Consider the following 57,671-nt stretch of genomic DNA (forward strand, 5'->3'; position numbering starts at 1 on the left):
CATATAATTCCTCCGATTATTCTACTTCGTAAACAGAAATAACCATTTTATCTTCTTTTTTAGTTAACCCAAACATTAAGTGATGTCCCTTGAGGTTTTTATTTAAAAAATCAACCACTTTATATAGTTCACCATTCACACTTAAGCGTTGTGAGGCAATAAGTTCTATCTTTCCTTGACGATCAGACGGGTTTATATTGTCATTCACCCAAAATTACCTCTTTCTTAGCGTCTGTGTCCCTGAATTAATGAAAATGCTTCCGATCTAGTGATAGGGTTTGTCTTAAATATCCCACGTACGGCAGACGTTAATGTTTGTGATCCTGCTTTCTTAACCCCTCGCATAGTCATACACATATGCTCTGCTTCAATAACCACCAAAACGCCCAGCGGGGCAAGTTTTGCCATAATAGCATCTGCGATCTCAGACGTTAAACGTTCTTGAAGTTGTGGTCTGCGTGCAAACCCTTCAACTACACGAGCGAATTTTGATAAACCTGTTATCTTACCTTTTCTCGGGATATAAGCGACATGGGCCTTGCCGTAAAATGGGACAAGGTGATGTTCGCACATGGAATAAACCGGTATATCCTTCACGATAACCATCTCTTCGTGTTCTTCTGAAAATTGAACATTCAAATGATAACCAGGGTCTTCATGTAAACCGCTAAATACTTCAGCATACATTTTAGCCACACGCTTTGGTGTATCCCGTAACCCTTCGCGTTCAGGATCTTCCCCAATAGCTTCTAAAATCATGTAAACAGCTTGCTCAATCTTTTGTAAATCCATCCCCATAATTCTTTTCTCCTTTACTCTATATGGTCCTTCATTAGATTTAACTTAACTATAGTTGTCCCATAAATACATGTGTTTGAGGAATAACTCTTACGTTAGTAAGTTTCTTAAGAAAAAAACTTTGCCATTCTAGAAGTTGATAAGGTTTAGGGGTATTTATCTCATTTGTTGCTGTTACTGGTTGTAAGATTGTTGGGAGCAGAGGATCTACCGCCACAATTAAATCACGAGCGTACTGGAGTTCCGTAAGACTGGTTTCTTGATGAACAACAATTTTGACAAAGACTTCTTTTTGAAGACTGGAGCGCAGAAAAGACTCATGAACATCCCAGAAGCTTTGACCATCAAATGGCAGCTTAATATCCATACTTATTATATCAACCCAAGGTAGGATCTTATGAAGCTGCTCAGGTAATGTTCCATTAGTTTCAAGGTATATCTTAATGCCTTTCTCTCTCAAAAAAGGTAAGATTGCTCGTAATTCGTTAACCCACAAAAGTGGCTCCCCTCCTGTGATACTCAAAGAATGATGAAGAGAAAAATCATAAATTTGCAACAACTTTATAAGTTTTTCAATTGGAACAGGGTTTTCAGACATGTTAAAAACTCCCGACCCTGCTTCCGTCTCCATGCGCAATTGTTGGGGTGCTGTTGTCACCGTATCACAATATGGACACCTTAAATTACAGTTTGGCAAGCGAAGAAAAATTTGCCTTACTCCAACATAAGGGCCTTCCCCTTGAATTGAAGAGAATATTTCCGTAACTGGCAACTTAAGCATTACGAAACCCCTCGCACTTTACAACGCGCAAGACGCATAGAAAGAACCTCATCACAATAATGTTTGGCAACGCTCTCTCCAAATCCTAATACATCTTGAATCCGGAAATCACCTAAGCCTATGGTTGGAATGGGTGTATTCAGCTTGGAAACATTAAGCCCGCAATGAATCATACTAGACACTGGTGAAAGGGTGCTAATACTTACAGAAAGCTTTTTATCTTCTTCATAAAGATCATCCCCACTCCGACTTAGGGTCTTCACCCCAAATTTTTCAAGTTCTTCCTTGATTGTAGCGATGAGCAGGCGTTGCCGAATAATTGCCTTTTCTAAATCCATATCAAAATGTTCTACAATAAAATGCAACATGTCTTCGCTGTAAATCCAATCCTTAGCCAAGACATCCTCCATGTCTACCATCTCGTTTTGCTCTACACGGCAGGAGCCACGGAATACACTTATACTGTCCCCCATTAAACCAAAATTTTTATAGGCAAATAAAGACTGAAGTTGGCTGCCATCGTAATTTAGGAGTTTGTGCTCTATAAAGTATTTCATTAAAATTCCCTCTCTTCTGGGTCTCTGGTCAGATCTTTAAAAACTATTATTTATGATCTATTTCAAATAATTCTCTTACCAGTTCTTCTGCATCGTTCTTAAGCAGGGCTCGTTTTAAACGTTGACAACTCTCACACTGTCCACAAACTTTATTTCCACTTTCGTAACAGCTCCAAATATAGTGAAATGGAACGTTCAAGCGCAACCCTTCTCTAACAATTTCCTTTTTTTCGTAAACCGAAGTAGGGCTGACAACGGTCACATTATTTTGCGTAGAAAAGGTCAAACATCGGTTTACAGCTTTAATAAATTCCAGGGAGTTATCCGGAAAGGTTGCAGCCTCTTCCCTGTTAAAACCAGTGATTATAACTGGGTGGTCGCCCATATTTTCGCCAAAAACAGCCGCAATATTCAGAAATAAACCATTGCGATTGGGAACCCATACCTGACGTGCACTTTCTAACGCCTGGCCTTGAAGATCATCTAGTTTGTTATATTCTATCAAGGGCAAATTTTCAGAACGATTAACAAGAGCGGAGTGAGTCTGATCCTGCAAAAAAGGTATTGGAATAACCTGATGCGCAATGTTATAGTACTCTGCAATCTTTCGCGAAGCAGAGATTTCATTCCTGCTTGCCCTTTGTCCATAGTCGATGGTAAGTGCTAAATCAATACTGTCCTTTTCCAAATAGAGCGCTAAGGCAACAGTTGAATCTAAACCACCTGAAAGCAAAACTATTCCCGCCATTTTTTAATCCTCCTTAAAAATGGCCCATGTATCAGGGGATTCAAAGACTTTTACCCACGCCAAGCGCTTATCCTCTAAGACCAAATCCCTTTTGAATTCCAAAAACAAAAACTGGGCTAGGTTTTCTGCTGTAGGATTGACTCCTTCAGGACCAAAAGAAGTTAAGTTATTTAACAAACCATGATCCAGTGATTTAAGCGTTTTACGTATGCTCTGCTTAACTTCCTTAAAATCTATCAACATCCCTAAATGATCCAATTGTTTACCGGCGATACAAACCTCTACATCCCATCGATGACCATGTAAATTAGAACAATCACCATCATAATCCCTGATAAAATGAGCAGCATCAAAGTGCGCTCGAACACATACCTGAAACATTTCGCGCTCCTTATTAGACAAATTACATTCTATTTTACCATTATTATTTACAAAAGAAAAATGAAATATCAAAAAATATACTGTTGCCATCATCGCCGTCGATTTTGAGCTGATACACAGCTGAACTTTCTGATTGATACGAGAAAAGAGAAGGGTCTCTCCCTTCTCTTTTATGCTAGCTTCAATGCCTTATTAAAGCAGTCTATTGCAACCTCTGATTGGTCAATTTGGTCATAAATATTTCCCAACAAAGCCCAACCTGCTGAATGATTTGGATCAATTTTAAGAAGTTGATTTATTAAATCTATACCTTCTTGCCAATTTCCTTTACGCGTAAGGCAAACACTTAAATTGTATAGAATTAGCGGATGATCTGGTGTCAACTCTAACGCTTCTCGATAATACTCAGATGCTTTTCTTGTCCGTCCCTGATGAACTAAGGTAAAAGCCAAATTATTAAGCAGTATCGGGTCCTTAGGATAGATGTTTTTGGCTCGTTCCAACAAGGTCAGAGCTTCTTGGGAACGGCCCAGGTTTTGATAGACAGCTGCCAGATTACTTAAACTGTCATAATGATCGGGTTCATACTTTAAGGTGTATTTGTAATATTGAATTCCTTTCTTAATCTCACCATTCTGAACATAACAGTAAGCCAGTCTGGCGGCCAAGTCTGGGGTTCCTCCATAACGAAGTGCTCTTTCATAACTGTTACAGGCGTCTTTTAACTGTTCTAGAAGTAAATGCATCTCTGCTTTCATTTCCCAATACAAGAATTCACGGGGCCGAAGTTGACAACATCCTTGAAAACACCTTAAAGCCTCGTGATATTCCTCGTGAAAAGAGTAAATCATTCCCAGCCGATAGTTTGTTTCTGCATTTTGGGGTGCGGCTCTCATGGAGTTATCTAAGGCCTTAATTGCCTCACGCCAATCTCCCAGTTCTAGATAACAGTCCGCAAGTAAATCCCAATACTTTGCATTCTGCGGCTTTTTGAGAATCGCTTGATCGATCTTTTCTTTGGCCTGTGGAATGAGAGCTTGCCCAAGATAACACTTCGAAAGAAGATAGTTCTTTTCCGCTATATCCTCATCCGAGTCACTTTCCAGCTGTTCTAAATATCCTCTTGCTTCTTGTAACGCTTGGACTTCAATTAAATAGCCGACTTCTTTAAAACGTGGTCTTGATGATTCTCGATTCAATAAATCTACCCAATTTTGGATAGCTTCATCGGTTTTACCAAACCGACGATTCCATCTGGCTTGCATAAAACTCCACAAATACGAATTTTTTAGAGTGGGCCTTTTTTGTTTGCTATTTGAGGCCATAGGTAGATCCATAGCTTCCACCTCTTTTTACTTATTTTACCATATTTTAGTTCTCCTTTCGTATTGCTTTCCCCTTCTATTTAGTACATAAATCGAACGTCAAATGCCTATCAAATATGCGGTAATTCGCATTAAGGTTTATTAATAATGCTTTTACTCGTCAGAATTCTGACTTTTACAGCTCCTGTTTGTTATTTATTCCTATTTTAAAAAATCTTGCTCAAAAAAAATGGAAAGGCGCAATTTAATGCCCCTCTCCACATTGACTGCAATACCCATAAAATTTTAAGTCATGGTCCATGATTTTAAATTGATTTCGTTTAATGATCACGGCTTCAAGAGACTCCAGCAAATCGTCATCAAATTCCGAGACATTCCCACACCCCAAGCAGATCAGATGATGGTGATGGTGATGTTCGTCTTTTCTGCTAAACTCATATCGGCTCCGCCCATCTCCGAAATCATTCTTAAGTAAAATTCCTATTTCAGCTAGAATGTCCAAGGTACGATAGACAGTTGCTAAACCTATTTCTGGATTTTGGTGTTTTACAAGCATATACACCTCTTCAGCACTCAAATGACGATCGACATGCTCCAGAAATGTTTGTAAAATTGTCTGACGCTGAGGGGTCAACTTATAGGAGCGATTGCGCAATAAATTGCAAATACTTTCAAAGGTTTTAACTTCCTCCATTCCCAGCCCTCCTCCATATATTACCTATTATATGATAATGACAATCCTTTGCAAGTGATTTTCTGATAATTTAGCGGTTAAACACTTCAAATATCGCAAATTTTAAATAATCCGTTTCTTCACTGCCTAAAAGAACAGGATGATCAATGCCTGCACGCCTGAATTCAATGAGTCTTAATACTTTATGGGCATCCGCAGCTGCCTCTTGAAGCATGCTTAAGAACCGTGCAGCACTCAAGTGGTAAGAACAAGATGCAGTTACCAAAATCCCTCCGTTACGGACCAATTTCATACCTTGGAGATTGATCTCTTTATAACCTCGTATAGCCCCTTCAATAGATTGACGGTTTTTGGCAAATGCCGGCGGATCTAGAATTACAATGTCCCAGCTTTTTTTCTCATTTACTTGTTCTCTCAAATAATCGAAAGCATTGGCTGCTATAAATTCAGTACGATGCAGGAAGCCATTGAGCAATGCATTACCTTTAGCCATTTCAACTGCCTTTTCTGAAATGTCCACACAGGTGACCTTTTTAGCACCATAGAGACATGAATGCAACATAAAAGAACCGGTATGAGAAAAACAATCCAATACCTCAGCCCCATCCCAAAAAGGATTTTTTACAGTTTTCCCTTTAGCATCTACGGGAAGCGTGTCCCCTTCCACTTTAATGCCGTGCCTAGCGCCCCATCCCGTCATCAGTGGCTTCAAGGCTGCTCTATTCTCTCGCTGATCAAAGAAATAGCCTGTTTTTTGTCCCTCAGCTACATCCACCAAAATTCTCAGACCATTTTCAAAGACAGTAACCTTGGTATCAAATGGCTTATCAACGAAGCCTTCCCTTTCTTGTAGTCCTTCCAGCTTTCTTACCGGGACATCACTGCGTTCATAAATTCCACGTGGATTAAAGATCTGAGTTAAGGCATCATAGACCCACTGTCGACGTATCTCTACGCCTAGGGAAAGAATTTGCACGACCAAAACATCTTCATATTTGTCGATGATTAATCCAGGCAAAAAATCAGCTTCACCATGGACAACCCGACAAGATGTGGCATCCGGAACTAACCACTGTCTCCGCTTCCATGCTTGCTCAATTTTCTGCAGAAATAAATTTTGATCTACTTCAACTTCATTAGAATAAGTTATTACTCGTATGATAAGTTGGGATAGCGGATTATAAAATCCCTGGGCCAAAAAATGTCCGACATGATTCACAATATGTATAACATCTCCGCCTTGAGGATTCCCCTCGATCTTTTCAATTTCACCGGGAAAAACCCAGGGATGCCCTTGCTCAAGTCTCTTTTTACGATTCTTTTTGAGAAACGCTTTTGCAACCGTCATTTAGTTCCCTCGCTTTCAGTCTACCATTAATATGAGATTGACATCCTTCAAAATATACCTCTAAAATGAGAGAAAAGAAAGCTTTTGCTTCCTTTTCTCTCATTTTACTGTCAGAAAGTCTAAACTTACGTTATAAACTTTCTAAACACAAGTGCAACTAATGCTGCATTCTAATACCATCTCTGGTAATGATTGGGGTATGGTGGATAAGGATAAGCATACTGATACGGAACATAACGTGGTGCAGCAGTAAAAGTACCTAAACCAAAACCCAAGGCAAAGGGAATAAGACCAAAGAACATACGAGCAACTCCTTCCTGAATGAGATACAAGTCTCAATTCATTATATGGAATATTATACCTTTATGGTCACGAAAAAAAGTCGTCCTTTAGAGAAGGACGACTTTTAACTCAAAAAATAATTCTATGAATTATGAGAGACGATCTCGGAGAACATCTACAATTTCATCAGCACTTCGTCCGGATGCATTGATAACTGGCAGTTTCACAGACCATTCAGGGGCTAGGATATTCGTTTCGTCCCCTTTTACAACAACTGCCCGAACGTTGTTCTTTAATGATTGACCTTCCAAAGAGGTCGTTTTAAACCCTGCATTATGAAGGGCCTGAATTACATTACCAAGTCCATCTTCAACGGCAATCGTTGTATACATTTTTTCACCCTCCTCCAAATTATCTTTATCATCGTTCCCAATTCTTTTTGGGCTTATTCAATGTTTCAGTTAAAAATCATATTTTTCTTTGAACCAAATCTGGTAGTCTATGGATAATAGATCATGTTGAATTTGTATTCTTGGGGATGGATCAGAAAACATTGCTTCGATAGAGCAGGTTACTAAACCCTGTGTCTCGATGGACATGTGGATATTATTTTTATGCGGCGGTGTTCTCTGTAATATAATTGAGTATTTTAGGTTTGATTGTTGTATTCCTTTTAACTGCAGTTTTCTAGGAAGTTTGGCCATTGGTAAAAATTCATCGGTCTGCACTTCAAAAGGATGTTCACTTTCTATCCTGACCCGTGTCAAGTATGGTTCCCTCGAATAATTCAAGATAAATGATACGTCAAGAATCCTCTGTCCATCGTTAATAGTCTCTGCCATAGAAGCTTCAACATTAATTGGCGGTTTTTCATTTTGTATGGGGATGTAAAGACTCTTTCCATCTTCTCCGCTTAAATCTTTTACCACGCTTCTGGGCAAACGTTCGTCAGAGAAAATGTGAACCTTTCCCTCGCTGCTTCCTGACCATTCCTCCTGAACAACGACTGTTTGAGGGTAAGATCTAGTGTAAACAGGAACTAAGCCCAGAGATAGAATTACTAAAGCAGTAACAACTAGTGCAGGCTTTCTTGAAAGAACCAACAGTTTTTTCAAGTGATGGGTCTTGGTGATCACAACGTGAAGCAACGCTAGAAAAAATGGAATCAGCAATACACTATAAATCCCAAGGAAAACTAAGAAATAGTTATGTATTGCTTGATAATAACTAATCCATTGTTGGGAATTAAGAAGTTCATAGTGCATCCAAATAAGGAAATAAGGGCCGATTAAAACCAAAATAATGTTGGGGAAAAAGAACTGGATATTTAAGCACAATAACCAAAATATGAACGGAAATGCCAGGTCAATCCGAGTTAATGCTAAGAGTAAACTAATTCCTAAAAGCAATACTGCTCCAGTAACCCAATAGAGTTCAGAATCCCGCACTAAAGGAAGCTTATACAGCCAACTTGTTATAATTAAGAAAACCCCTAGCGCAATTCCCACGCGGGCGACTATAAAAAGCAAGGGATGTGCGTAGTACAATATTTGTACTTCTTTAATCAATCCCCATACTGCTTCACCAATTCCGCTTGTAATAACTACAATCAGACTTAGCAACAGCGAGATCCCCAACACTCCTAAAACCTTTTTCCATTCAAACTTTTTCAGGTTCCTTTTCTTATGAAACTTTATTAACATTAATACAGTTACTAAGAATGTAAGACAAGTAACTATACCTATCACATAATTAGGGAGAATAATTACATGCTTACCGAGCTGGAAAGGCAGATATAATTCATCCCATTCATTTGGGCCAATCGTGCTCATCTTTACATTAGTTAGCAAACGATGCGCAAAATCTCCAATCTTCTGAATCTCTTCCATCGAAACTCGGTCAATACGATCTTCCGGTCGATGAAAATACCCCTCTGGCCGACCGTAGATACCTAATCCAAGAGCAGGAATATTCTGATCGAGAAAAGGACTGTAGTCGCTTACTCCCCCTTGAGCGCTATCACGTGTCATTAAAATAAAATCTCGACTAAGGTGAAAAGGAATGCTACTTTCACCAGCCAATGCTGTAACTTGCTTAATTAACTCTGGAGGGGTTGATTTTTTTCCTGCAACATCAATTTCCATGGGACGTCCAATCATATCTAGATTGAGCATCCATCGAACGGCTGATAAATCTGCTTGAGATGTATAGAATTGCGATCCAACAAGTCCATACTCTTCTGCTCCGAAGAAAACAAGTTGATAGGTTTCTTCGTGAGGCTCTTGACTAAGAACTCTGGCAAGTTCCAATAAAACTCCTACGCCCGAAGCATTGTCCACTGCTCCGGGGGCATTGAATGTTGCAGAATCATAATGAGCACCGACAATGATGGTATCGGGACGTGTTCCTGGTAATTCGGCAATTATATTTTGGCTGTTAATTAATTCGACCTGTTGTTCCTTTTGTAGAACAGAAGCCTCACGCACGACGACTTTACTAAAGGGTTGATCGCGTACCTTCCAACCGTTTTGCCTTAACACATAATCAATATATTGAGCTGCTTTCACTTCTGCCTTGCTTCCGGCCGGTCGCGATCCGATTTTCTGCACGAGATACTTTACATGTTCAAACGCATTTTCGGCTGAAAATCCTGAGATTGAAGCCTTGAGAATCGGAGTAGTATTAGATTTTGAAGAAACTAACCACGAAATCGTAACTAAGCCGAAGACAAGTATTAATGTGATCGGAATAACTTTAGAAATCTTCATAGCCCATGCCCCTTCAAAGTTCAAACTTACTTTGCCAATTCTTATGAAAAACTTCTCATGGTTATGCCTACAATAGTTTTATCCTTAAGAAGGTATATGATATAATGAAGCCACAATAATTACCTGGGAGAAGTATGCGCATGTCAAAACGGATTTCCGTAATTTCGATTTCTATTCTGCTGTTTTTTAGCATGTTATTCTTAAATGGTTGTAACATTAAGGTTCCAGAGTTTTTTCCTAAAGAAATCCCAGTTTCTAATCTGCCCCCTGATGCACTGTTTATTGACAAAGATGCCATCTATAATCGAACTCTTGCACTTATTGAATCCGCCCAGACATCAATCTATGTTGAGCAGGCGGTGTTTGATGACCCTAATCTTATCCAGCTGCTCCTCACGAAATCACGTTCAGGTGTTGATGTTCGCGTCCTTCTGGATCAATGGCAAAAAGCCAATCGCATAACTTTGGATCAACTGAAGAGTCAAAATGTCTCAGTTCAGTTTTATCCAGCCCAAAAAGGACAATATAATCACACTAAATATCTAATTATTGACCAAACAAGTGCCCTTATTTATGGTCCAGCTTGGACAGAGAATGGCCTTCAAGCACACGATCTAGCTGTGGAGCTTTCTGGAAGATCAGCATGGAAAGCTGCGACTGTATTTTCGAGGGATTGGGAATTTACCACGACTTTTCCCTTAGATGTCCCAAAGACATCCACTCTGCCAGAAGATAACATTGTTTTAGCCACTAATACTAATGTCAGACAGCAACTTATAGAACATATATCTTCAAGTACAAAATCCATATGGATAGAAAGTACAGAAGTTACTGAGCCTGATCTGAAACAAGCCTTAATAGATGCAGCCGTAAAAGGGTGTGACGTTCGCCTTATACTTGATCAATCATTAACTGCTAAAACACCCGTTACCCTTGAAGAACTGTCATCTAATGGGGTAAAAATTCGTTATTATCCCAGCCAACCGCCATTAGGAATGAACTTAGCAGTATTTGATAATACTTCATTTATTCTAAGCAGTTCAGGGTGGACTCGCTATTCATTTACTGCCAACCATGAATTTTCCGTTACAGTTCCTTCCCCTGTTGCATCTAACAAATTAGTGACTATGTTTACTCAAGATTGGGAAAAAAGTACTGAGTAAGTGAATAATCTAGACATACCCCTATATCAATTGCTAAAACATAATTACAGGGACAGGCACTTAAAATGCCTGTCCCTGTAATTATGTTTTTAATTAACCCTAAACTATTCCATTCCGTCTAAGTGCTGACAATCTCCAAGGACACATGGAATCCATTTTTCTCCTTCGACCTCTAAAATATTCAGTGCCGTGTTATGCTGCCAGGGTGTTTTCGCCCATTCATGAACCTCAAACCCCAGTGCTTTTGTTACTAGCAACTTTAGGGTTAATCCATGGGTTACAAGGCAAACGGTTTCTCCCTTATGAATTTGTACAATCTGTTGTAAAAAATCCCATGCTCTTTTTTGTACAAGTTCCATGTTTTCTCCGCCAGGTGTAGTGACAAGATGTGGTTCTGAGTCCCATTGCTTAAAGATGTCCGGATAGGTTTCTCGCAACTCCTGCCATACACACCCTTCCCACTCTCCAAATGAAAACTCACGAAGTGCAGGACTTGACGACAGTTTTCCAAGTCCGAGTTCACGGCGAATCTCTTCAGCTGTGTTAATCGCTCGGAGAGAATCACTGGAATAGATATGTTTAATTTCCTCGCCTCTTAACCTTATTGCTAAAGAACGAGCTTGAAGTATCCCCTTTTCGGTAAGTGGAGAATCTAAACTTCCTTGGACTCGCCCCTCAATGTTCCATAATGTCTGACCATGGCGCGTTAGAATGATCCGTGTCATAAATACACTCCTTAAAAAAAATGGCCAGCGCCAAGACTTTGTCGTAGCGGTAGCCTTAGTTGCACTTATGCTTTTGACTCTAGAATTAAAAGGGTAGGGAATAGTCCCTACCCTTCCCCAACTTGCCGTAAGACTCCAGGTTTCTGACCCTGCTCTCGCAGGTGGGTGCTTAGTCTAAACTTTCCAACTTCCCTTATTCTTGAATACGGGCTTGTTGTAATCGTCCAGCATTTAACTCCCTAGTCACATAATAGGATCAAAACCATGGTAGTCAATACGCACCAGCTAGGATATGTTCATATTATACCACTACTGTTACAAAAAATCTCTAGCAAATCCTTGGAAATTATCGTTTTCGTATTTTGTCCTCAATTTCCGCTAAACGATCTTGCAGTAAAGCAATAGCCATTTCTTGATTACGCACACGACGCTTCAGATGATCTACTAACTGTATAAGTTCCCCTACGTCTTCTGTCATTGAATCGAACACTCTTCCGGAATGAGGCGTTTCTTCTTTATCCAAGTTTTCTGAACCTTGCGATTCTGATACTAATGCATCTGTCGAGTTTTCATCAATGTCTTGAGCTGCCAATAAATACTTAAAACGAGCATATCTTGAGTTACGTCCAGGCTGAACTTCAATGACACCATCCTCAGCTAAAGCCTGAATAGCTCGCTTTAAAGTAACACTTGCAGCACCTGTTTCACGTTGAATATCTGAATATGCTAATTCAAAATCCTTGCCTTGATACATAGTAGAAATCTTCTCGAAAAATTCGACAAATTTTCGATGAGTTTTTTCTTTTAATCTCAATGCTAGTCCATCCTTCCATAACGAAAATAAAATAACTTAAAAATCATTAATATTATATCAAATTTATGGAAAAAATCTATACTGAATATTGTTAATATTTAAATTTAATTGAACTAATTACAATTAAAATTTTCAATCTCCATATAGCTTTTGAATAACCTCGTCTGACAATCCAAAGGTGTGTTCTTCAGATGGAAAAGTACTTTGTTTAACTTCTTTGTGAAATTGTTGTATTGCTTGTACACTATCTAACCTTAATTCGGCATATTGTTTAACAAATTTAGGGGTAAATCGTTTAAAAAGACCGAGAATATCATGGAATACTAAGACTTGCCCATTACAATCAGACCCCGCCCCTATTCCAATGGTCGGTATCCTCAGTCCGGTAGAGATTTGTGCTGCGACTTGCCTGGGTATAGCTTCAAGAACAATCATAAAAGCACCCGCCTGCTCCAGAGCTTGACCATCTTTAACCAACTGAACAGCGCTATCGAGGTCTCGCCCTTGTACTTTATATCCACCAAGCTGACTTGAAGTTTGAGGTGTTAAGCCAATATGTCCAACTACAGGTATTCCTGCACGAGTCAGGGTTTGAACAATAGGTACTATGTCCATGCCTCCCTCTAACTTAACGGCATCCGCTCCGCCTTCTTTAATAAGCCTCCCCGCATTAACAATTGCCAGATCAATAGTCGCGTAGCTCATAAATGGCATATCAGTAACTATAAACGTCTGTGATGCTCCCCTGCGAACCGCTTTAGTATGATGAAGCATTTCTTCCATTGTTACTGGAACTGTTGAGTCATAACCTAGGACGACCATTCCTAAAGAATCTCCTACTAAAATCATATCAACCCCAGCTTCTTCGACGAACTGAGCAGAAGGGTAATCATAGGCAGTTAACATGCTAATTTTCTCTCCAGCCTGTTTCATTTTTTCAAAATCAGGAATCATCTTTCTCATTACATTTCCTCCCCTATGATCATTCTTTAATAAATAATTGATTCTTTCAGTCATACTCCTTAAAATTTTGGCATACGTAGTTAATAAAGAAAACTAGGCTAGTGCCAAGACTTTAGTCGCTGGCGGTCGCCTTAGTTGCCCAAGGCTGGCCGAGTTTCCCTGCAGCCTAGACTCAAACATGGATGTTTGAGTCTAGTGACCCAAGTTATACTTTCTTACGAGTACAAGCAAAGGAGGGATAAACCTATGTCAAAATCCTTTCAAATCAGCTTAATTCTAAAAGGAATTCTCTTAGCCTCCGTCTTAGCCATGGTATTCTCTCTTGTATTCGGCGCTCTGCTCTCCTACACATCACTCCCCGAATCTAATTTGTCAATCAATATTATCTTTGGTACAAGTGTCTTTATTGCTGCCTTTATCACGGCCTTCCAAGCAGGCACAAGGGGGTTGTACTATGGATTGTCTATTGGCATAGGATTTATTCTTTTAGTGCTGATCCTATCCTCAGTTTTCTGGTCGGACACTCCGTCTTGGCTAAAAATGTTTGAGAAAACTATCGTGGCACTAGTTTCTGGTGGAGTGGGCGGAATCATCGGAGTGATCATCCCCCAACCTTAATTTACTATTCAGAAAACCTAGCTTTGAGATTAAGAGGGAAATCCCGCAGTGAGATTTCCCTCTTATTAATTATTATAATTTTCTACTTTTATTTGAAAAATCCTGCAATTTCCCAAATCTAATTTATAAATACTATTACTTTTCATTTTCCCCGTAAGGCTATACAATAACTTAAAAAGCTTGTTGAGGAGGAAATATGTATGTGCATAGAAAAAACCCCGTGGGAACAGGTCATAGAATTTCACGGGCATACGTGCCCCGGAATAGCCTTAGGATATCGATTGGCTCAAATTGCCAATCGAGAATTGGGGACTTCCGCTGCACTCGATTCAGGGATCTCAGTTACAGCTTATACACATTCTTGCGCACTCGACGCTTTTCAGATAATAAACCGGGCAACATACGGACGTAAAAACTTGCTTGTTGAAGAAAAAAAACTTCATGTTTACCACTTTCAAAATGTGAATATGTCAAAAAAAATACTGATAACTGTCCATTCAGAAATATTAGAACAGATCGCAGACGCTGAAGAACCGCTAAGTCCGCGTGAAATACAAACCAAAAATTTAGAAGCTATCCGAATTATTCTAGGTGTAGAAGAGTCATCCTTTTGTAAAATACAGAATGTACAAATCATGTAATGTAATTTGAATCCTTAAAAACCTCAAGTTGTTATAATTCTTTAGGGACTTCCTCGGTCTTTTTATTTCTCCATATTCTCCAAACAAGAAGCACCAATGCAATTCCCACTGCCACCATACTGCTCCATTGGGCTGCTGTCCAGTTGAATAAAAACCTTGGGCTGTCTCCTCTCAGACTTTCCAAAAAGAACCTTGTCAGGTTATACAAAAACATATATAACAAAAAGATCATGCCCGACGGCCATTTTCTTAATTTTAGAATCACAAGAAGCGCAAAGATAATTATGTCAACTTGCCCTTCCCACACTTCTGCCGGCCATAGGGGTTGATCTCCAAATGTGTTTCGAGCAATAGTGCCAATGGGATACAGAATTCCAAAATCTCCTCCTGTAGGACCCCCAAAAGCGTCACCGTTCATTAGATTAGCATTTCTACCGACGGACTGGGCCAATATAAGCCCAGGAGCCGCAATATCAGCTAATTCCCAAAAGGATAATTTTTTTCGCCAAACGTAAATTGCACCGGCTAATAACGCCCCGACCACGCCCCCTTGAATTGAAAGTCCGCCATGCCAGACCGCCAAGATTTCACCAGGATATTTACTGTAAAATCCCCAATCGAAAAAAAACACTTGCCAGAAGCGGGCACCTATTATACCAGAAATAAGTAATATGGGCGCTAAGTCCATAAATAAGTCTATGTATTCCGGGTGTCCTTCCGCTTTAGCAAAATACAGGGTAATCCCTACTCCAATAATGAAAGCTAAAGCAAATATCGTCCCATAGGCCCTAATAGGAAAATCGCCAATAAAAAACCAATATTGATGCATTATATCCTCCCTCAGCTGAAAACCTTGTATTTGAGTTACAAACGCTTTGCTTATTTTATCAATTCAGAGACACCCACTTCTTCAAGTGGGTGTTCCTTATTCTACTTCGGTGACGATAGTCTCTAGTGGAGAGTATGAGCGCCTTTCCCAATAGGAATACTTGGCGCGAAGTAGGTAGACTCCATCCTACGGCGCGAATGTATTCGTCTGCGTATATGCCCTTCGGCAAAGTCTATCCTTAGCGCAATTGTATTCGTCGAAGCACCAACCTCAGTCATCTGTATTAAAAGTCTTGCGACATGATAAAGCTACCACCATTCCCTGCTGCATGGCGCCAGCCAAGTTTTTCTAATACATTATAGCTTGAATAAGAAATGATCTCAAGTTTCTCCAATACTTATCCTAAAGTATTATGAATTTTAAAAGACAGACCAGATACCAAAGTATCAGTCTGTCTTTTAAAATTATAAACTATTTAGTTTAGCATAAAATGGATCGTGTTTATTTCCACGGGGAATTTCTGCATTACGTTCTGCTTTTCCGGTTGGCTTTTGAACTCTTTGAAAATAGTTGGAGTGTTTCTTCTTAGCCGATCCCGCATCAGAATACAAAGTAATAACTAAGGCAGCAATTACAATTAGTGCAACTAACCATTGGAACAACATTTCACAACACCTCCCTTATTATTTTATGTCCTTCAGCGCGATTGTCAAGTGTTTTTAATTCCATGTTGCCGTCAAACGATCACCTGGACGTAACACTGTTGTAAACTCCGCTGGTTGTCCATTGACAATTAAGGTTAATGTAGAACCAGGAGGCACCTCATCCGAAAACTTAACATAGGGCAAAAGATCTGAAAAGATTGGCATTTGTTTATATCCCACCACCCTTAAATCCATTCCATCTATAAGCAGTTCGTCTTCCTGCACTGGTCTGCCTTGTGATGTTATGATAGTTTCTTGAGTTGGATATTCCATTTCCTTACCATTTATATAAAAAGTGATTGGATTAGGCTTAAGTTTTAGATCACCTATCGTGAGCTGGACTTTACGAACCTCGATATAATCTCCATCCTTAATGATTATGTTGCCCTCTGCCGTGTTCCCATTGACCAAAACCTCATGGTGTAAGTGAAACATACGAGTCTCTCCATTAATACTAATTTCCACCTCTTCATTTTCTTGGTGGTTATAGCCTTTTTGTTTGAGGAGATTGCTAAGGTCATCATTGGCAACGTATGAGATTTTGTTTCCATCAAGAATATGATCTGTTTCTAGAACCAGCTTATTATTGACAAAGACTTGGGGCGTATACCTCTCTTGCTCTCCATTCCAGAAAATCCATTTTGGATTTTGAACAGGCAAGATATCTTTAACAGATATCTGTGCATCTTTACCCTGTTCACCAGGGATGAAGATTATTTCATCTCCAGCTGTTAATGATTGATCCAGTTTACCGGGTTTTCCATTAACCAACAATTCTGCTGAGCTGCCTAAAGTCCCCTTGATAACCTGCATTTCACCATTCCATTCAAAGGTCAATGCCGATCCAGGCTTACCAAAAAAAGAACGTGGCTGTATGCCTGCGGCAAGTAAAGCTTCTGCAACTGTCGTTAATTGTAAAGCGAAAATAGGAACAGGTGTACCGTTCACTGATACGGTATAATATTGAAGCCCATTTCCTTCAAGTGCTGCAATGCCGATTCCAATTGGGGTAATAGTTTCCGGCCCCTTTAAGCTTTTTTCTCCGTGTATTCCCCCTAACCGATCTCTCACTTGAATTCCAACCCTATTCTGAGGAATTCCTAAGGTCTCAGCCAAAAGTTCACAAAGCAATGGGGTTAAGCTTCCCCCTCCAATAAGTATAATAGCATGGGGAACACCATCATTTAGTTTTATAATTTCCTTGGAAATATTTTCCGCTAGCTTTCCAACGACGGATTGAATTAATTCCAAAACTTCAGATTGATCTACAACGACTTTGGCTCCAAGAAAATCCGTAAAACTTAACTGCTTTTTCTTCAGTATTTCTCGTTTAACTTTTTCACCCACTTTGAAATCCAACAAAAAATGCTTACAAATTTCCTCAGTGACCTCATCCCCCGCCATGGGAACCATCCCATAGGCAAAAAAGGACCCGCTTCGAGTTAGGGCTATATCCGCTGTCCCGGCTCCAACATCTACCAAAGCCAGATTATGACGTCTCATATTCGGTGGAATAGCGGCCTGACCCGCCGCAATCGGTTCCAGCGTCAGACTTGTCATTTCTAAGTCTACCCGTCCTAATACAGCCACTAAACCATCAACGACAGTCCGGGGCAAGAAGGTTGCAATTACGGATACCTTAGCCACTCTCCCCCGCTGTCCAATCAGATTCGCAATCTCTTCTCCCTCGTTCCAGCGGGCAATAGGGTTATATCCTACACAGTGATAACTTTGTAAGTCATCGCCAGTTGATGATTGGAGTTGGCGTAACGCTTGATGAACTGCCTCTATTTCCAAAGCTAATACATTCTCCCGCTCCCAGCGTACCGGAAGCAGTCCCTTATGTTCAGCAACTGCAACTTCTGTTTTTAACGCGCGGCCTGCAGCCGCCACGGCTACCTGTTTCAAGGGAAAATCCAGTTTTTGTTCCAAGAGTGCTTTAACCTTTGCAACAGCTCGAGCTACTTCATCTACATCATGAACTTGACCATCATACATGGCACGTTGACGATGTTCTGTTTGGGCACTCGCTAAAATCTCATATCCCTGCTCTTCATTCTTAGTCATCACTAGTCCCATTACCATACGTGTTCCAATATCCAGCGCAAAAATAGGTTCCACTTTATCACCTCTCTTTAACCTAAATTCGCCCTATTACGGCAAAATCCTTCTCACTAAATATTAATAGACCTATAACTTTATGCGCCAACACGATCAAAGTCGATGGCATAATTTTTGCCATCGACCTTGATGATGGGGATAACCCGATCAAATTAGGGAGAGCTGCGCCTATGATAACGGCAGGAATTTTTCCTGCCTTAGTGAACACAATTTACTTGCATCATGTGCGCAAAAAATACTGAGTCTCACCATACTCCTCAATTTCTTTTTTCCTAGTTTCGTATCCCTTGCGACCCATTAAGGCATACGTCCCGTTTTTTCCTTCTTCAACTCCTGGTTGATCGAAAGCATTTATGTTTAATAGCTCACCCATATACGCCGTCTCCCACTCCAGCAAAAGCAACAATTGTCCAACGTTATAGGCGTCTAAGCTGGACAGTATAATCTTTTGATGCTGCCGTCCTGCTAAGGTCAGTGCGTATTCGGTGGCTTTTTGTTCCGCGAATAACAATTCTTCTAAGGTGCGTCCCCCCAGAAAATGAATATCTTCAGGCAACTCAGAGTCTAATGGAATCAATTGAGTGTCCTTAAATTTCTCAATCGTCACAAATGTCATTACTTTATCATTTGGTCCCTCAACATATAACTGCACTTGGGAATGCTGATCCGTTACTCCGAGCGCTTTGACTGGTGTCTGCCCTACATGCACTTCCTGTCCCTGTCGATCAAATCGTTTTCCTAAGCTTTCCGCCCACAATTGGGCATACCAGTCCGCCATGGTTTTTAATCCGTCAGCGTAAGGCATAAAAACTGACACAGTCTTTCCTTTTTGCCACGAAAAATGAGCTAAAGCTACCCGTAGTTGCGCTGGATTAGAGAACACCCCTTGTGTTTCCCTAATCCACTGATCCATGCTTAGAGCGCCCTCCAAAAGCTGATCAATGTCAATTCCGCATACCGCTGCAGCAAGCAAGCCAACTGGAGTTAACTCTGAGAATCTGCCTCCGACTCCAGCTGGTATTACAAAGCGTTGAAACCCTTCTTTAAGGGCAATTGGCAAGAGATTGCCTTTTGCTTTATCTGTCGTGACTACGATGTGTTCTGCATAGCTGTCTCCGCATACCTGACGCAGTATATCCCGAACAATCAAAAACTGAGCCATAGTTTCTGACGTGTTACCGGATTTCGAAATTACATTAAAAAGCGTTCTGCTGGGATCAAGTATCTGAAACAATTCTTTAAATCGAACTGGATCTATATTGTCCACAACATACAAACGAGGTCGCAAACCGCGTTTCTCAGGAGGAAGCTCATTATAGTAGTAATGGTTTAAGGCTTGGTGTACTGCTAATGGTCCGAGCGCAGACCCCCCAATTCCTAAAACTACAAAGTTTTGAAATTTAGAGGCTGCTGTATCAGCATATTTAATGATTTCTGGGACTTGGGCTTTCATAGACACCAAAAGCTTAGAGAAATCTAACTCACCGGCCTCCCAACGCGACTGAAGTGAAGTTTGGGCTCTATCCAACTCAATCTGAAGACTCTGCAATTCTGCCTTAGTAAATCCACTGGGATTTTGCGAGTTACTCATCATTCCCGTATAATCTATCCCTAGTCCTGACCGTACTTGATTTTCCATAAGCTCAACCTCATCTCTGCATTTGGGTTCGAATGCTAAATTGAAAGCTGATTTGCTAAATCATACAGTTCTCTGTTAAAAGGCGGCTTCTCTCCATAGGCTGCTTCGAGTGGTCTGGATATAACCTCTTGATTGACATAGGCCGTCATTCTATTAGTCTCGTTAGCCAAAACGATTTCAACCGCTTTCCCTCCCATAGCAGCCGCAATCACAGCATCCAAAGCGCTGGGGTTACCACCGCGTTGCAGATGTCCCAGGATTGTTATACGAGTCTCAAACCCCGAACGAGAACGCAGTTCCTCACCGATTTTATACGCACTTCCTGCACCTTCTGAGATAATGATAATACTATGATTTTTTCCACGTTGATGACCGCGTTTTAACTTATCGCAAATCTCATCTAAATCAAAGGGAATCTCAGGTACCAAGATGGTTTCGGCTCCACAAGCAATACCTGCCTGAAGTGCAATATTTCCGCAATCCCTGCCCATAACTTCCACTATAAATGTTCGTTCGTGGGAGGTCGCTGTATCTCGAATTTTGCTTACTGCATCAATGACCGTGTTAGTTGCCGTATCGAAACCTATCGTCAGATCTGTCCCAGGGATATCATTGTCAATTGTTCCTGGAATCCCAACAATCTGAATTCCTTTGGCCAGTGTTTGAGCCCCTCTAAAAGACCCATCACCGCCGATCACAACTAAGGCGTCTATTTGATGCTTATGTAACTGATCTAAGGCCTTCTGCTGACCTTCAGGTGTCATCATTTCTGCTGACCGAGCGGTCTTCAGCATCGTTCCACCGCGAAGCACAATATCTGCCACAGAGCCTATGCTCATCTCTTGGATTTCTCCGTGAATAAGCCCTTCATACCCTCGACTTATTCCATAAACCTTTAATCCGTGATAAATCCCTTTTCGGACGACTGCGCGAAGGGCTGCGTTCATTCCAGGAGCATCTCCGCCACTCGTTAGTACCCCGATCCGTTGTATTAGTCTCGACATTGCATCACCCCTTCTCATTATCTAGCTTTATGACGTTTTTTAGTCAGATTATTTATATCTTTTTAAGCTTCCGAGGGATTAAACGCATTTAATATAACTAGATATTTATTGATTAATTCTTCATCATTAATAAGCTTATCTTGCATCTTTTTATACGACATGATTACAGTATTATGATTACGATTAAAATAACTTCCTATTGTTGGGTAAGAAATATGGCAAAGCGTACGTATTAGATATATCGCCATCTCTCTTGCTTCGTTTACTTTTGGCTTGCGACTGGAACTTAATAATTCCTGAACAGAAACTCCCATCGTTTGACCAACCTTTTGAATAATGTTGGTTGGATCTGCTAAGTTGTGCTTTACGCTCTCTTTATTGTCCCAGTAAGCCTGAAAACAAGTGAGACTTAATTCATCTTGCTGCAATTCAGCGAATTGAATAAATTTCCCCATAGTGGTTATGGCATCTGATAAATTGAATGTTCTCCCTGCGATCGCGCTCAATACCGATTCATCCAGGGTAAGACGTTTTTCTCGAATATAGTCCTCTAAGAAGCGCTTCAATTCAATTTCCTGAGGTCGATCGACAAGTATGGCAACACCGCTCAAAAACCGTGATGCCAGCCGATCACCTAGGAAGTCTAAGGCTAACCGGTCTGCTTCCAAGGCAATCACCAACTTGCCCCCATTTTCGATAATATACTCGTAGGTATAATGGAGTTCCTCAATAGTTTTGACTTTTCCCGCTAAGCACTGAAGATCATCAATTAGCAACAGTCGAGCTGAGCGGTATCGTTCACGAAATTGATTGAGCTTTTTCTCTTGAGCTGCGTAGGCATACTGACGAGCAAAAGCCAAGGCATCCGTAATAAGCCTTCCATTTTCCGATTCACCTTGTCGATAAAGATGATGCAATAAAGCTGATTTACCTACTCCTCTTGGTCCATAAATTAAACTAACGTCAGGAGCTTTCTCGAGCTGGAAGTTCTTTACCATACGGCATGCTCGAAAGTTAAATTCACTTATAAACCAGTTCAAGCGGGCCTCTCCTTTTAGAATCTTATCTTAATATTATCTCATAAAACTGCAGTAGAATTTAGACATAGGTGTCGAAATATTTAGAAGTACCGATAACACAAACTTATGTACAACAGAATATGCGCATTGGATAGACTGACTTCCTGATACTATAATTCGCTTTCTAATTCCGAACGCTTCTGGTTTCAGACATCTGACTAGCCAAATAACGGTAGCTTGCGTCAGCAGCAACCGTTAAAGGTTTATTACGGCGGGTTAAAAGATAGAAACCTCGTTCAATAGAAAAGTCTTTGACGTTTGCCCATACTAGTCCTTGTTTCTCACAAGATTCTAACGCATGTTTTGAAAGAAACGAATATCCTATACCGGAACGAACGGCATTTTTTACAGCTTCAGTACTTCCGACTTCTAATGCTATGTTAAAATCATTCAAGTCTAACCCCTGCTTAGTGAGTGCTTCTTCGAAGGCTCGCCGATGCCCCGACCCTGTCTCACGAATAATCATAGGGTCCTCCCTAAAAGATTTGAGTTCAATGCTTTGACTGGCACACAAGGGGTTATCGCTTGAGATTACGAAACCTAGTTCATCCTTTAGCCAAAATTCAGAGGTTAATTTTTCCGTATCAAAAATCGCTCCAACAACGGCAAAATCAACTTCATGAGCGAGGACCTTTTCCGCCATCTCAAGGCTGTCTCCAATGGATAGCTTGAATTTAATTTCCGGATATTGTTTACGAAAGGCAGCTAAATAAATTGGCAGTAAATATTCTCCTGGAATGTGGGAAGCTCCGATATGGACTTTCCCGCTCATTAGTTTTTCCGAATCACCAATCTCTCGCATAAGCTCTGACCATTCATCAAGCATATGCAAGGTATGTCTGTAAACTGTCTCCCCCTCTGGAGTAAGTGCAAATCCCTTTCCTTTACGATAAAGCAACTTGACTCCCAGTTTTTCTTCGAAAGCGCGTATTTGGTTGGAAACAGCAGGTTGACTGATTCCTAACTTTCGAGCAACCATCGTAAAACTCTGTTCTTCTACCACCTGAGCAAATAACCGCATCAAATCTAACATGGTACACCTCCATCCGCAATAGAACTCAGAATATGCAGAAAGAAGAGGGCATGGCCCTCCTCTTTCCCTATAGAATCACTCAAAACAATTCAATCTATACCTAAGCTTGAATTGTAACTTTCTTCATCCGTTGGTCTTCCAAAGGTTTATCTCCTCGATCTTTCGGAACACTGACGATCCGGTCGACTTCTTCCATACCTTCGATGACTTTCCCAAAAGAGGCATATTGACCGTCTAAGTGGCTTGAAGCTTTGACAACAATAAAGAATTGAGAACTTGCGGAATTAGGAGCTGAGGTACGAGCCATTGATATTACTCCGCGATCATGGATCAAATCATTTTTGAAACCATTCCCACTAAACTCGCCGCGGACTGTTTTTTTGCTTCCGCCCATTCCTGTGCCATTAGGGTCTCCTCCTTGAATCATGAAACCTGGGATGCATCGATGGAAAATGAGGCCATCATAAAAGCCTTCAGAAACGAGAGTTATGAAATTCTCAACAGTTTCCGGCGCAATAGCTGGATAAAGTTCAATTTTAATTGTATTATTGTTTTCCATTTCAATGATTACTATGGGGTTTTGTTTAACCTCTTGATCCTGATTCATTTCATTTGTCACCCGTGTGACCTCCTTTATGTTTTAGGTTTTTATCCATAGTATTATACCACTGGATTCATACTTTCCCTAATCTATGGAAAATATTTTTTAAACAAGTTCAGTTCATACGACTTTCCCTGCTTCGTTTTTACACTGTAGAGATAGATTAAGAATACGATAATAGCTAGGACAATTCCACTCCGTGCCAAGTAATGGTGCAAGATATGAGCTATTGTTTGCCAGTGTACGCCAAGGATTCGTCCCAGCGTAATAAACGTTAAGGCCCAAAGAAAAGCACCAATCCCTGCCAATACTGTATAACGTCCAAAATGAAGCTTACTCATTCCAGAAAAATAAGCTGTGAAATGGCGAAATCCAGGAAAGAAGTATCCAATTACAATTAGCCGGTCACCATAACATTGAAACCAATGTTCAGCTCTGGCGATTTTCTTTTCATTAAGATGAAGATATGGTGCAACTTTGTGCAAGAAAGGAATTCCCAATCTCCTTCCAATCCAATAGCTTAAGTTCATTCCTAAGAAACTGCCCAAGGTAGCAACCATTAGGGTTATCCAAAAATCCATTCGCCCTAAAGACGTTTGAAACCCACTGAAGGTCATGAGAAATTCATCCGGTACAGGAACACCGACCAAACCGCAAGTGAGTAGAATGAATAAGCCAATATACTTAAAGTGATAGATTATATCTATTAAATATTGTTCTAGCCCTTGCATGCCCTTCCTGCCTTCCTCAATAACCCTATCACCCTTAGTTGCACATTAGGGCATAGTCTGAGATATAAACTTAAAACATCGACGTTATATTATATAATTCTACTTTAATAGTCCAAAATCCTTTATTTATTACTCAAAAACAGATGCCTATTCTAGCATCTGTTTTTGAGCTGGGGAATAATTGTTATCTGGCGCCATTCTCTTCATTTTTAGTTGCCAGACGACGACTTACTATTCCGTTCGCAGATTCATAGATGTATTTCTTGTTATCCACTACGGTCTCGAGGGCTACTGATTTCCCCCAGAGAAATTGAACAAGAGACAGGGTTTTCTCTAGATACATAATATCCAGATCCATTCCTTCATGACAGTGTTTAATTAGCAATCCTCCCTTACCTTCATAGTCTCCTTCAATAACAACAATTCGAGGATGCCCTCCATTAACCAATTGTTTCACTAGATTATCCCGGACTTTCTCCCATTCATTTTCTGTAACCTGCCAATGAGCACCCACTTTACGAAAATTAAATAAGTTTAATTCTTCGACCAATTCACGACTAAGATGATTGCGAATGAATGAAAGGTCGTTTTCGGTCTCACGCAGGTCAAATAGTTCATTATCAGATTTAGTTTTAGCCAGGTATTCCCATATCTTCACTCCCAAGTAATAAGGATTTAATCCCAATCGAGAAGGCTGAACGACTTGGCTGTGCATAATCGCAAATTCAAGGGTTTCTGCATCAGTTAGATTGAGCTCTCGCATAATCCTGGCATGCCAGAAGGTGGCCCATCCTTCATTAATAATTTTAGTTTCGATCTGAGGAAAGAAATACAGTGACTCTTCACGAACAATGCTGACGATATCCTTTTGCCATTCTTCCAGGCCGGGTGCAAACTTAATAATGTACAGCAACAAATCTTCAAATTCCTGCTGGGGCAGGACTTCACATTCATCTGCTAACAGGTCTCCCCATAAATCTTCGTACGGTAACGAGACTGTATTCTTTCGAGTCTTCTTTTGCTGATCTCCTTTCCCTAGTCCTTGAACAGCTTTTCCATTGCAAGTTCCGGCGCAGGATTTACCTTGACAAACATGCCCGTCACCTTTTACACGTCTATCTGTCTTAAGTCCATTTTCAGATTTTTTAACGGGTCCGATGTGAGCTCTATAATCGACATGTTCTTGAATAGCCAAGACTGCGTCCATGATTTGCTCCACTTTGTCTCGTCCGTAATTGGTTTCATATTCGTGGATTCTGTCGGCATGAGCACCCATGCGTTCAACCATATCTTTAGGTGTACGGGAGAAATAATGATTATTTTTAAAGAAATCCACATGGGCATAGACATGCCCAATGACAAGTTTGTTTTGAATTAAACGATTTCCCTCTAACAAGAAAGCATAGGCAGGGTTAGTATTTATGACCAATTCATAGATTCGACTCAGATTCAAATCGTATTGCATCTTCATCTTATAGAAGGCCTTACCGAAGCTCCAATGTGTAAAACGCACCGGCATTCCGTAGGCTCCAAATGTATACAATGCCTCTGCCGGAACGATTTCAAAATTCACCGGATAGAAATCAAGTCCCATGTCACGGGCCACTTGCGCGATATCTTGTGCAATATCAGTTAGGGCTCGCATCTCACTGTCCATGACTCCCCCCCTTACATACTCCTATTCAATCACGTTCTTTCACTTTTAGGAGAAAACTGTTTTGAGTGCATCGTATACTTCATTGCGATCCCTTATGGTTACCAAACGCAACCTTGGATCGGCTATGCGCTTTAACGTTGACATTAATGTACTGGAGTAATGTGTTCTTAAGATTTCTCCGTAACCAACAATTTGGCTCACTTCGACTAGGTTTTTCATTAGAGCCAATGCCCTGGAATTATCCGACCCAATATTATCGCCATCCGTAAAATGAACAGGATAAATATTGTAATGAGCTGGGGGATAATCCTTTTCAATGATATCTAAAGCATATTTATAAACCGATGAACAACGAGTACCTCCACTTTCTCCACGTGTAAAAAATTCCTCCTCTGTAACTTCTTTTGCCTCAGTATGGTGTGCCAGGAAACGCATTTCTACGTTTTCATATTTTAAACGCAGAAAACGCACCATCCAGAAAAAGAAGGTTCTGGAAATATACTTTTCAAATTGACCCATTGAGCCTGATGTATCCATCATCGCCAAGATAACCGCGTTAGTCTCAAAATTAGGTCGAGTCTCCCAAGTCTTAAAACGCAAGTCTTCCGGAGATATTTTTAGTTTAGCCTCCTTATTTAGCTTCTTCGAAAAGGCCTGTCTTTTGATACTTTCGAGCAATGTACGTTTCTTATCCACATTAGCCATTAACCCTTTCTTCCGTACATCATTGAATTCGGGACGATCATGAGCAATAAGAGGTCTCTTTTTATCATCCAAATTAGGTAACTTTAATTCTTCAAAAAGAATGCTTGCCAGATCCTCATACGTAACTTCTGCTTCATAAATATCTTGGCCAGGTTCTTCACCTGCTCCGCTTCCTTTACCTTTGCCTTTCCCAGGCTGTTCCCGTCCAATAATATCGCCGGGAGCCATTTTTTTGTTCCCTTGTCCGGTATGATTTTGCTTATTAAAATCATACCGAAAGCGAAATTCTTCAAGAGAGCGCATGGGAATCTTTGTACTTTTTTTACCATCCGTTAAGATGATGCTTTCATCAACAATTAAGTCCCCCATTTGTTGCTTAATGACTTCTTCAACCTTTTCCTTATGCCTTGATTGGTCAAGATGTCCTTTGCGATGCAAAGTCCAGTCATCACGGCTTACGATGATGTCATCCGCCATACTAAATCCCTGTCCTCTCTATCGGTTAAGGAGGGCCCCTACATACTTCACTATCTCGTTGGCACAGATTGGGCAGTATCCATGCTCTTTGACAAGTCGATCCATAACATTGTTGATTCTTCTCAATTGCTCCTGATCAGGATGAGCGACAGAGGTTGTGATCTTGACAATATCCTTAAGATCTGCAAACAATTTTTTCTCAATCGCTTCTTTTAAACGTTCATGCGATTCATATCCGAAGGTTTTTCCTTTTCGAGCATACATTGAAATTCGAATCAGGATTTCTTCTCGGAAGGTTTTCTTAGCATTTTCCGAAACCCCAATTTGTTCTTCAATGCTTCGCATAAGTTGTTCGTCAGGAGCTAATTCTTCACTGGTTATTGAGTCATAAATTTTTGTAGAATTACAGTATGCTTCTACATTATCCAAATAATTATTTAAGAGTGACTTCGCAGATTCTTCGTAAGCATAGACGAATGCCTTCTGTACTTCTTTCTTAGCCATTTCGTCATATTCCCGTCTCGCAACAGAAATCAGATTTAGAAGATTCTCTTTTTCCTCCTTCATGATCGATGTATGCTGAGATAAACCGTCTTTTAAAGCTCTTAAGATATCTAGTGCATTTATGCATTTATGCTCATCTCGAATTAAGGCTGTCGAAATTCGGTTGATAACATAACGCGGATCAACGCCACTCATGCCTTCGCCCAGTTCTTCTCCCTCCATAGTTAATTCTTTAATATCCTTTTGATTAAATCCTTCCACATCTTCTCCGTCATAAATACGCAACTTCTTCACCAGATCCATGCCTTGCTTTTTCGAAGGCTTTAGACGTGAAAGTACACTAAAGACAGAGGTTGCCCAAAGACTGTGCGGAGCCAGGTGCACATTTCTAATATCGCTTTGACTTATTAATTTTTCATAAATCTTAACTTCATCACTAACTCGCAGATTGTAAGGAATATGCATAACAATAATTCTAGATTGCAGAGCTTCATTCTTCTTATTCCCAATAAAAGCCCGATATTCATTTTCGTTCGTATGTGCGATAACCAACTCATCTGCTGAAATTAAAGCAAAGCGCCCCGCTTTAAAATTTCCTTCCTGAGAGAGACTTAAAAGATTCCAGAGAAACTTTTCATCTGATTTGAGCATTTCTTGGAATTCCATCAAGCCTCTGTTTGCCTTATTCAGCTCTCCATCGAAACGATAAGCGCGAGGATCGGATTCTGATCCATATTCCGTGATAGAAGAAAAGTCAATACTACCAGTTAAGTCTGCGATATCTTGAGACTTAGGATCTGATGGGGTAAACGTTCCAACTCCAACCCGTTGCTCTTCTGAAAATAATATTCTTTTTACTGGAAAGCGTTCTGTTTCACCGACAAACTCCTCATCCAACCGCAAGCGACATACGGGGCATAAATTCCCTTCGATACGAATCCCGTAAGTATCTTCAAATTGTTGACGTAAAGATACTGGCAACAAATGCAGGGGATCTTCATGCATAGGACATCCATCAATGGCATAAACTGCTCCTTCCTCAGTTCTTGTATAGTCTTCAAGTCCTCTTTTCAATAGGCTGACAATTGTTGATTTCCCGCCACTTACTGGTCCCATTAAAAGTAAGATCCGTTTGCGGACATCTAACCGCTTGGCTGCACTATGAAAATACTCTTCAATCAGCCTCTCCAAAGTCTTATCCAACCCAAAAAGCTCTTTGTCAAAAAAACTGTACTTTTTCGAATCCCCAATTGTTTCAACTCCGGCCGCTTTGATCATCTCATAGATTCGAGCATGGGCATGCAGTGCCAATTTAGAGTTTTTAGTAACCATTTGCAAATAATCAGCAAAAGTGCCACTCCAAGCCAGCGCAGCCTCTACTTCGCGATATTCTCGCAACCATTTAATGACTTCCATAGTAGCCCTCCCTTCTCTAACAACAGCAAGACTTGTCGGGATAATACTTAAGTATATGCCCCGTCGAAGAAGATAAGTCATTGAAATCATTTGTGTATGATCATGAAAAAAACACCTCCTAAGAGATGTTTTTAAAATTCAATTCCTTGACGTGACATAATGCCTTTTTCATAGGGATGTTTCTTGTCCACCATTTCTGTTACTAAATCCGCTTTTTCAATCATGCCCTCTGAAGCATTTCGACCAGTCAAGATCAATTCTACATGAGACGGTTTCTTGGTCAACAGCTCCATAACTTCACTTTCTGGAAGCAGTTCAAACCAAATTGCATTAAGAATCTCATCCAGAATGACAATATCCCAATTCCCTGAGAAGACAATTTCTTGCGCTCTAGAGAAAGCTTTTTTCGCTTCAACGATGTTTTCTTCGAGATTTTCTCCCTTGTGAACCCATCCTGCTCCCCCATAATGTTCAAGTTGACATTCAGGACTCAAACGTTTTATACCATCTAACTCACCGTAGCCATCGTTTCCTTTCATGAATTGAATAATGAAAACCCGAAAACCATGGCCAACAGCCCGTAACGCCAAGCCAAATGCTGCTGTTGTTTTCCCTTTGCCATTCCCAGTATAAATTTGGACCAATCCTTGAGAAAGATTTGACATTATTGCACCTTCCGTATCCATTTTTCGAGTTGTGGATGGATATAAACAACATTAGGAGAAATAAGGATTTCTGGAAACCGCTCCACTGATTGACGATTAAAAGCTATGGAAAAAAACAACTTAATTGATGACTTCTCATCAGTTGCTCTTAGCTCTACTTTGTCAGGATACAGATAATATGAGTAGTTCCCATCTCGCCAAGAGACCTCTAGTTCCCCTATCTTTATACATATTTTACCAAATTCCTCAACCTTCACATAGGCTACACTAGCAAACGTTTGCTTAAGCCGTTCTGCTTCTATCGCAACCTGTCCAACTCTAAATTGAGATTCTAAGAGTTGCTCAACGATAAGTCGAGCTGGAATAGAAATATCTTCAAAAATCCTTCGCTCGCTTCTTATCTCAACAAGGAGTTGCTCAAATTTCTGGACATGAATCGAACGAACCTGATTAGCCTTCTTTAAGGCCTTTTCAAAGGTGTGATACACATCTTCCAAGCACTCGAGAAGTATCGAATCTTCCTCTCGCATGTCGATTATCCCCCCCGTCTCCTTTTAGAAGCAACTTCTATATTGTTATTCTAACTGAATTCCGATAATTAATAAAGCTAGTTTTATAAAATTTTGGAAATTACTTCTTCTTGCGAAGACGTTTTGAAACCTGTTGCACCCTGTATTCTATCCAATCCGTAGCCACCTCAGCATCACGTCCCCTTTTCAAAGCCTTCCAGTAGCATTCCAAGGCATCGCGATCATTATGGCGTTTTTCATAAAACTCTGCTAAATGTATTAAGGCCTCCAAGGTAAACTCCCCATGGATTTTAGATCTATCTTCCGGCTTATCTTGGGTGTTTAGCGGACCTTCCTTTTGCTCACGCAACCCTTTTAGGAGAGCCAATGCTTCATAAACTTCAGCTTTGCGCTGGTCATCGTGATACAATTCAAAGAGATTTAGTGCCTTTAAATAGTATATTTCAGATTTCGTAAAATCCATTGAAAGAAACAGTAAGCTTCCTAAATTTTGATAGCGTATAGCAAGGTCTATAGTTTGCTCAGGATAAAAATGAACCGATAATTCAAGATAATATCTTGCTTCTTGGTAATCCTCTAAGTTTTGTTCAATTTTGCTAAGAAAATAACAGCTTTCACTGAAAACCTCCTTGGTGTCAAACTTTAGACAGAGACTAACTGCTCTTTGTTGACTTTCAAGAGCTAAACGCATTTCATTTTGGTCAAAGTAAAGTAAAGCCAAATATTGAAGTGTCGTCGATAAAGCGACCATATCCTGCAGTTGGGCAAATAGTTGACAGGCATGCTTTAAATTTCCTAGAGCTTCAGTTTTCTGCCCAAGTCTAAAGCACAATTCTCCGGAAAGAACATCCAACTCTGCCTCCCCTTTTGGGAAACCATGCAAGCGACAAAGTTCTACTGCCTTTGCATATGAGTTCTTGGCACTAGTCCATTTTTCAAGAGCAGTATAAACTTGACCCATGTCAGCATAAAGCATTCCAAGCCTAAGTTGGGGGGATGATTTAGGGTAAACTGCTATTGCTTGTTCGTACTCTTCAACCGCTTTCGGAAGCATTCTCTTTTTAACTGAGATACTTGCCAAACCAGCCCAGGCTTCAGCCATTCCTTTAGCATTCTGAATCTCTTGGCAAATGCGTAAAGCTTCTTTAAACCCTTCTTCAGCAAACTCCAAATTCCCCAGGCGCACTCTGACCGTCGCTAGAAGTCGCAGTGTAAAGGCCACAATTTCTGGGACGGTTAATTCGTAGGCCTTTAATAAGCCCTGAATATAATATTTTTCTGCTTTAAGATATTGCTCATCTCCAAGACACTGTGTTCCATCTTCCATAAGGTTTCGCCAGATGTATAAGTCAGCATCGTACATATAAATCCCTCCGTGTCTGTTCCATCATATGCACGAGGGGATTTATTGGGCATATTATAAAGATATAAGTTTTAAATATGTGAAATCCAAGGTCCAAACAAATGTTTGAGCAGTGAACGGCAGCTATGGAATGTGACATGATGGCAAGAATTGTGACAGTTGAGATGACCTTGTATAAGAAATAACTTTAGGGTGAACTAGCTTGTAATCTAGACATAAAAGTCGAAATATGATAATCTTAAGCTCAGAAGGGAGTGTTTGGCTTGAATACTTATCGTCCTGCACAGTCTTCAAATTATTGGATGGTTGCCCTCAAATTGGTGATTCTCATTCTGGGACTATATGTCTCAGCCTTGGTCTTAAGTAAAGTGTTTTCCTTGGTATTTGCAGTAACATTTTTCGTAGTACGTATTCTTGTTTTTATAGCGGTTTCATTCGTAGTCCTTCATATTTTCCTTAAATTATTGTTCAGAGTAGATTTGATCCAGTCAGGTAAGCGATTTATTCAACGCTAGAACATACTGGATTTTTCTCTAACGTAAATATACAAAATTGGCTAACGCTGAGCTTTCAAGACTCCAGCTTTAACCTTAGTTATACTCGATACTTTCTGCTCTGGAAAAATAATTTTCCATTCATCAATGAAGCCGCATAGCGGAATACAAGTCTGACTAGCAGTTTTAAAACGCCTTTACAGGCGTTTTTTTGTTTTACTTCTCATGATCTTGCTATTCAATGAATATCTTTTAGTCGAAGGAGGAGTGCCAAATGCGAATTATTATTTTCAAACGTCCCTCATGGCGAAATGTTGCTCTCTGGGGAATTCTTTTATTCGTCATGCTTGCTTACCGTGAAAATGTTACATCTGTTTTCTCCGGAAAATTAAAACCGATCTACTCAGTCAACGTTAACACCAAAGCTATTGGTCTAACCTTCGACATTAGTTGGGGAGAGAAGACGGCGGAACCCATACTAGACATTCTTAAGAAAGAAGAAACTCAAGCAACGTTTTTCCTTTCCAGTCCCTGGGCTGAAAAGCATCAAGAATTAGTGCGCAGAATGATCACTGAAGGGCATGAAATCGGTTCGCATGGAAACCGTCATATTGATCTCAACACTTTAGGGGCAGAAGAAATAGGAAAAGAGATTACCAGTGCCCAGCAAGTCCTTGAAAAAATAACAGGTCAAAAAATACGACTGATTCGCACCCCTAATGGAGCCTATAATAATAAGGTTATTGCTACAGCCGATGAACTGGGATATCGTGTGATTCAATGGAGTGTTGATTCTCTTGACTGGAAGCGTCCCGGCCCAAGTGCCGTCGTTAACAATGTGCTTAATGGCCCCCGTCCAGGAACAGGAGCTAAACCTGGAGATATAATTCTATTTCACGCCTCCGACTCTGCTCCTGATACGATTGAAGCCTTACCTACCGTGATTCAGAGCCTTAAAAGCAAGGGGAATACTTTACTTCCTGTAGGAAAGTTATTATCTCAAGCAAGCAGTACCTGGCCACCTGAAAGTAATTTGAAAGAAGAGGCTCTCCCCGCTAAGTAACTGCCCGCCTAACTACCATTGTTCATTGGTTTCAGCCACAGCGGCGCGAAGACTTTTATCCGCTTTTAGTCGCTCATTGATTTGGTTAAGGGCTTTTTGGGCATCAACATTTAATTGACCCTCAAGTCCATCTTTTATTGACCGTTCCAGTAAATCCTTACCCTCTTCTAACTTCCCTTCTTCCAAAACGCGAATTCCATTCACATAGGTTATGTAAGCATCCCCATGGGGCAGCTCTTTTAGAGAGGCCAGGATATTAGACAGACTCAATTTGTCGCCTTGGTAAATAGCTAGGATAGCTTTTTTAGTCTCAAATAAAGTATTAGCAGGGCGCCATGTTTGAGCATCGATTAATTGACTAAGCTCAAGAGCTTTCGACCATTGCTCTTCTTCTATTGCGACATTAAATGCCATAGACAGGCACGCAGGATTATACGGATTTAACTGTTGAGCTGCTTTGAGCTCTGTTTGTGCAGTGTGAAGATCTCCCCCAATTATGGCTGCTTGCGCTAAGGTTAAATGCCTAAGGGTCTGCTCATCAATCGATAATGTCTTCCAGTCCATATTAGTATCGGTCAGTAAACGTTGTGATTGCTGAGCATCCCCCTTTGAGATGGACATCAAACCTTTCCCCAGTGATATAAGACTGCTGTCACTCATCTTAGCCAACACGTTCTGAGCTGAGCTTAATTTTCCCTCTTGCAAATAAAACAGGTACAACCAAAATTGATGTTTTCTGTCTTGATATGACGCCAACTTGGATTCGTCTAAGCCCTTACTTCCCACATTAAGCGCCAACCAAAGGTTAGTATCTTTGACGATTTCCAGATTTTTTAACAAGGCTGCATTCTTCTCTATCCAATGCAGTTCCTCTTGAACCTTCTGAACATCATAAACGCTTTTTGCGTGTTTTAGTTGTTGCATACGCCAAACGAAAGGCCCCACAGTGAACATAAAAACACTAACCAAGAAAAGTAAGAATACTGTCTTCCAGCGACTTCTCTGACCTCTTTTTCGCTGACTAAACAATCCCAATCCCTCGTTTCAATGTGCCCTTAAATGATTCAAGAGCAGATCTCTATCCTCAAACACTATTTTATATAAAAAAAACTTTAAATCGCTTCTCAGTGTCCCTTCCACGAAGAAAAACCTTCCCCTACAACTTCAGGCACTTCGGAAATAGCTACAAAAGCCTGAGGATCCTGATCACGAACAATTTCCTTTATTTGAGACAATTCTGAACGGTTAATAACGCAATAAACAACTTGCTTAGCTTCACCTGAGAAAGCGCCGATAGCTTGAAAAAGCGTTACCCCTCGCTCAAGTTTATCGATGATCTCCTCAGCAATTCTCTGAGGCTGAGCAGTTACCACCAAAACTGACTTAGATACACTTAAGCCCTCTTGAACAAGATCCACAACCCGTGTAGCAATAAACATATAAATCATGGCATACATAGCCATTTCTGGGCCAAACAAAATGGCTGCGCCCAGAAAGATAACTGCATCAATTCCAAGTAAGATTTGTCCAACACTAAAAGAGGTAGTTCTAGTAAGCAATACTGCTAATATGTCAGTTCCGCCAAGCGATCCTCTGGATCGGAAAATAAGACCCATTCCGATTCCAGTAAGAACTCCGCCAGATATCGCGGCCAACAAGGTATCATTGGTTAAGGCTGGCAGATGTGTAGTCAGAGAAAGCGTCGCTGAGAGAACTCCCACACCTACAATACTGAACACTAAAAAATCTCTTCCCACCATACGCAGTCCGAGAAAAAAAAGTGGCAGATTTAAAAGGAGAACAGCCCAACTAACTGGCCAACCAAATAAGTAATGCAGAATTATCGAGATCCCTGTGACTCCGCCATCAGCTATTTCATTGGGAATAATTAATGTATTGATACTTACGCTTACAATGGTTGAACCAATTACGATTCCAAAAAAGTGCTTAAATAAATACCATGTAAAATAGTCACGAAAACGTCTCAGCAATAGGAACCCCCGTTCTTCACCTGTAACAGTGCATTGTTATCTTTTAAATTATACAGTAGAGTCTTTTAAGAAACAAATCTAAAGCTAACTTAGCTTTTACTATATCATAAAGAGAATATCGCATTCAATGGATCCTGCTATTTAGCTTGACAAAATACTTATAATTGGATAAAGTATTGAAGTGCCTCTTATAAGCGCTCGTAGCTCAGTGGATAGAGTGACGGTTTCCGAAGCCGGAGGTCGCAGGTTCAAATCCCGCCGGGCGCACCATGATAAAATTAGCCACAACTATTGTTGTGGCTTTTGCTGTAAATATTATTCATTCATATTACAGCCCATCGCTCAGTTATCTTAAACAAGATGACAAGCAACAAAATGATCATTTCCAATATCTCTAAAATTTGGATCCTGCTCTTTGCAAATACTTTGTACCTTTGGGCAACGTGTATGAAATCGACAGCCCGAGGGTGGATTAACTGGGCTGGGAACATCTCCTTTAAGAATTATGCGATCTTTTTTAACGGTCGGATCTGGAACAGGAATAGCTGATAATAAAGCGATTGTATAAGGATGTTGAGGATTTTTATAGAGTTCCTCTGAATTTGCAAGTTCAGCAATCTTACCCAAATACATAACCGCAACGCGGTCACTAATATGTTTAACTACTGATAGGTCATGTGCAATAAATAAATACGTCAAATGATATTCTTTTTGTAAATCTTCAAGTAAGTTAATCAACTGTGCTTGAATCGACAAATCTAGTGCGGATACTGGTTCGTCGCAGATAATCAACTTTGGGTTAAGAGCTAAAGCTCTAGCGATTCCGATCCGCTGTCGTTGTCCTCCTGAAAATTCATGTGGATAACGTGCTCCGTGATACGGACTTAAACCTACAACATCCAAGATCTTACAAACACGTTTCTCACGCTCGGCACGACTCGAAACTCCCTGAATCAAAATAGGTTCTGCAATGATATCCCCCACTCTCATGCGAGGATTCAAAGAAGCATATGAATCTTGGAAAATCATTTGCATCTGACTACGCATCTGGCGCATTTCTTCATGGGAAAGCTCATTCAGAACCTTCCCCTCAAAAATAACCTTTCCTTTGCTTGGTTCCAGTAATCTTAAGATTACCCGCCCAATTGTGGATTTGCCACATCCGCTTTCTCCAACTAATCCTAGTGTTTCCCCGCGACGAATTTCGAAAGAAACCCCGTCAACTGCTTTAAGATCACCTACATACCGCTGAACTGCTATTCCCTTCTTGATAGGAAAATATTTCTTTAGATTCTCAACCTTTAACAGGGTTTCAGTTGTTTTCTTAGTTTCAATCATGTCGTTTACCCTCTTCTTCATATAAAAAGCAACTTACGAAATGCCCTGGTTCAATCTCGAGCCAGGTCGGTTTTTGTTGTTCACAAATGGGCTTTTTATGATTACATCGCTGTGCAAAATTACACCCTTGCGGTAAATTGCGCAGATCAGGGGGGTGCCCTTGAATAGGTTCCAGACGTTGTTTTGCCCACACATCAAGTTTTGGCAACGATCTTAGCAATCCCCATGTATACGGATGCATAGGCTTGGTAAACAAAGAAACAACATCAGTGTATTCGACCGTATTTCCAGCATACATTACTAACACTCTTTGGCACAATTCTGCGACAATCCCTAAATCGTGGGTAATCAACATAATTGCTGTACCAGATTCCCTTTTCAAGTCATTCATCAAATCTAAAATCTGAGCCTGAATAGTTACATCGAGCGCTGTTGTTGGCTCGTCAGCAATAAGAAGTTTTGGATTACAGGATAGAGCCATAGCGATCATAACACGTTGTCGCATACCACCACTAAATTGATGCGGATAATTGTCTATGCGTACTTCAGCTTCAGGAATACCAACCCTTTTTAACATTTCGACAGCCTTTTTTTTCGCCTCCGTACGTCCTGCTTTCAGATGAAGCATAATAGCTTCCATTATTTGCTCTCCAACAGTAAGTACTGGATTTAAGGATGTCATAGGGTCCTGAAAAATCATAGCAATATCATTGCCACGGATCCTCATTAAGTCATCCTCCGAAGCCTTGAGCAAATCTTTGCCATCAAACATTACTTCTCCACTTACGATTTTTCCTGGAGGCATAGGAATCAGACGCATAATAGACATGGCCGCAACACTTTTTCCTGAACCCGATTCACCTACAACTCCAAGAGTCTCTCCTATTCGAATCTCAAGATTCACGCCTTCTGCAGCCTTTATAACCCCCGCATCCGTGTAAAAATGAGTTCTAAGCTCTTTAACACGGAGTAACAATTCTTGATCCATTACTTTATCCTCCTAAGGTTCAAGCGCGGATCCAGAGCATTACGCAACCCCTCACCTAATAAATTGTAACCTAGTACAGTTAAAAAAATGGCAACGCCGGGCCAAACAACCAGCCACGAAGCATTAAAGATGAAGTCTTTGCCTTCTGCCAGCATCGATCCCCAACTCGGAGCAGGAGGCCGAACTCCAAGGCCTAAGAAGCTCAATCCTGCCTCAGCTAAAATAACTCCTCCGATATTCAGGGCAGTGTATACAATCACTGGTGCTAAAGCGTTGGGAAGGATATGTCTTAGTATAATTCGTCTGTCTTTTGCCCCGATAGAGCGAGCTGCTTCTATATATTTACTTTCCTTAACCAAGATAACTTGTCCACGGATAAGTCGCGCATAATTTGTCCATCCCACTATACCTAAGGCAAAGAAGATATTAAGCAAGCTAGGTCCTAAAAAAGTCATGATTGCAATTGCCAAAAGGAAAAATGGAAATGCTGAGAAAATATCCGTAATTCTCATCATTAGTGAATCAAGCCATCCCCCATAATAACCAGAAAAAGCACCAATGATGACCCCTATGACTAAGGAAATACTTGTAGCCACCACTCCGACGATTAAGGACGCCCTAGCTCCGTAGATAATTCTGCTAAAAATATCCCGCCCAAGAACATCTGTACCCATTAAGTGAGCCAAGTTGGGTTCTTTTAGTGAATCTTTCAAAGCAATCTGCACAGGATCATAGGGGGCAATAACATTGGCAAATAAGGCAACCAGTATCAAGAAAATAACCAGGAAAAGGCCTAATATCGCACGCTTATTTCTTTTCAGGCGATCCCATATTTCCAAGAAAAGCGAGGATGTCTCATATAATTCCAAAGTTTTATCGGCATCTGAATTAGTTGACATTTTCTTACCTCCTTAGCCGTTAATCATATCGAATCTGCGGATTTAAAAATGCATAGGAAATATCTACAAGCAAGTTTACAACCACAAAAACGAGGGCTAGAAAGAGCGTAACCCCTTGGACAACAGGATAATCTCTTCTGGAGATGGCATTAAAAAGCATGTAACCAATTCCAGGAAGCGAAAAAATTGTCTCAATTAAAATTGTGCCACCCATTAAGCTCGCAAAATCCATGCCTGCATGAGTAGACACAGGAATAAGAGCATTTTTCATTCCATGTTTGAAAACAACGACCTGTTTAGATAGACCTTTAGCACGTGCAGTACGAATATAATCCTCACCTAAAACTTCTAACATGCTAGAGCGAGTCAGCCCGGCATACATTGCCATTGAAGCAAAACCTAGTGCAAATCCGGGCAAGATATAGTATTGAAGATGAAACCCTTCACCACCAGAACCACTGATCGGCAATATACGGAAAATAACGCCAAATACCAATTGCAAGACCATCCCCAACCAGAAAGTTGGCAACGAGAGACCTATTAACGTAAAAAAGGTAGTAAAAGTATCCCAAAAACTGTATTGCCTAACTGCGGACAATACTCCAATAAGTACACCAAATGTTATCGCAATTGCTGAGGCTGCCACTGCTAAACGAAAGGTAACAGGGATTTTATCTAAGAGCATCTGGGAAACCTCTTGATGTTGTATGTAGGATCGACCAAAATCTCCATGCAGGGCATTCCAAAGGTAATTTAGATAACGATTTAAAAAGGGCAGATCTAATCCCAATTCCTGGCGAACACTATCCATGGTTTGATGAGAAATATGTTGTCCTAACATTAATGCTACCGGATCTCCAGGGACCAAAGACATCATCCCAAACGTCAACATTGATATCCCTAAGAGAACAGGTATCAATTGAAAAATACGCCGAATGATAAAACGTATCACAAATTAGCTTCCTCCTAAAAGTTAAACAATTTACTCGAATTGTCGTACATTAAATTGGAGTTTATGCATCAGTAAGCATAAACTCCAATATTAATTGAACCAAGTTACTTTGATAACCAGACTGTACGCATATCTTTATGGTCTAAAGCACTAATGGTCAGGTCATGAACTTTCTTTCCTAACAAACGCAGATAATTAGGGTTAAATGTCCAAACGGCAGGTTGATCTTCTACGACTAATTCTTGGATCTTTTTGTAGATATCCATACGTTTGGTTGTGTCAGTTTCCTCTATGCCTTGAGCCAGTAGACTTTCAACCACTGGGTTAGAATAAAAAATAACATTATTCATCCCCCATTGGGATTTGGAATAAAGAATGTTGAGAAAATTTGCTGGATCCGGATAATCCGCAACCCAGTTGACGCGGAACATTTGATTTTCGCCTGACTGCATAGCTTTAACGTAGGAGCCCCATTCCATGTTTCTTAACTCGATTTGAATTCCAACCTCTTTCAATTGGCCTTGGAAAGCTTCTGCAATTTTTTGATTTTCTTGATTAAAGTTGTAGGCATATTGGATCGGTGCGAGGCCTTTACCATGAGGGTACCCTGCTAAAGCTAAATATTCTTTAGCTTTAGCAGGGTCAAATTTTGGTGCTTTTAAGTCTTTATCATAACCTGGCATTGTTGAAGGCAATGGTCCGTTGGACAGAGTTGAGTTTCCCTCGAGTACAGTATCAATAATACTCTGGGGATCAAGAGCATAGGCAATTGCTTTGCGTAAGTTAACATTATCCTTAAACGGCGCCTTAGTCAGGTTAAATCCGATAAACTGTGTGGTTAAAGTAGTTTGATTAATGGTTTGATCAGGAAATTCCTTGCTAATAGAATTTCTTTGACCTGGAGGCAACATGTCCACATAATCCAAGTTTCCAGCACGAAACTCATTCAAAGCCGTCGATTCATCATTAAAAATTTTATAGACGACTCTATCGACATGAGCCTTGGTTCCATAATAATCATCAAACTTCTCTATTGTTACGTCTTGATCGGAATTCCATTTTACAAATTTGAAGGCTCCTGTTCCAATTAAAGTTTCGGGAGTGGCGACAGGCGTACCAAAATCTTTACCCGCCTTTAGCGCAGACTCTATCTTATAAATACTTACTGCCGGGTGCCCTAAAGAGGTGAGAAAAGCTGCATTCTTTTCTCTTAAAGTCACTTCAATCGTATAGTCATCAATCTTTTTTAGTCCTGAAATTGTCTTAGCTTCTCCACTATTCACTTCAGCGAATCCAACAATAGGTTCAAGTGGGAAGGCAACGGGGGAAAGTGTGTCTTTGGCAGCTAAACGATTCCAGACCTCTAAAACATCCTGAGCTTTTAATGAAGTTCCATCATGAAATTTAACGTCATGGCGTATATGAAATTTAATAACTTTCTTATCCGCAGAATAATCCCATTTTTCCGCTATAGCGGGCATTACTTCTAAAGAGGAAGGATCGTATTTTACAAGTCCGTCATAGAGTTCTTTGCCAATTTGAATGCCATTAATTTCTTCTAAAAAGGCCGGTTCCAGAGCGGAAGGACTTGAAATCATCCCAAAACGAAATGTTCCACCATCAACAGGAGTTGCACCGCTTGTTTTATCCCCATTTGTCAGTGCAGCATTCGGTCCACATCCAGACAGGATTAAAGTTACTGATAACAAAACAGCAATAACCAAATACCAACGTCCTTTACCCTTTAGCATCCTTTTTCCTCCTTAACCTTCGCCATGGATGACTTTTGTTACAATTTCATAAATGTCCCTGTGAATATCTTCCTTACTTCGCAACTGGCCATTATGTACGCAATTTACCATTTCCCAGCCAAAAGATACCCTGATCTGAGTTGCATTGTTATATGAGTGAACTAAGTAATCATAATTCCTCTCATGTATGTCCTTCTCACCGTCGCCAAATTTGTTAGATCTGTTGTTTATTAGGATCTGACTGTATTGTGGATGCATATCGAGGAAAACCACGCAATCAGGTACTGGAAGTTTGAACTTTACGAACTCCAAGTCCCATAACCAATTGAGATATTCGTCCCGTTCGTCAGGGTTGATTATTTTAGCCGCCTGATGAACCATATTGGATGTGGTGTACCTGTCGGCTAAAATGATGCCGCCACTCTGATAGAAGTCTCCCCACTTTTTTTTATAGGAAGCATATCTATCTGTAGCATAGAAAGTGGACGCTGCATAGGGATTGACATCGTTCGGATTATTGCCAAATTCCCCATTCAAATACATTTTGATAAGAGCAGAGGACTCGCTCTGGTAATCAGGAAATTCTACATGCTTAACGTTATAATTATTCAGGGATAGTTTATCAAACAATAATTTTGTTTGTGTCGCCTTGCCACTGCCATCTCCTGCTTCTATGACTATGAGTTTTCCCTTCAAAAAAACCGGCTCCTTCTTTATGCTTTATATCTACTGAAAAAATAAAGTTTGTATTAAAGTATTAGCGTTACTTTAATGATTAGTCTATCAATAAAATCGCATTTCAACAACACTTTAATAGTTAATTGTAAGATTTAATTACAAAATCAAAAGCACCTCTCTTTTGCCCTAAAGGTAAAAGGAGATGCTTTTATAATTGAATTATTCAAGCTTTTCTATTTCTAGCTAACCTTGCTCATAACTCTCAACTTGTCAGCTAACAAAGCAATAAATTCTGAGTTAGTGGGCTTTTGTCGCTCTATGTTCATTGAATATCCGAAAATTCTCTTCAAGGTATCAGTATGTCCACGTTCCCATGCCAACTCTATCGCGTGGCGAATACCACGTTCTACTCTGCTGGGAGCAGTATCGAATTTCTTGGCAATACTTGGGTATAGCTCTTTGGTTACCGCACCTAGCAATGAAACATCTTCAACCACCATCAGAATTGCGTCTCTAATATATTGGTATCCTTTTACATGAGCTGGAATCCCAATTTGATGCATCATCGTCGTCACTTCCACACACAAGTTCAACCCGCTTCCAACGGTTGAAACAACAATTGGTGAAGCAGAAGAATTATGGTTAGGCTGGGATGAAGGTATGTCCTGAGTTAAAGATCGAATACGTTTACTGAGAATATCTAAATCAAACGGTTTAAGTATAAAATAGTCGACACCCAGCATCATTGCTTGATGAGTAAGTGATTCCTGTCCAAAGGCTGTTAACATGATTATTTTAGGTCGATTTATAGTTGTACGCGAGTTGATTCTTTCTAATACACCTAATCCATCCAAATTAGGCATTACTAAATCAAGAATGATTAAGTCCGGTTCCTGACTTTGAATAAGTTCCCACGCTTCTAAACCATTATTTGCAACTCCAACAACGATTAAATCTTCTTGGCCTTGGAGATAGTTTTGTAGCATTTGACATAAATTACGATTATCATCGGCAACAATTATTTTTATTTTCTTACTCATTCTTAAAATCATCCCGCCTTAAATGTATTCCGGTCCAGCATTAGAGTCTTAATTTGCGTTTGCATCTCTCCGGTGCTTTTATTATACGCTATGGTTGATGTCGAAATCGCAAATAATAAGTCAACACTAATTTCCGCTTAAAAGTGAGATGAGGCCTAACTTCAAAGCGCTTATTTGGTTATTTATGGTATTTTTATTTATCGCAAAATCTTCCACTATTTTCCATTGAAATTATAACCTGACATAAGATTAGCGAATTAATACTAACACAATCGAGATTTATCAAACTGCTGGGTATAATAGAGATTTTCTTTAATTAAATACATGAATTACAAAGAAACATTAAAAAATAAAGTGCATTTCATGTTAAGTTTATTGTTATTTGTGGATATACTATGGGCGAATGATACTCAAGAAGGTTAAGGAGGATAATATTATGATAGCTGCAGTCGATAAGGATACTTGCATTGGTTGTGGAGCTTGCCCGGAATTTTGCCCTGAGGTTTTTAAGATGGAAGATGACGGATTAGCCGTAGCCTATACTAATCCTGTTCCAAGTGAAGTTGAGTCAGCCGCCAAAGATGCTGCTGACGGCTGTCCGACAGATGCTATACATGTCGAATAATTAAATAGACCGAATGTAGATTAAGAGGTTAAGACAGTTTAAACGCGGATGGCAATGCATCCGCGTTTAAACTGTCTTAATGTTTTGTTTGCTCCGCAAATTCACGCAGTCCATCTATTCCGATTCGGTCAATGAGACGACCAATCCGTTCTTGAGGCTTGGCATTTTCTTTATAATACGAAATGACCGCATCCATGACCGACAATACTTGCTCCCTCTGCACATTTTCCAAAAGGATATTACCCGGTCTTGGCTTAACTCCGCCATTTCCGCCTACATACAAATGATATCCTTTGCTAGTACCCATCAATCCTAAATCGACTGAAGCAGAGTCAGTACATTTATTGGGACAACCGGCAACCCCGATCTTAAATTTAGAGGGTAATTGCATACCATGATAACGTTTGTCAATTTCCATACCTAGAGATAGCGTTTCTTGCAGACCTCTTTTACAAAAAGTATCGCCTGGGCAAACTTTTACACTTCGCACACATAATCCTACAGCATGTCCAGGGTCCATGCCAAGTTCATCCCAGATTTTAGGGACATCCTCGGGGTTTAGTCCAACGATAGCAATACGCTGAGCAGAAGTCACCTTAATTGCTTGGGCATGATATTTTTCAGAGACATCAGCTATCTTACGCAGGATTTCCGGAGTCACAACACCTGCCGGTATATGAGGAGCAATTGAATAAGTTTTCTTATCCATTTGCAAAATTCCTCCCGCAGGTTGAGCTTTTGCAGCAGCCTCCGCCGACATCTCGCCTTGTTCCACAGAATTTACTTTTTCCAACAAGACATTAGGATCTAAATTATGCATTTGTGCTGCATTGGCCAGGGTTTCATTGACTGAAAAAGCACACCCCAGACAGTGTAATCCTAATTCCTGCATTGCTTCTGCTGTTTTTGGATTGGAGGACATTATGTCTTTTAATTTCATATCTAGTGTAAAGTGCATCTACTCAACTCCTAACCATGAATGAGCATTGGCAAACAACGCGTACATACATGTTTTTCTTCACCTTGATGAGCATAAGTCAACATAGGAGCTAATTCGCTTGTAGTACCACAATGATCGCACTCCATCTCAGGAGCCTCTTTTTTAATGTCTGCCATTGAAATAACCTCCTTCTTCATGATCATAGATTAACATGCTAGCCATCGTTTTAAGTGTGACCTAAAACACATTTCTGAGTGTATTTAAGCACGCTCCAAAGTAAACCTATTTCAGCCTCAGTTTAAACCATTATTCGATAAACTATGCAATAACTTGTACTTATTCTTTAATCTGATCGATGTTCTACCTAATACCTCAACTTAGTTTTCGTTATGAATTCATCTATCTCAAACTTATAATGCAAGAAACACGATTTACCCAATGAGGTACACCGTGTTTCAAACCATTTCCTTCTAAGTCAAAAGTTCAGTTGGCAAACAGATATAAAATTAACCCAATAGCTAAGTAGACAATACCCACATATAAGCGTAAAGGCGCTTTACTCATTTGAGTACTTGAACTCATACTGGTGTAAGGTCTAAACTGACCCTCCATCTTGATCCCCCCCAATATACGAGAGATCGTTGATTCGCTTAATTCCTTGAATTTGCCAACCCTTTTCAGTTTTAGCCAGACTCATGGAAAATGTTGCCTGCTGAACTTTTTCTAAAGACGATGTCCATGAAACACGCACAATGATATCCTGCGAACCGTCCAAATCAGGATTCATAAACTCCACTTTTTGTAATGACAACATTGGATCCTTGTTCATTAGGATCTCCCAAACCTTAAACTCACTTTCATCCGCAGAACCCTTTGGTAAGCTTAGCAGATCACGAGCTAAGTCAATTTGGCGAAAATCCATATACTTCCAGAATTGTTGAATTGTTGTCCTTTGAGAATTCCCATATTGTGGATCCGCTAGAGTCGATATCACTGCTTGAGGTGTTTTCAAGATGACTATAGTAATTAGACATAAGAGTGATATCCCAATTAACCATACATAACGACTTTGACGCATAATTTCCCTCCTTGCTTGTCTCTACTATATATTCTAGGAGGGAAAAGCAAATTTCAGACCACTTTAGCCAAAAACTTTTCTTAATACATTAAGCACGAACTCCGGTAACCGAACATAATAAATTCGCATAGTCTCCTTCCTCCTTTGCATTCCTTTTAATATCCATTACTCAGTGGTAATGTATGCAGACAAAACGGGGAATGACCTTCTAAACGGATTGGTAATTCTTTACTGCCTCTTCGAGTTGAGCAACAAGTAAACGCTCCTCCTCAGTATTTGCTGTAAAATAAAGCCGTCCAATAATACCGGTTATAACTTTTAGGACGTCTTCCAAAACTAACTTCTCTTTCATAGCTAATTGGGCACTGGTTTCTATCAAGGCAATTCCAAATTGATGCCCTACACCCTCTTTAATCATGCGGGTACAACTCTTTCCTAACAACCTCATGACTAAAGAAGCTTCCTGAACATCTAGTTGACGAACTGCATCAATCGTTGTCGTTAAGCCTTGCACCATACGTAATCCCACGCTATTCCAACTTACTTGTTGATTTTCCATTAATATGTCCCCCCTAAACATTCAGTTCCCGTGCCATACTATATGCCTGAAGGATTACAAGGGTGAAAAAAAGAGCAGAGAAGGTAAATACCTTCTCTGCTCATGAGAGATTCGTTATTTTTAGCTTGTTATTTCCTGATACGGGTCATAAACACCAAGACCCATGCCGGAAGGTGCACATGAAATGTGCCTTCCCACCAGCTCGTGTCACCCCGTTCCAAGACCCCAAAGCCCAAGACGCAGTGTGACACGAGCGCGACGTCTTTACGTAAGCAGAAAAGCAAACTTCCGTTTAAGCGACCCCATATACGGGGCGTGTACAAGGTCCCCTCCCGCCATCCTGCAAGAAGGCTAATCCGTGCGAAGACCGTGCCTGCAAGAAGGCTAATCCGTGCGAAGACCGTGCCTGCAAGAAGAGTAATCCGTGCGAAAACAGTGTTTTCGTGGGCTCCGGGGACACTAGTCCATCCATGAACATCGGATGTACACTGCCGCCAGTGAGCGCCAAGGCCCCTTCTCGCCGTCCATGGCTACAGGGGCAACTAAAGCACCCATCTCATGATCGTCGGACGTCGGCACAGGACGTACCTGGTGCAGGGTGCGCCATGAAAGGCATAGCGCACTGCCGGCTCATCTGGCGGAACACTCACCCGTGTTCCTGTTCCGCCCCGCTCCCCTGAGAAAAGAGCCTAAACTGTTAGTTTGCTCTGCGTCGTAAGCACCGAGCGCTGTGTCACACAAGTCCCCTCTATTTTCCCAACTTCGCCACCTTAAATGTCGAAACCATTAAAAAAGCCAAAATAAACATACTGCCTAAATAAATATACCATGGCAACATAGTTCGGAAAAACATTAACAAAGCCATAAAACCACCAGCGAAAGTAATCGGTACGCCAACAAAATAAGTCGTAATATTGAGCATGTTAAAACGAGCTAAACGTACAGCACCGCATAAAGCAAAAACTGCAGCAATACCTAACCCGGTATACCTTACGTAATCTGGCTGAGGATACAAGATTGCTTGGTAAGTAAGAATAGCAGGTGCCACCCCAAAAGAAACCAAGTCACTTAGAGAATCAAGTTCTTTACCAAAATCAGAGCTCACAGAAAGTCTGCGGGCTACCTTTCCGTCCAAACTATCCATAAGAACAGAAAGCACAATCATAGCTGCTGCTAAAGTATACTGCCCTTCAATAACCCAGATCAGTGCCAGGAAACCAAACAGCAAATTTGCCAAGGTGAAGATACTTGGGATCATGCGTGCAGTAATAGGATTTTTCCTCATTCCACGCTCACCTTCCCAACTATAGTTAGTCCTCCTCGCACCTTATCTCCTTGCTTAACCATTATTTCAACATTAGTCGGCACAAAAATTTCTGTACATGATCCAAACTTAATCAAGCCAAATCTTTCCCCTTTGGTCATGACGTCTCCTTTATCAACCCAGCACACTATGCGACGAGCAATAAATCCTGTCACTTGTGTCACTAAAATTTTTAAGTGACTATTTTCAATTCCCACAAAGTTTTTTTCATTCAGCTCCGAAGCATGGCTTTTAAAAGCGGGAATCATTTTACCCGGGCGATAGGCACGAAAAACAACTTCTCCAGCCATTGGACTGCGATTAACATGGACATTAAAAACGCTTAAGAAGATTCGAACACGGATGCTTTCTCCATTAAAGAATTGGTCCTCATAGACCCTTTCTACATCCATAACTACCCCGTCTGCAGGGGAAACTAACGTTAATTCGTCAATAGGCACTTGTCTTTCCGGGTTTCGGAAAAAAAATAAAACAAATAAAAACAGAATTCCTGGTAAAATAATAAGCCACGGCCAAACCCAATAGGCTAAAGCCGTTAGCCCTGCTAATATCACAAGATACAACCAACCATCGCGGGAAATGGGATATTGTTTCACCTAAAAATTGACCTCCTCCTCTTGATTTACTCTAGTTTATCATTTTTAGGACGATTATAAAAGCTCTTCACTTAAATCCCTGGTATATTCCTCGATTTTTCGAAATACGAGTGCATTCTCTCCTCGAATATGGGTCCTTATTGGCAATGAACCTAAAAAGAATCTTCCGTAATATTTTTCAATGACCCGATCATCCAATAAGATGACGACCCCTCGATCCCCTTTAGACCGAATCAGACGCCCAAATCCTTGTTTAAAGCGAATAACCGCTTCAGGCAAGAGGAGTTCATGGAAAGGATCTCGTCCCTGAGATTTTAGATACTCTGAGCGGGCCTCAATTAATGGCAACGAAGGAGGCCAAAATGGAAGCTTAACCAAAATGACACAAGATAATGTATCGCCGGGAATATCAATCCCCTCCCAAAAGCTGTTAGCCCCCAAAAGAACACTCTTAGGATTCCTCTTAAAAGCTTCAAGCAACGTGCTGCGCTCACCTTGTATTCCTTGAGCCAAGGATTCGATTCCATCCTTAGCCAGTAAAGGACTCAAATACTCATACGTTTGCCGGAGCATACTGTGGGCAGTGAATAGAACCATCGTCCGACCATTCATTCGCCCTGCAACTTCAGCAATAAACTCAGCAAGTTCTATAGCCTTTTCCCCATCAGTATTTTGAAAGTTCATGCCTTTTTTAACTACGATAAATTGCATCTGTCGCTCATAGTCAAAGGGGGAATCAACCTGTGCAGTTAAAGTAGACTTTGGTAATCCAATATCTTGAAGAAAATGTTCAAATGAATTTGAGACGCTTAAGGTAGCTGACGTCAAAATGACGGAATCGAGACGTGAAAATATCTTTTCTCTTAGAATTTCACTAACTTCAATTGGGGAAGTCTTTAAATAAAGTCTTGAAGATTGTTCAAGCCAGGTTACATGTTTGGGATTATTTACATTTATCGCCAGTATAAGAGTGTCTACAAATGATTGTAAGTCTCTCTGATGACCATTTAAGGTATATTTTAATTCCTCAATCTCATCTGCGTCATCTCCACTTAAGACGCTTGACAAACTTTCGAGGACGGTAAGCAGGCTTTTGAGTCTTCCCACTAAGTTTTCGATCTGAATGTTAAGTCCTGCCCACCAAGGTTTAACTGTATGTTGGGCAACAAATCGGAACGTTCGCTCCATTCCTAGAATCATCGACAACAACTCGAATAATTCCTTCATCTGTTCTAAGACACTTGCACAAGTTTCAGGAATTTCCTCCAACCGTTTAGTAAATATCTCCCAAGGCACAGATGGCACTCTGCTTGCAAGTGACTGCAGACGTTGTTTGACTGTCCCATAAAAATTTATTCCGGTTGGCCGATATATATTATCAATAATTCGCGTGACATTTTCTACACTTAGTTCCGAACCGAGGTGTTGCAGTGCCGTTTGATAGATCTGATGGGCCTCATCAATCACTAATTGATGATATTCAGGTAAGACATTATAATCTGTTTTTAGATCCGAGAAAAGGAGCGAATGATTCACAATCAGAACATCAGACTCTTCAGCCTTTTTTTTAGCTCTAAGCAAGAAGCAAACTCCAGCTTTCGAGCACCTTCCCGGAATACAGGTTTCATTATCCGCACTTATATTTGGCCAAAGTTCCATGAGTCCAGGAACTTTCGAAAGTTCTTGGATGTCCCCCGTTAAGGTTTCTCTTAACCAAACTAGGATACTTAATACTGCAAGTTTTTGTTGGTTGCCTAATATTTCTCGATTAACTAAGCACCCTTGCCATTTTTTGAGGCAACAATAATTACTTTTTCCCTTTAGTACAGAGGTTCTAAACGAAAACGGCAACACCGCTTCTAAAATAGGAATATCCTTTTTCTGAAGTTGTTCCTGAAGTGGAATTGTATGGGTCGCAACAACGACTTTTTGACCGGTTTTTTTAGCTGACCATAGGCTTGGAATCAAATAAGCAAATGATTTTCCTGTCCCTGTGCCAGCTTCAACAACCACGTGCTGAGAAGAAGAAAGCCCTATAGCTATTAATCTTGCCATCTTCACTTGACCCGGTCTGCTTTCATAACTTGGTAAATTTTGTTCGAGGTTCCCTCCTGGAGAAAAATTATCTACAACCCAGTCTATAGATTCCGGAATACTTGTCGCTATCTTTTCGGTGGCAAACAGGCCCTCGTCTGTAAAAGGGGTAAGAACTAGATCCGTACGGATTGGGCGGTCAGGAAAGGAAATAATAATTTCTTTATGCAATTGTTCAATAAAATCTTTACCTACCCATTCCGCCATAAAGCCTTTGGCATGATCAAAAAAACTCAAATCGAACTTCAAGCCTTTTTTCCAGCATGCTTCAAAAAGTTTCCAAGTTAACCAGGCCTTTTCTTCCGACGGATGCAGTGTCTCATCTTTTAATGGTAAAGAAAGCTTATCAGCCAAGTATGACAGTTGGTAATGATGCATAGTTGGGAAAAAAACCTTGCTTAAGTCTAACGTATCCCATAAAGGTTGCTGAAAACGAACGTTTAACTTCCTTTCAAGAATAGAGAGGCACCCAGATATTTCATGACCAACTAAAACTGCATCGCCAAGAAAATTCATGATTTCTTGGCGATCACTAGGTAATGGCAACGCATTACCTAGTTTCTCTATTTGAAGATCCGTATGCCATTTACCGGTTACTCCTTGGTCTGGTTGTAAAAGATAACGACATGATTCGTGAATCTGTCCGTTACGAACCCGAAGTGCAGCAAATTCAATGAATTTATCACTTTCAAACTCCGAGTCCAATGTCTCCACATCAAAAAACACGATATCCTTATTCACAAATCTTGACCCCTCTCTTAATGATATTGTACACTATTTTCAACATTCGGACCAACAAAGCAGGATTTTTCAAAATCTATAGCGAATACTCTTTATGAATTTGAAATTCGACTATCTTTGATTAGGAAGAGGGATTCCCCATTGTTGAAAAAAAAGATATCGATGTTCGGACTCAGTCTCGCGATTTTATTCTCCTGTCTTTTCCTTAACGGATGTTCTCCCAAACCCTTTTTAACACAAGACGGAACATATGTAATCTTGACTGTTTCCCCTTCAGGAATGACCCAATCAGAGCTGGTAGAATTACCTTGGAACACGAATATGGCGGTACTGCAAAAATTCCTCTTAGAGGCATCATTTGTCCTGAGCGATTTACACACTCCCAGTTCATTGGAAACATCTACAGAGACCCCAGTCAAAGCAACGAGGATACAAGCTAATTTCCCTCAGCCAAAGCGCATGAAATTTGTAGTAGACAACAAAGTACTTACAATAGATGTACAGTCTATACAAATAGAGGTAGAAGGGGCAAATGTGGGGCAAGTTATCCTCAATCAGACAATTATATTACAGGGGATTGAAAATCCCAACCTTCATCCAGCTTTTCAGGAGTTAACAGATGCGTTGCATAAAGTGGAATAGAAAGTTGCATTAATGCAACTTTTCTTTTTGTACTGTAACACTGAAATTGAATAACACTAAACCTGGCGCTAATGCACAAAAGGCTTGGCGACTACCCCAAGCTTTCTTTTTAAGGAGTCTATTACAACTTTAAAAAGCAGTTCAGCTTGAAAGCCCATAATTGGATAAAGACAGCTTAACTAGAGACACTATGTTGCATTAGAAACCTATAACTCAGGACTAAAATCTTAACTCTTGTTTTGCTTGACTATCATAGCTAAATTTAAAAATTTTGCAATGTGCGATAGGGGAAAAAAATTTATGATTTTTTTGCTGGATAATCATGATTCCTTTACTTATAACCTTTACCAATACTTCGGCGAACTTGGTGAGGATGTCGTAGTCAAACGTCGAGATGCGTGCACTCTTAAAGATATCGAAGAGTTGCATCCCGACCTGATTGTGATATCACCTGGTCCTTGTACACCCGATGAAGCTCCCCTATCCATATCTGTTATAGAACACTTTAAAGGTCAAATCCCAATTTTAGGGGTATGTCTCGGACATCAAGCTATAGGACAATTTTTTGGAGGAAAGGTTATCCGTGCCAAGCAACCAATTCATGGGAAAACAATGCCCATTCGACATGATCAACACGGAGTCTTCCAAGAACTTGTTAATCCTTTGGAAGTAACACGTTATCATTCTTTGATAATCGAGCGTTCTACCCTTCCTGAAGAACTTATAATTACCGCAGAAACAGCTGATGGTGAAATAATGGGTATTCGCCATACTGAACTGCCGATAGAAGGCATTCAATTTCATCCTGAAGCGATCTTAACTCAGTCTGGTCATCAATTATTAAAAAACGCCCTTCAAAATGCCAAGTTATGGCAGTACAATAATTCCCCCTCACAATGGGTGGTTCAGCCACTCTCTTTGTCAATTCCCCCTTATCTCTTATTCCAAGCATTTAAAGAAGAGCCCTCCCCTTTTTTCCTGGATAGCGGAAATGATTACAAAGAACTCGGCCAGTATTCATATATGGGGTCATCCCCTTTTTTAGAAGCCACAGCCTATCCAGATCAACTCGAGCTAATTTGGCCCTACCTTTCAAAGCAAGACTTAACCCCTCTTCAACGATCTGAATGTCTAAACTTTCTTGATGATATAAATCGTAAATACCGTGTGCCTAATTCTCCTTTTCCCTTTTCCGGTGGGGCCGTTGGATTTTTAAGTTATGACCTAAAAAATGAAATTGAACATCTTGTAAAGTATGCTAAAGATGACATGAACTTACCGCTGTGGCGTTTTGCCTGGTATGATGGAATTGTTATTTATGATCATGATCAGTGTAAATATTGGATTGCAGCCTGTGGTATTGAAGAAGACGGAAGATGTCGTGCTGAATTAGCTCTTACTCGAATCCAACGCTTGGAACAAAAATTAAATACATTTGCCAGAGAACAAGCCCAGCAAAAAACATTTGACTCATTAGAAACTCAAACCCATTCTAAAATCGAACCAAGTGTCACCAGAGAACAATATTTAGCAGATTTACAGCGTGTAATTAACTATATCTACGCAGGTGATATTTACCAGGCCAATCTCACCCAACGCTTCTACATGAATTGGGAAGGAGATGCCTGGAATCTCTACTCACAACTTCATCAACAAAATCCTGCTCCCTTTGCTGCCTTTCTGCCTTACTCAGATTTTCAAGTTCTTTGCAGCTCTCCTGAACGGTTTATACGAATTAAACCGGAAGGACAAATAGAGACTCGTCCGATTAAAGGTACCCGTCCGCGTGAAGACTCACATTCGGCTGATCAACAACAAGCTGTTGAGCTTCAAAACAGTCCCAAAGATCGTGCGGAATTAACTATGATTATTGATTTAGAGCGCAACGATATCGGGCGTATTTGCAAGTTTGGAACGGTTAAAGTTCCTAATTTGATTAGGCTGGAAAAATATCCAACAGTCTGGCATCTTGTCTCGACTATTACCGGACAATTGTTGCCAGAGTTAAAACCAAGTGAGATTTTAAAGGCAGTTTTCCCCGGGGGGTCAATCACCGGTGCTCCAAAAATCAGAGCTATGGAGATTATCGAAGAGTTAGAGCCGCATACTCGCGGGCTTTATACTGGAAGCATAGGTTATATGGGCTTTGATGGTGCCTGGGACTTTAATATTGTTATACGCACCATCTTATTAAAAGATGGAAAGGCCTTTATCCATGCTGGAGGAGGGATTGTCGCAGACTCCAGACCCGAGGCTGAATACACTGAGACTCTCGATAAAGCTAAAGCACTTTTTAGGGTCTTGAAAGGAAGTTTACATGATTCCCGATGAGACGATTTTAACTAATGACCGTTTGGTTTTATTTGGATTTGGACTTTTCGAAACTCTTCTTATCACAGATCGCGGGCCATTATTTGCTGATCTGCATTGGCAACGTATGAACAAGGGAGCTCAGATACTCGGCCTCAGGTTGCCAGATAAACGAGAATGGTTACGACTTATCCAAGGGTTCATCCAACAAACTTTGGAAACCTTCCCATATGCCCTGAGGATCACTCTAAGCGGCGGATCACCCTTGACCCGTCATCCTGCCCAACTTCTATTTCACAAACGTTCAATACCATACACACACGAACAGTATACCTCTGGGATACAGCTTAACTTGTTGCCATACCCTAGGAATGAACAATCTCCTTTGTGCTCTATTAAATCAACAAATTATCTGGAAAATATTTTGGCAAAAGAAGAGGCTTGTCGCCAGGGGTGTGAGGAAGGTTTATGGCTTAATACCCAAGGATTTCTTGCTGAAGGGACAATGAGCAATCTCTTTTTTCTGAAAGATGGAACTCTCTTTACTCCTTCACTTTCTAGTGGGTGTTTACCTGGAACTCGCCGTCAAGTTATTCTCAATTTAGCTCGCTCTCAACAAATCTCTGTACAAGAAGGCTTATACGCCTTATCTGACCTCTTATCGTCTGATGAAATCTTTATGACAAACTCCTTAATGGGTATAATGCCAGTTCGTAAAGTTAACGCCTCTTCCTTTCCGGTGTCTCCACTAGGCTCCCTAGATTCAGGAATGAGATGCCTTGAAACTGCGTACAAGAATTTTGTTAAGATATCTGGCTATTTTTTTGATACATAATTCTAAATACAAGAGAGGTGCCCAGTTATAATTTTACCCTGGCACCTCTCTTATATTTTTGTTAAATCTTTATCAGTATTTTTCTTCGAGAACCTCAAACATTTGTGGCGATGCTTGTTTAAATGCCTTATTTTCTCCAACAGTATCTGCCCAATTTTCATAAGCAGAACGATTTTCCCACTTCGAAAAAAGCATTATATCTCTTGTGTTTTCCTGTTTATTGACGGATGCAAATTTAAATCCCTCTATATCTTCAAGGGATTGTATCCCGGTTCGAACTTCGCCTAAAATTCGATCTGAGTCCGGACCGTTGAACGTATGAATAACTGTCAGCATAATATACCCCCCATTATCCTTTATATAGTTAGCTTTTTCAGTTTGTCCTAAACTTACTTAACACATACGTCAAATCTCGTGAACTTTCAATCAACACTTAGCATAATTTAAGATAGGGCATAAATGGTCGACGCAGTTAAAAATGCCCATCGTTTTATCATTCATTTCATGCTATACTAAACCTGATATGTCAGGAATCTCTGGAATTATCAGAGGGGGATTAAGATGAAGCTGAGTTACATACGAACCGATTTTCCTAACGGCCGTACCCACATATTAATGCGTGATTCTGAATCTACGAATCCTGAACTGGTACATTTTTTACTGGTTTTGAGCAACAATGGAACACTTTGGGTAGATGTTTTTTGGCCTTATGATGAGGAGTCTGAAGGCTTTACCCGTAGAATCTCTGAACAACAGTTCTGGCAGTTCTTCCGCGAATGGAGATTACAAGGAATGATTTTAGGAGACAATAGTAAAGTAGCCAATATGTTGGCACGGAAACGTTTATCAAAGAAACAACGCGAAAAGGATGCTCTGTCAAATTAATGAGTTAAGTATAAAAAGCGGCAATTTGCCGCTTTTTTATTATATATCAAATATTATTGTAAAGTCCTTCCCTCAGATTTTGTAATTGTTTCAGATGATCATGTTCATCTGAGAATATTGGATTAAGCACCTCTTTCTCCGCACTGTTTAGGTACTGTTCAGAATACTGAACAGCTCTAGCCAATCCTTTATCTTCACCATCATAGAGACGTTCCAACATTTCTGTTGGCGCTGCCTCCCTTAAATTAGTCAGACGGGTTTTCCAGTCTGCCACAATACCCACCAATCCTGCACCTTCCTTAACCTGCCCCCCATTGGTTTGGATGTAATATGCGATACGGCTTGCATGCTCTTTATGATCTGTAAGAATAGCAGTAAGATGGTTACGCAACGGACTGTCAGTCAGTGTGTCAATATATGCTTGATATTGTCTGATCGCCATATGTTCGCCCTTAAGGATCTTATTCAGCGCTTCAAATGATGTCTTCATAGAGAACCTCCTGCATCCTTATTTTCCTTATTTCGATAGTTTGCGGAAGCGTTCTATGAATTATGTATGGTTAATTACGATCCAGATGAGGTTTTGGCATTTTCCAAGCGATAAATAAACGCTAGTAACTCTGCGACTGCACGATAAAGTTGAGGCGGTATTTCCTTAGTCAGCTCCACTTGCATTAAGGCTTCAACAAGTACCGCATTCTTTTGAATAGGGATTCCCTCTGTTTCAGCGGCTTCAATAATTTTCCGAGCCACTTCTCCAACCCCTTTAGCCACTAGCCGAGGTGCCCCAGCTTGATCATATATTAAGGCTGTTGCCTTCTCTTCCTTCTTAATCTGCTTCTTGTCATTGTTTTCACTCTTATCTTTCACCTCGAAATATCAACTCCAGTACGGCGAGATCCTTGAAGGAAATGTTTAAATTCAAGATTTTGATCAAGTTCTCCCAGTTCAACTCTCTCTAGGTGAAATCCCAGCTTTGCAAACCTTTCCCTTGTTTCAGGAACAACTGCTTCAAGGAGATCTGGCAAGAATTGTAAACCGTTACTTAAAACACGGCATGTGAATGAATTCTCATTAAAAAAAGCATCAATCCCTATCTCTCCGAGCTCCTGAGTTTCAACTAAGACAGCAATTCTACAGTGTTGTTCATCCATTTTTAGTCCCTTTCGCGCACTTTCAATGGCTATCTGGACAGGAACAAACTGCTCTTTATTTAAGAGTGGAATATGGAGCATCATATAAGCACTGTCCATAGTTCCAGTTTTAAACCACAGTTGTTGACCGGTTATCTTCTGAAGTAATTGTAGCAGAGGACTATCAGAATCAGACATGTCCTCACTTGTTGGACTTTGGATTATTTTAAGGAGCATTCCTTTGAAGGTCTCCTGTAGCCTTTGTTTCTCGATTCCCCTGGCAGGATAATCTAATTTCATCATTTGCTGTATCCGTTGTTCATAATTAAGACCAAGTTTTTTCAAACTTGACAATAGTTCTTCCATTCCATTATCTTCTGAAAAACTGTTCCATTGGGGGATTGCTCTTTTTAAGTTGGTTAATAATTCATCAGTTATTGAAGTCCCTTGCATACTCCCAAACAACGAACGAAATAACCCCATATCTGATGTCTGAAATGATTTTATCAGAGCAATAATTTCTTGGTTATTGGGAAGTCCCCTCTCTATGATCTGTTGTAATTGTTGAGGGGCTGAAGAAATATCTTTCGATTTCCCAAGGATGGGCTCACGTATCAGCAGTAAGCCGCCCTCATTTAAATTTCCTACTTTAACCCAAAACTTCTCTCCCGCCTGAGTAGAAGTTTCTAAAAGAGCGTGCATATTTTGTCCTTTTACTCGAACAGTCCCTTCCCCGTTATTGAGTTTTTGCACGACTTCCACCAATAGACGCTCTCCAAGCTGAAATTTATTAAGAAGGGATGCACTAATGGAACTAGGTGCTGATGATATGTTGCTTACTTCCATACTTATACACCTCTCGTATGCTGAACAGCTTATATAGCCATAAGTTACTAATATTTTCAGCCTGGCAAGACATCCGTCTTAAGCTGTAAAATTCACGATTTTCTTTTACCCTTTGCGTTAAGATTTTCAATCTTAACGGTTTCCAGTGATTTTTTAAACTGTTTCAATGCCTTCAGTGTAGAACTGTCCAATCGGTCAGCAACAT

The 57,671-nt window shown here is 40.4% G+C and carries 62 protein-coding genes, 1 tRNA gene and 1 other RNA gene (2 of these 64 running past the window's edge); 11 read left to right on the forward strand and 53 right to left on the reverse strand.

All coding sequences use genetic code 11. The annotated features are described in order from the left end of the window. The 13 genes from surE to BUB11_RS08125 form a co-directional block, all read right to left on the reverse strand. Positions 1-3 carry the beginning of a 5'/3'-nucleotidase SurE gene (surE, locus tag BUB11_RS08070; protein WP_073029249.1) on the reverse strand. Its footprint begins 777 nt before the window's first position, so 3 of the gene's 780 nt are visible here — the first part of the coding sequence; the start codon lies at positions 1-3; the stop codon falls past the left edge of the window. A 13-nt stretch (positions 4-16) separates the two neighbouring features. Continuing rightward, positions 17-208 (reverse strand): YpmA family protein, encoded by a 192-nt coding sequence (locus tag BUB11_RS08075; protein WP_073029250.1) that lies wholly within the window; start codon positions 206-208, stop codon positions 17-19. A 17-nt stretch (positions 209-225) separates the two neighbouring features. Then, on the reverse strand, positions 226-798 hold the full coding sequence (gene folE / locus BUB11_RS08080; RefSeq protein ID WP_200797888.1) for a GTP cyclohydrolase I FolE: 573 nt from the start codon (positions 796-798) through the stop codon (positions 226-228). Between the two features lie 49 nt (positions 799-847). After that, a complete protein-coding gene (locus BUB11_RS08085; RefSeq protein ID WP_073029251.1) occupies positions 848-1,579 on the reverse strand; it encodes a 7-carboxy-7-deazaguanine synthase QueE in 732 nt (243 codons plus the stop codon). After that, on the reverse strand, positions 1,579-2,136 hold the full coding sequence (locus tag BUB11_RS08090) for a DUF366 family protein (RefSeq protein WP_073029252.1): 558 nt from the start codon (positions 2,134-2,136) through the stop codon (positions 1,579-1,581). The genes BUB11_RS08085 and BUB11_RS08090 overlap by 1 nt, the downstream gene beginning before the upstream one ends. 46 nt (positions 2,137-2,182) lie before the next feature. Continuing rightward, entirely contained in the window at positions 2,183-2,884 is a 702-nt protein-coding gene (gene queC / locus BUB11_RS08095) for a 7-cyano-7-deazaguanine synthase QueC (RefSeq protein WP_073029253.1), read from the reverse strand. A gap of 3 nt (positions 2,885-2,887) precedes the next feature. After that, complete coding sequence (gene queD, locus BUB11_RS08100) at positions 2,888-3,358, reverse strand: 6-carboxytetrahydropterin synthase QueD (RefSeq protein WP_242947492.1); 471 nt, start codon at positions 3,356-3,358, stop codon at positions 2,888-2,890. Positions 3,359-3,435: 77 nt separating this feature from the next. Continuing rightward, entirely contained in the window at positions 3,436-4,602 is a 1,167-nt protein-coding gene (locus BUB11_RS08105; protein ID WP_073029255.1) for a tetratricopeptide repeat protein, read from the reverse strand. Positions 4,603-4,834: 232 nt separating this feature from the next. Next, positions 4,835-5,284 (reverse strand): Fur family transcriptional regulator, encoded by a 450-nt coding sequence (locus tag BUB11_RS08110; protein ID WP_073029256.1) that lies wholly within the window; start codon positions 5,282-5,284, stop codon positions 4,835-4,837. Positions 5,285-5,354: 70 nt separating this feature from the next. Further along, on the reverse strand, positions 5,355-6,632 hold the full coding sequence (locus tag BUB11_RS08115; RefSeq protein WP_073029257.1) for a class I SAM-dependent rRNA methyltransferase: 1,278 nt from the start codon (positions 6,630-6,632) through the stop codon (positions 5,355-5,357). A gap of 170 nt (positions 6,633-6,802) precedes the next feature. Then, complete coding sequence (locus tag BUB11_RS28730) at positions 6,803-6,934, reverse strand: hypothetical protein (RefSeq protein ID WP_282433989.1); 132 nt, start codon at positions 6,932-6,934, stop codon at positions 6,803-6,805. A 129-nt stretch (positions 6,935-7,063) separates the two neighbouring features. Then, a complete protein-coding gene (locus BUB11_RS08120) occupies positions 7,064-7,306 on the reverse strand; it encodes a YkuS family protein (protein ID WP_073029258.1) in 243 nt (80 codons plus the stop codon). 69 nt (positions 7,307-7,375) lie between these two features. Next, on the reverse strand, positions 7,376-9,682 hold the full coding sequence (locus BUB11_RS08125; protein ID WP_073029259.1) for a M28 family metallopeptidase: 2,307 nt from the start codon (positions 9,680-9,682) through the stop codon (positions 7,376-7,378). 140 nt (positions 9,683-9,822) lie between these two features. On the opposite strand from BUB11_RS08125, the gene BUB11_RS08130 reads away from it, so the two are divergent. Then, positions 9,823-10,845 carry a phospholipase D-like domain-containing protein gene (locus BUB11_RS08130; RefSeq protein ID WP_073029260.1) on the forward strand — a complete coding sequence of 341 codons (1,023 nt, stop codon included), beginning with the start codon at positions 9,823-9,825 and terminating at the stop codon, positions 10,843-10,845. A 104-nt stretch (positions 10,846-10,949) separates the two neighbouring features. On the opposite strand, the gene BUB11_RS08135 is transcribed toward BUB11_RS08130, so the two are convergent. From BUB11_RS08135 to panB, 4 genes are all read right to left on the reverse strand, one after another. Beyond that, entirely contained in the window at positions 10,950-11,570 is a 621-nt protein-coding gene (locus BUB11_RS08135) for a histidine phosphatase family protein (RefSeq protein ID WP_073029261.1), read from the reverse strand. Between the two features lie 110 nt (positions 11,571-11,680). Then, a non-coding RNA gene (gene ssrS, locus BUB11_RS08140) (6S RNA) lies at positions 11,681-11,865 on the reverse strand. 51 nt (positions 11,866-11,916) lie between these two features. Continuing rightward, on the reverse strand, positions 11,917-12,384 hold the full coding sequence (locus BUB11_RS08145; RefSeq protein ID WP_073029262.1) for an IclR family transcriptional regulator: 468 nt from the start codon (positions 12,382-12,384) through the stop codon (positions 11,917-11,919). A 132-nt stretch (positions 12,385-12,516) separates the two neighbouring features. Then, positions 12,517-13,347, reverse strand: a complete 831-nt coding sequence (gene panB, locus BUB11_RS08150; RefSeq protein WP_073029263.1) for a 3-methyl-2-oxobutanoate hydroxymethyltransferase — start codon at positions 13,345-13,347, stop codon at positions 12,517-12,519. 246 nt (positions 13,348-13,593) lie between these two features. Here panB and BUB11_RS08155 point away from each other — a divergent pair, with 246 nt between their 5' ends. Both BUB11_RS08155 and BUB11_RS08160 read left to right on the forward strand, forming a co-directional pair. Next, positions 13,594-13,965, forward strand: coding sequence for a TIGR04086 family membrane protein (locus BUB11_RS08155; protein WP_073029264.1), 372 nt, complete (start codon positions 13,594-13,596; stop codon positions 13,963-13,965). Between the two features lie 200 nt (positions 13,966-14,165). Next, complete coding sequence (locus tag BUB11_RS08160; RefSeq protein WP_073029265.1) at positions 14,166-14,606, forward strand: formylmethanofuran dehydrogenase subunit E family protein; 441 nt, start codon at positions 14,166-14,168, stop codon at positions 14,604-14,606. Between the two features lie 31 nt (positions 14,607-14,637). Here the strand turns inward: BUB11_RS08160 and lgt are convergent, their stop codons facing one another. From lgt to BUB11_RS08235, 15 genes are all read right to left on the reverse strand, one after another. Further along, positions 14,638-15,435: a prolipoprotein diacylglyceryl transferase gene (gene lgt, locus BUB11_RS08165; RefSeq protein ID WP_073029266.1), complete on the reverse strand. Its 798-nt coding sequence runs from the start codon at positions 15,433-15,435 to the stop codon at positions 14,638-14,640. A gap of 464 nt (positions 15,436-15,899) precedes the next feature. Continuing rightward, positions 15,900-16,100, reverse strand: a complete 201-nt coding sequence (locus BUB11_RS08170) for a hypothetical protein (protein ID WP_073029267.1) — start codon at positions 16,098-16,100, stop codon at positions 15,900-15,902. A 54-nt stretch (positions 16,101-16,154) separates the two neighbouring features. Beyond that, a complete protein-coding gene (locus BUB11_RS08175) occupies positions 16,155-18,260 on the reverse strand; it encodes a cell division FtsA domain-containing protein (protein WP_073029268.1) in 2,106 nt (701 codons plus the stop codon). A gap of 220 nt (positions 18,261-18,480) precedes the next feature. Then, the gene (locus BUB11_RS08180) at positions 18,481-19,899 is read right to left on the reverse strand and encodes a glucose-6-phosphate isomerase (RefSeq protein WP_073029269.1); all 1,419 of its coding nucleotides are present in this window, start codon (positions 19,897-19,899) and stop codon (positions 18,481-18,483) included. Positions 19,900-19,934: 35 nt separating this feature from the next. Beyond that, positions 19,935-20,903 carry a 6-phosphofructokinase gene (pfkA, locus tag BUB11_RS08185; protein ID WP_073029270.1) on the reverse strand — a complete coding sequence of 323 codons (969 nt, stop codon included), beginning with the start codon at positions 20,901-20,903 and terminating at the stop codon, positions 19,935-19,937. 62 nt (positions 20,904-20,965) lie between these two features. Then, complete coding sequence (locus BUB11_RS08190; RefSeq protein ID WP_073029271.1) at positions 20,966-21,943, reverse strand: DnaA/Hda family protein; 978 nt, start codon at positions 21,941-21,943, stop codon at positions 20,966-20,968. Between the two features lie 163 nt (positions 21,944-22,106). Beyond that, positions 22,107-23,015 (reverse strand): selenium metabolism-associated LysR family transcriptional regulator, encoded by a 909-nt coding sequence (locus BUB11_RS08195; RefSeq protein ID WP_073029272.1) that lies wholly within the window; start codon positions 23,013-23,015, stop codon positions 22,107-22,109. Positions 23,016-23,115: 100 nt separating this feature from the next. Next, positions 23,116-23,634 (reverse strand): peptidylprolyl isomerase, encoded by a 519-nt coding sequence (locus BUB11_RS08200; protein ID WP_084110212.1) that lies wholly within the window; start codon positions 23,632-23,634, stop codon positions 23,116-23,118. 71 nt (positions 23,635-23,705) lie between these two features. Beyond that, positions 23,706-24,347, reverse strand: a complete 642-nt coding sequence (locus tag BUB11_RS08205; protein ID WP_073029273.1) for a DedA family protein — start codon at positions 24,345-24,347, stop codon at positions 23,706-23,708. Between the two features lie 184 nt (positions 24,348-24,531). After that, entirely contained in the window at positions 24,532-26,004 is a 1,473-nt protein-coding gene (locus tag BUB11_RS08210; protein ID WP_073029274.1) for a SpoVR family protein, read from the reverse strand. A 45-nt stretch (positions 26,005-26,049) separates the two neighbouring features. After that, positions 26,050-27,186 carry a sporulation protein YhbH gene (yhbH, locus tag BUB11_RS08215; protein WP_073029275.1) on the reverse strand — a complete coding sequence of 379 codons (1,137 nt, stop codon included), beginning with the start codon at positions 27,184-27,186 and terminating at the stop codon, positions 26,050-26,052. An 18-nt stretch (positions 27,187-27,204) separates the two neighbouring features. Continuing rightward, complete coding sequence (locus tag BUB11_RS08220; RefSeq protein ID WP_073029276.1) at positions 27,205-29,106, reverse strand: PrkA family serine protein kinase; 1,902 nt, start codon at positions 29,104-29,106, stop codon at positions 27,205-27,207. Between the two features lie 131 nt (positions 29,107-29,237). After that, complete coding sequence (cobO, locus tag BUB11_RS08225) at positions 29,238-29,771, reverse strand: cob(I)yrinic acid a,c-diamide adenosyltransferase (protein ID WP_073029277.1); 534 nt, start codon at positions 29,769-29,771, stop codon at positions 29,238-29,240. Beyond that, positions 29,771-30,301, reverse strand: a complete 531-nt coding sequence (locus BUB11_RS08230; RefSeq protein WP_073029278.1) for a hypothetical protein — start codon at positions 30,299-30,301, stop codon at positions 29,771-29,773. Before BUB11_RS08230 ends, cobO begins: the two co-directional genes overlap by 1 nt. Before the next feature lie 100 nt (positions 30,302-30,401). Beyond that, positions 30,402-31,664 (reverse strand): tetratricopeptide repeat protein, encoded by a 1,263-nt coding sequence (locus BUB11_RS08235; RefSeq protein ID WP_073029279.1) that lies wholly within the window; start codon positions 31,662-31,664, stop codon positions 30,402-30,404. 254 nt (positions 31,665-31,918) lie between these two features. On the opposite strand from BUB11_RS08235, the gene BUB11_RS08240 reads away from it, so the two are divergent. Both BUB11_RS08240 and BUB11_RS08245 read left to right on the forward strand, forming a co-directional pair. Further along, positions 31,919-32,179 (forward strand): hypothetical protein, encoded by a 261-nt coding sequence (locus BUB11_RS08240; RefSeq protein WP_373887413.1) that lies wholly within the window; start codon positions 31,919-31,921, stop codon positions 32,177-32,179. Positions 32,180-32,432: 253 nt separating this feature from the next. Beyond that, positions 32,433-33,221 (forward strand): polysaccharide deacetylase family protein, encoded by a 789-nt coding sequence (locus BUB11_RS08245; RefSeq protein WP_073029281.1) that lies wholly within the window; start codon positions 32,433-32,435, stop codon positions 33,219-33,221. Between the two features lie 12 nt (positions 33,222-33,233). On the opposite strand, the gene BUB11_RS08250 is transcribed toward BUB11_RS08245, so the two are convergent. Both BUB11_RS08250 and BUB11_RS08255 read right to left on the reverse strand, forming a co-directional pair. Beyond that, complete coding sequence (locus tag BUB11_RS08250) at positions 33,234-34,145, reverse strand: tetratricopeptide repeat protein (RefSeq protein WP_242947493.1); 912 nt, start codon at positions 34,143-34,145, stop codon at positions 33,234-33,236. Between the two features lie 200 nt (positions 34,146-34,345). Continuing rightward, positions 34,346-35,212: a YitT family protein gene (locus BUB11_RS08255; protein WP_073029283.1), complete on the reverse strand. Its 867-nt coding sequence runs from the start codon at positions 35,210-35,212 to the stop codon at positions 34,346-34,348. A gap of 194 nt (positions 35,213-35,406) precedes the next feature. Here BUB11_RS08255 and BUB11_RS08260 point away from each other — a divergent pair. After that, positions 35,407-35,482: transfer RNA gene (locus BUB11_RS08260), tRNA-Arg, on the forward strand. 81 nt (positions 35,483-35,563) lie between these two features. Here BUB11_RS08260 and BUB11_RS08265 read toward each other — a convergent pair. The 7 genes from BUB11_RS08265 to spo0A all read right to left on the reverse strand — a co-directional run bounded on the left by BUB11_RS08265 (position 35,564) and on the right by spo0A (position 42,858). After that, positions 35,564-36,550, reverse strand: coding sequence for an ABC transporter ATP-binding protein (locus BUB11_RS08265; RefSeq protein ID WP_073029284.1), 987 nt, complete (start codon positions 36,548-36,550; stop codon positions 35,564-35,566). Beyond that, complete coding sequence (locus BUB11_RS08270; RefSeq protein WP_073029285.1) at positions 36,543-37,538, reverse strand: ABC transporter ATP-binding protein; 996 nt, start codon at positions 37,536-37,538, stop codon at positions 36,543-36,545. Before BUB11_RS08270 ends, BUB11_RS08265 begins: the two co-directional genes overlap by 8 nt. Next, positions 37,538-38,437: a nickel transporter permease gene (gene nikC, locus BUB11_RS08275; RefSeq protein WP_073029286.1), complete on the reverse strand. Its 900-nt coding sequence runs from the start codon at positions 38,435-38,437 to the stop codon at positions 37,538-37,540. Before nikC ends, BUB11_RS08270 begins: the two co-directional genes overlap by 1 nt. Positions 38,438-38,456: 19 nt before the next feature. Beyond that, positions 38,457-39,389, reverse strand: a complete 933-nt coding sequence (locus tag BUB11_RS08280) for an ABC transporter permease (RefSeq protein WP_073029287.1) — start codon at positions 39,387-39,389, stop codon at positions 38,457-38,459. A gap of 104 nt (positions 39,390-39,493) precedes the next feature. After that, entirely contained in the window at positions 39,494-41,140 is a 1,647-nt protein-coding gene (locus tag BUB11_RS08285) for an ABC transporter substrate-binding protein (RefSeq protein ID WP_073029288.1), read from the reverse strand. Positions 41,141-41,152: 12 nt separating this feature from the next. Further along, positions 41,153-41,836 carry a dTMP kinase gene (locus BUB11_RS08290; protein ID WP_073029289.1) on the reverse strand — a complete coding sequence of 228 codons (684 nt, stop codon included), beginning with the start codon at positions 41,834-41,836 and terminating at the stop codon, positions 41,153-41,155. A 221-nt stretch (positions 41,837-42,057) separates the two neighbouring features. After that, entirely contained in the window at positions 42,058-42,858 is an 801-nt protein-coding gene (gene spo0A, locus BUB11_RS08295) for a sporulation transcription factor Spo0A (RefSeq protein ID WP_073029290.1), read from the reverse strand. 436 nt (positions 42,859-43,294) lie between these two features. Here spo0A and BUB11_RS08300 point away from each other — a divergent pair, with 436 nt between their 5' ends. Continuing rightward, positions 43,295-43,483 (forward strand): ferredoxin, encoded by a 189-nt coding sequence (locus tag BUB11_RS08300; RefSeq protein ID WP_073029291.1) that lies wholly within the window; start codon positions 43,295-43,297, stop codon positions 43,481-43,483. A 76-nt stretch (positions 43,484-43,559) separates the two neighbouring features. Here BUB11_RS08300 and BUB11_RS08305 read toward each other — a convergent pair whose 3' ends face one another. The 7 genes from BUB11_RS08305 to BUB11_RS08330 all read right to left on the reverse strand — a co-directional run bounded on the left by BUB11_RS08305 (position 43,560) and on the right by BUB11_RS08330 (position 50,815). Beyond that, positions 43,560-44,441, reverse strand: a complete 882-nt coding sequence (locus BUB11_RS08305) for a DUF1858 domain-containing protein (RefSeq protein WP_073029292.1) — start codon at positions 44,439-44,441, stop codon at positions 43,560-43,562. 11 nt (positions 44,442-44,452) lie between these two features. Beyond that, positions 44,453-44,599 carry a hypothetical protein gene (locus tag BUB11_RS27760; protein ID WP_200797889.1) on the reverse strand — a complete coding sequence of 49 codons (147 nt, stop codon included), beginning with the start codon at positions 44,597-44,599 and terminating at the stop codon, positions 44,453-44,455. Positions 44,600-45,018: 419 nt separating this feature from the next. Beyond that, positions 45,019-45,501, reverse strand: a complete 483-nt coding sequence (locus BUB11_RS08310) for a hypothetical protein (RefSeq protein WP_073029293.1) — start codon at positions 45,499-45,501, stop codon at positions 45,019-45,021. Between the two features lie 208 nt (positions 45,502-45,709). Continuing rightward, positions 45,710-46,060 (reverse strand): recombinase, encoded by a 351-nt coding sequence (locus tag BUB11_RS08315; RefSeq protein ID WP_073029294.1) that lies wholly within the window; start codon positions 46,058-46,060, stop codon positions 45,710-45,712. A 748-nt stretch (positions 46,061-46,808) separates the two neighbouring features. After that, on the reverse strand, positions 46,809-47,345 hold the full coding sequence (gene pssA, locus BUB11_RS08320; protein ID WP_073029295.1) for a CDP-diacylglycerol--serine O-phosphatidyltransferase: 537 nt from the start codon (positions 47,343-47,345) through the stop codon (positions 46,809-46,811). After that, positions 47,342-47,980, reverse strand: a complete 639-nt coding sequence (locus BUB11_RS08325) for a phosphatidylserine decarboxylase family protein (RefSeq protein WP_073029296.1) — start codon at positions 47,978-47,980, stop codon at positions 47,342-47,344. The genes pssA and BUB11_RS08325 overlap by 4 nt, the downstream gene beginning before the upstream one ends. Positions 47,981-48,034: 54 nt before the next feature. After that, positions 48,035-50,815, reverse strand: coding sequence for a helicase C-terminal domain-containing protein (locus BUB11_RS08330; RefSeq protein ID WP_073029297.1), 2,781 nt, complete (start codon positions 50,813-50,815; stop codon positions 48,035-48,037). A 141-nt stretch (positions 50,816-50,956) separates the two neighbouring features. Between BUB11_RS08330 and BUB11_RS08335 the strand changes: the two genes are divergently transcribed. From BUB11_RS08335 to BUB11_RS08345, 3 genes are all read left to right on the forward strand, one after another. Next, positions 50,957-51,457, forward strand: a complete 501-nt coding sequence (locus tag BUB11_RS08335; RefSeq protein WP_073029298.1) for a hypothetical protein — start codon at positions 50,957-50,959, stop codon at positions 51,455-51,457. 300 nt (positions 51,458-51,757) lie between these two features. Further along, complete coding sequence (pabB, locus tag BUB11_RS08340; protein ID WP_073029299.1) at positions 51,758-53,788, forward strand: aminodeoxychorismate synthase component I; 2,031 nt, start codon at positions 51,758-51,760, stop codon at positions 53,786-53,788. Beyond that, positions 53,775-54,602, forward strand: coding sequence for an aminotransferase class IV (locus BUB11_RS08345; protein WP_073029300.1), 828 nt, complete (start codon positions 53,775-53,777; stop codon positions 54,600-54,602). The genes pabB and BUB11_RS08345 overlap by 14 nt, the downstream gene beginning before the upstream one ends. A gap of 72 nt (positions 54,603-54,674) precedes the next feature. Here the strand turns inward: BUB11_RS08345 and BUB11_RS08350 are convergent, their stop codons facing one another. After that, on the reverse strand, positions 54,675-54,938 hold the full coding sequence (locus BUB11_RS08350; RefSeq protein WP_073029301.1) for an antibiotic biosynthesis monooxygenase: 264 nt from the start codon (positions 54,936-54,938) through the stop codon (positions 54,675-54,677). Positions 54,939-55,163: 225 nt separating this feature from the next. Here BUB11_RS08350 and BUB11_RS08355 point away from each other — a divergent pair, with 225 nt between their 5' ends. Further along, complete coding sequence (locus BUB11_RS08355) at positions 55,164-55,487, forward strand: hypothetical protein (protein WP_073029302.1); 324 nt, start codon at positions 55,164-55,166, stop codon at positions 55,485-55,487. A gap of 46 nt (positions 55,488-55,533) precedes the next feature. Here the strand turns inward: BUB11_RS08355 and BUB11_RS08360 are convergent, their stop codons facing one another. The 4 genes from BUB11_RS08360 to BUB11_RS08375 all read right to left on the reverse strand — a co-directional run. Continuing rightward, positions 55,534-55,977 carry a DUF2383 domain-containing protein gene (locus tag BUB11_RS08360; protein ID WP_073029303.1) on the reverse strand — a complete coding sequence of 148 codons (444 nt, stop codon included), beginning with the start codon at positions 55,975-55,977 and terminating at the stop codon, positions 55,534-55,536. A 74-nt stretch (positions 55,978-56,051) separates the two neighbouring features. Continuing rightward, positions 56,052-56,357: an EscU/YscU/HrcU family type III secretion system export apparatus switch protein gene (locus BUB11_RS08365; protein WP_073029304.1), complete on the reverse strand. Its 306-nt coding sequence runs from the start codon at positions 56,355-56,357 to the stop codon at positions 56,052-56,054. After that, positions 56,354-57,466, reverse strand: coding sequence for a hypothetical protein (locus tag BUB11_RS08370; RefSeq protein WP_073029305.1), 1,113 nt, complete (start codon positions 57,464-57,466; stop codon positions 56,354-56,356). The genes BUB11_RS08365 and BUB11_RS08370 overlap by 4 nt, the downstream gene beginning before the upstream one ends. 92 nt (positions 57,467-57,558) lie before the next feature. Beyond that, positions 57,559-57,671 carry the 3' portion of a DUF2103 domain-containing protein gene (locus tag BUB11_RS08375; protein ID WP_073029306.1) on the reverse strand. 472 nt of this gene lie beyond the right edge of the window, so 113 of the gene's 585 nt are visible here — the last part of the coding sequence; its start codon lies beyond the right edge, outside the window; its stop codon occupies positions 57,559-57,561.

Origin of the sequence: Desulfosporosinus lacus DSM 15449 (genome assembly GCF_900129935.1) — a bacterium.
In the GTDB taxonomy this organism is placed as follows: Bacteria; Bacillota; Desulfitobacteriia; order Desulfitobacteriales; family Desulfitobacteriaceae; genus Desulfosporosinus; species Desulfosporosinus lacus.

What these genes read in the sequence shown, in the direction of transcription:
- BUB11_RS08345 (WP_073029300.1), top strand. Translation starts at nt 53,775, where the DNA reads ATGATTCCCGATGAGACGATTTTAACTAATGACCGTTTGGTTTTATTT.
- pssA (WP_073029295.1), bottom strand. Translation starts at nt 47,345, where the DNA reads ATGAGGAAAAATCCTATTACTGCACGCATGATCCCAAGTATCTTCACC.
- BUB11_RS08160 (WP_073029265.1), top strand. Translation starts at nt 14,166, where the DNA reads ATGTGCATAGAAAAAACCCCGTGGGAACAGGTCATAGAATTTCACGGG.
- BUB11_RS08265 (WP_073029284.1), bottom strand. Translation starts at nt 36,550, where the DNA reads ATGATTGAAACTAAGAAAACAACTGAAACCCTGTTAAAGGTTGAGAAT.
- BUB11_RS08270 (WP_073029285.1), bottom strand. Translation starts at nt 37,538, where the DNA reads ATGGATCAAGAATTGTTACTCCGTGTTAAAGAGCTTAGAACTCATTTT.
- pfkA (WP_073029270.1), bottom strand. Translation starts at nt 20,903, where the DNA reads ATGTCGAGACTAATACAACGGATCGGGGTACTAACGAGTGGCGGAGAT.
- pabB (WP_073029299.1), top strand. Translation starts at nt 51,758, where the DNA reads ATGATTTTTTTGCTGGATAATCATGATTCCTTTACTTATAACCTTTAC.
- BUB11_RS08230 (WP_073029278.1), bottom strand. Translation starts at nt 30,301, where the DNA reads ATGCGAGAGGAAGATTCGATACTTCTCGAGTGCTTGGAAGATGTGTAT.
- folE (WP_200797888.1), bottom strand. Translation starts at nt 798, where the DNA reads ATGGGGATGGATTTACAAAAGATTGAGCAAGCTGTTTACATGATTTTA.
- BUB11_RS08355 (WP_073029302.1), top strand. Translation starts at nt 55,164, where the DNA reads ATGAAGCTGAGTTACATACGAACCGATTTTCCTAACGGCCGTACCCAC.
- BUB11_RS08370 (WP_073029305.1), bottom strand. Translation starts at nt 57,466, where the DNA reads ATGGAAGTAAGCAACATATCATCAGCACCTAGTTCCATTAGTGCATCC.
- panB (WP_073029263.1), bottom strand. Translation starts at nt 13,347, where the DNA reads ATGAGAAAGATGATTCCTGATTTTGAAAAAATGAAACAGGCTGGAGAG.
- BUB11_RS08360 (WP_073029303.1), bottom strand. Translation starts at nt 55,977, where the DNA reads ATGAAGACATCATTTGAAGCGCTGAATAAGATCCTTAAGGGCGAACAT.
- BUB11_RS08285 (WP_073029288.1), bottom strand. Translation starts at nt 41,140, where the DNA reads ATGCTAAAGGGTAAAGGACGTTGGTATTTGGTTATTGCTGTTTTGTTA.
- yhbH (WP_073029275.1), bottom strand. Translation starts at nt 27,186, where the DNA reads ATGGCGGATGACATCATCGTAAGCCGTGATGACTGGACTTTGCATCGC.
- BUB11_RS27760 (WP_200797889.1), bottom strand. Translation starts at nt 44,599, where the DNA reads ATGGCAGACATTAAAAAAGAGGCTCCTGAGATGGAGTGCGATCATTGT.
- BUB11_RS08090 (WP_073029252.1), bottom strand. Translation starts at nt 2,136, where the DNA reads ATGAAATACTTTATAGAGCACAAACTCCTAAATTACGATGGCAGCCAA.
- BUB11_RS08105 (WP_073029255.1), bottom strand. Translation starts at nt 4,602, where the DNA reads ATGGATCTACCTATGGCCTCAAATAGCAAACAAAAAAGGCCCACTCTA.
- nikC (WP_073029286.1), bottom strand. Translation starts at nt 38,437, where the DNA reads ATGTCAACTAATTCAGATGCCGATAAAACTTTGGAATTATATGAGACA.
- BUB11_RS08305 (WP_073029292.1), bottom strand. Translation starts at nt 44,441, where the DNA reads ATGCACTTTACACTAGATATGAAATTAAAAGACATAATGTCCTCCAAT.
- BUB11_RS08115 (WP_073029257.1), bottom strand. Translation starts at nt 6,632, where the DNA reads ATGACGGTTGCAAAAGCGTTTCTCAAAAAGAATCGTAAAAAGAGACTT.
- BUB11_RS08085 (WP_073029251.1), bottom strand. Translation starts at nt 1,579, where the DNA reads ATGCTTAAGTTGCCAGTTACGGAAATATTCTCTTCAATTCAAGGGGAA.
- BUB11_RS08120 (WP_073029258.1), bottom strand. Translation starts at nt 7,306, where the DNA reads ATGTATACAACGATTGCCGTTGAAGATGGACTTGGTAATGTAATTCAG.
- BUB11_RS08170 (WP_073029267.1), bottom strand. Translation starts at nt 16,100, where the DNA reads ATGTTGTTCCAATGGTTAGTTGCACTAATTGTAATTGCTGCCTTAGTT.
- BUB11_RS08110 (WP_073029256.1), bottom strand. Translation starts at nt 5,284, where the DNA reads ATGGAGGAAGTTAAAACCTTTGAAAGTATTTGCAATTTATTGCGCAAT.
- BUB11_RS08250 (WP_242947493.1), bottom strand. Translation starts at nt 34,145, where the DNA reads ATGCAACAACTAAAACACGCAAAAAGCGTTTATGATGTTCAGAAGGTT.
- queC (WP_073029253.1), bottom strand. Translation starts at nt 2,884, where the DNA reads ATGGCGGGAATAGTTTTGCTTTCAGGTGGTTTAGATTCAACTGTTGCC.
- BUB11_RS08180 (WP_073029269.1), bottom strand. Translation starts at nt 19,899, where the DNA reads ATGGAAAATCAAGTACGGTCAGGACTAGGGATAGATTATACGGGAATG.
- queD (WP_242947492.1), bottom strand. Translation starts at nt 3,358, where the DNA reads ATGATGGCAACAGTATATTTTTTGATATTTCATTTTTCTTTTGTAAAT.
- BUB11_RS08315 (WP_073029294.1), bottom strand. Translation starts at nt 46,060, where the DNA reads ATGGAAAATCAACAAGTAAGTTGGAATAGCGTGGGATTACGTATGGTG.
- spo0A (WP_073029290.1), bottom strand. Translation starts at nt 42,858, where the DNA reads ATGAGTAAGAAAATAAAAATAATTGTTGCCGATGATAATCGTAATTTA.
- BUB11_RS08195 (WP_073029272.1), bottom strand. Translation starts at nt 23,015, where the DNA reads ATGTTAGATTTGATGCGGTTATTTGCTCAGGTGGTAGAAGAACAGAGT.
- BUB11_RS08245 (WP_073029281.1), top strand. Translation starts at nt 32,433, where the DNA reads ATGCGAATTATTATTTTCAAACGTCCCTCATGGCGAAATGTTGCTCTC.
- BUB11_RS08300 (WP_073029291.1), top strand. Translation starts at nt 43,295, where the DNA reads ATGATAGCTGCAGTCGATAAGGATACTTGCATTGGTTGTGGAGCTTGC.
- BUB11_RS08310 (WP_073029293.1), bottom strand. Translation starts at nt 45,501, where the DNA reads ATGCGTCAAAGTCGTTATGTATGGTTAATTGGGATATCACTCTTATGT.
- BUB11_RS08130 (WP_073029260.1), top strand. Translation starts at nt 9,823, where the DNA reads ATGTCAAAACGGATTTCCGTAATTTCGATTTCTATTCTGCTGTTTTTT.
- BUB11_RS08350 (WP_073029301.1), bottom strand. Translation starts at nt 54,938, where the DNA reads ATGCTGACAGTTATTCATACGTTCAACGGTCCGGACTCAGATCGAATT.
- BUB11_RS08210 (WP_073029274.1), bottom strand. Translation starts at nt 26,004, where the DNA reads ATGGACAGTGAGATGCGAGCCCTAACTGATATTGCACAAGATATCGCG.
- BUB11_RS08125 (WP_073029259.1), bottom strand. Translation starts at nt 9,682, where the DNA reads ATGAAGATTTCTAAAGTTATTCCGATCACATTAATACTTGTCTTCGGC.
- BUB11_RS08155 (WP_073029264.1), top strand. Translation starts at nt 13,594, where the DNA reads ATGTCAAAATCCTTTCAAATCAGCTTAATTCTAAAAGGAATTCTCTTA.
- BUB11_RS28730 (WP_282433989.1), bottom strand. Translation starts at nt 6,934, where the DNA reads ATGTTCTTTGGTCTTATTCCCTTTGCCTTGGGTTTTGGTTTAGGTACT.
- lgt (WP_073029266.1), bottom strand. Translation starts at nt 15,435, where the DNA reads ATGCATCAATATTGGTTTTTTATTGGCGATTTTCCTATTAGGGCCTAT.
- BUB11_RS08235 (WP_073029279.1), bottom strand. Translation starts at nt 31,664, where the DNA reads ATGTACGATGCTGACTTATACATCTGGCGAAACCTTATGGAAGATGGA.
- BUB11_RS08220 (WP_073029276.1), bottom strand. Translation starts at nt 29,106, where the DNA reads ATGGAAGTCATTAAATGGTTGCGAGAATATCGCGAAGTAGAGGCTGCG.
- cobO (WP_073029277.1), bottom strand. Translation starts at nt 29,771, where the DNA reads ATGTCAAATCTTTCTCAAGGATTGGTCCAAATTTATACTGGGAATGGC.
- BUB11_RS08135 (WP_073029261.1), bottom strand. Translation starts at nt 11,570, where the DNA reads ATGACACGGATCATTCTAACGCGCCATGGTCAGACATTATGGAACATT.
- BUB11_RS08205 (WP_073029273.1), bottom strand. Translation starts at nt 24,347, where the DNA reads ATGCAAGGGCTAGAACAATATTTAATAGATATAATCTATCACTTTAAG.